40 protein-coding genes and 1 pseudogene are annotated in these 54,631 nt (G+C 46.0%); 7 read left to right on the plus strand and 34 right to left on the minus strand.

What is annotated here, in order from left to right:
• Nucleotides 1-111, plus strand: a 111-nt coding sequence (locus VM802_RS14545) for an IS3 family transposase (RefSeq protein ID WP_325531759.1), incomplete at its 5' end; no start/stop codon positions are given.
• A 230-nt stretch (nucleotides 112-341) separates the two neighbouring features.
• Here the strand turns inward: VM802_RS14545 and VM802_RS14550 are convergent.
• The 5 genes from VM802_RS14550 to VM802_RS14570 form a co-directional block, all read right to left on the minus strand.
• Complete coding sequence (locus VM802_RS14550) at nucleotides 342-1,091, minus strand: hypothetical protein (RefSeq protein ID WP_325531685.1); 750 nt, start codon at nucleotides 1,089-1,091, stop codon at nucleotides 342-344.
• Between the two features lie 15 nt (nucleotides 1,092-1,106).
• Nucleotides 1,107-1,892 (minus strand): hypothetical protein, encoded by a 786-nt coding sequence (locus VM802_RS14555; protein WP_325531687.1) that lies wholly within the window; start codon nucleotides 1,890-1,892, stop codon nucleotides 1,107-1,109.
• Nucleotides 1,893-1,910: 18 nt separating this feature from the next.
• Complete coding sequence (locus VM802_RS14560; protein WP_325531689.1) at nucleotides 1,911-5,348, minus strand: TonB-dependent receptor; 3,438 nt, start codon at nucleotides 5,346-5,348, stop codon at nucleotides 1,911-1,913.
• A 99-nt stretch (nucleotides 5,349-5,447) separates the two neighbouring features.
• Nucleotides 5,448-6,407: a FecR family protein gene (locus VM802_RS14565; protein WP_325531691.1), complete on the minus strand. Its 960-nt coding sequence runs from the start codon at nucleotides 6,405-6,407 to the stop codon at nucleotides 5,448-5,450.
• Between the two features lie 93 nt (nucleotides 6,408-6,500).
• Nucleotides 6,501-7,079, minus strand: a complete 579-nt coding sequence (locus tag VM802_RS14570; protein ID WP_325531693.1) for an RNA polymerase sigma factor — start codon at nucleotides 7,077-7,079, stop codon at nucleotides 6,501-6,503.
• A gap of 324 nt (nucleotides 7,080-7,403) precedes the next feature.
• On the opposite strand from VM802_RS14570, the gene VM802_RS14575 reads away from it, so the two are divergent.
• Both VM802_RS14575 and VM802_RS14580 read left to right on the plus strand, forming a co-directional pair.
• Nucleotides 7,404-7,766, plus strand: a complete 363-nt coding sequence (locus tag VM802_RS14575; protein ID WP_325531695.1) for a DUF1801 domain-containing protein — start codon at nucleotides 7,404-7,406, stop codon at nucleotides 7,764-7,766.
• A gap of 28 nt (nucleotides 7,767-7,794) precedes the next feature.
• Entirely contained in the window at nucleotides 7,795-8,421 is a 627-nt protein-coding gene (locus VM802_RS14580) for a class I SAM-dependent methyltransferase (protein WP_325531697.1), read from the plus strand.
• Here VM802_RS14580 and VM802_RS14585 read toward each other — a convergent pair.
• The 8 genes from VM802_RS14585 to VM802_RS14620 all read right to left on the minus strand — a co-directional run bounded on the left by VM802_RS14585 (nucleotide 8,418) and on the right by VM802_RS14620 (nucleotide 16,597).
• Complete coding sequence (locus VM802_RS14585) at nucleotides 8,418-8,708, minus strand: hypothetical protein (RefSeq protein ID WP_325531699.1); 291 nt, start codon at nucleotides 8,706-8,708, stop codon at nucleotides 8,418-8,420. The two genes, VM802_RS14580 and VM802_RS14585, sit on opposite strands and share 4 nt — an antisense overlap.
• A gap of 43 nt (nucleotides 8,709-8,751) precedes the next feature.
• Nucleotides 8,752-9,555 (minus strand): alpha/beta fold hydrolase, encoded by an 804-nt coding sequence (locus tag VM802_RS14590; RefSeq protein WP_325531701.1) that lies wholly within the window; start codon nucleotides 9,553-9,555, stop codon nucleotides 8,752-8,754.
• Nucleotides 9,556-9,623: 68 nt separating this feature from the next.
• Complete coding sequence (locus tag VM802_RS14595) at nucleotides 9,624-10,238, minus strand: Crp/Fnr family transcriptional regulator (protein WP_325531703.1); 615 nt, start codon at nucleotides 10,236-10,238, stop codon at nucleotides 9,624-9,626.
• A gap of 31 nt (nucleotides 10,239-10,269) precedes the next feature.
• Nucleotides 10,270-10,719 carry a DUF1569 domain-containing protein gene (locus VM802_RS14600; protein WP_325531705.1) on the minus strand — a complete coding sequence of 150 codons (450 nt, stop codon included), beginning with the start codon at nucleotides 10,717-10,719 and terminating at the stop codon, nucleotides 10,270-10,272.
• Nucleotides 10,716-11,138 carry a VOC family protein gene (locus tag VM802_RS14605; protein WP_325531707.1) on the minus strand — a complete coding sequence of 141 codons (423 nt, stop codon included), beginning with the start codon at nucleotides 11,136-11,138 and terminating at the stop codon, nucleotides 10,716-10,718. The genes VM802_RS14600 and VM802_RS14605 overlap by 4 nt, the downstream gene beginning before the upstream one ends.
• Before the next feature lie 39 nt (nucleotides 11,139-11,177).
• Complete coding sequence (locus tag VM802_RS14610) at nucleotides 11,178-11,666, minus strand: AraC family transcriptional regulator (RefSeq protein WP_325531709.1); 489 nt, start codon at nucleotides 11,664-11,666, stop codon at nucleotides 11,178-11,180.
• A gap of 295 nt (nucleotides 11,667-11,961) precedes the next feature.
• A complete protein-coding gene (locus tag VM802_RS14615) occupies nucleotides 11,962-12,954 on the minus strand; it encodes a virulence RhuM family protein/type II toxin-antitoxin system death-on-curing family toxin (RefSeq protein WP_325531711.1) in 993 nt (330 codons plus the stop codon).
• 82 nt (nucleotides 12,955-13,036) lie between these two features.
• On the minus strand, nucleotides 13,037-16,597 hold the full coding sequence (locus tag VM802_RS14620; protein ID WP_325531713.1) for a T9SS type B sorting domain-containing protein: 3,561 nt from the start codon (nucleotides 16,595-16,597) through the stop codon (nucleotides 13,037-13,039).
• A gap of 869 nt (nucleotides 16,598-17,466) precedes the next feature.
• On the opposite strand from VM802_RS14620, the gene VM802_RS14625 reads away from it, so the two are divergent.
• Complete coding sequence (locus tag VM802_RS14625; protein WP_325531715.1) at nucleotides 17,467-17,643, plus strand: class I lanthipeptide; 177 nt, start codon at nucleotides 17,467-17,469, stop codon at nucleotides 17,641-17,643.
• A 168-nt stretch (nucleotides 17,644-17,811) separates the two neighbouring features.
• Here the strand turns inward: VM802_RS14625 and VM802_RS14630 are convergent, their stop codons facing one another.
• The 5 genes from VM802_RS14630 to VM802_RS14650 form a co-directional block, all read right to left on the minus strand.
• A complete protein-coding gene (locus VM802_RS14630) occupies nucleotides 17,812-18,129 on the minus strand; it encodes a SusD/RagB family nutrient-binding outer membrane lipoprotein (RefSeq protein WP_325531761.1) in 318 nt (105 codons plus the stop codon).
• A 29-nt stretch (nucleotides 18,130-18,158) separates the two neighbouring features.
• Nucleotides 18,159-19,406 carry a SusD/RagB family nutrient-binding outer membrane lipoprotein gene (locus VM802_RS14635; RefSeq protein ID WP_325531716.1) on the minus strand — a complete coding sequence of 416 codons (1,248 nt, stop codon included), beginning with the start codon at nucleotides 19,404-19,406 and terminating at the stop codon, nucleotides 18,159-18,161.
• A gap of 46 nt (nucleotides 19,407-19,452) precedes the next feature.
• Nucleotides 19,453-22,731, minus strand: a complete 3,279-nt coding sequence (locus VM802_RS14640; RefSeq protein WP_325531718.1) for a SusC/RagA family TonB-linked outer membrane protein — start codon at nucleotides 22,729-22,731, stop codon at nucleotides 19,453-19,455.
• A gap of 248 nt (nucleotides 22,732-22,979) precedes the next feature.
• The gene (locus VM802_RS14645; RefSeq protein WP_325531720.1) at nucleotides 22,980-24,155 is read right to left on the minus strand and encodes a FecR family protein; all 1,176 of its coding nucleotides are present in this window, start codon (nucleotides 24,153-24,155) and stop codon (nucleotides 22,980-22,982) included.
• Between the two features lie 114 nt (nucleotides 24,156-24,269).
• Complete coding sequence (locus VM802_RS14650) at nucleotides 24,270-24,890, minus strand: RNA polymerase sigma factor (RefSeq protein WP_325531722.1); 621 nt, start codon at nucleotides 24,888-24,890, stop codon at nucleotides 24,270-24,272.
• A gap of 600 nt (nucleotides 24,891-25,490) precedes the next feature.
• Between VM802_RS14650 and VM802_RS14655 the strand changes: the two genes are divergently transcribed.
• Nucleotides 25,491-26,033 (plus strand): RNA polymerase sigma-70 factor, encoded by a 543-nt coding sequence (locus VM802_RS14655; protein ID WP_325531724.1) that lies wholly within the window; start codon nucleotides 25,491-25,493, stop codon nucleotides 26,031-26,033.
• A gap of 355 nt (nucleotides 26,034-26,388) precedes the next feature.
• Here VM802_RS14655 and VM802_RS14660 read toward each other — a convergent pair whose 3' ends face one another.
• On the minus strand, nucleotides 26,389-29,100 hold the full coding sequence (locus VM802_RS14660; protein ID WP_325531725.1) for a GH116 family glycosyl hydrolase: 2,712 nt from the start codon (nucleotides 29,098-29,100) through the stop codon (nucleotides 26,389-26,391).
• Nucleotides 29,101-29,299: 199 nt separating this feature from the next.
• Between VM802_RS14660 and VM802_RS14665 the strand changes: the two genes are divergently transcribed.
• The gene (locus VM802_RS14665) at nucleotides 29,300-30,415 is read left to right on the plus strand and encodes an AraC family transcriptional regulator (protein WP_325531727.1); all 1,116 of its coding nucleotides are present in this window, start codon (nucleotides 29,300-29,302) and stop codon (nucleotides 30,413-30,415) included.
• 70 nt (nucleotides 30,416-30,485) lie between these two features.
• Nucleotides 30,486-33,362, plus strand: coding sequence for a M1 family metallopeptidase (locus tag VM802_RS14670; RefSeq protein WP_325531729.1), 2,877 nt, complete (start codon nucleotides 30,486-30,488; stop codon nucleotides 33,360-33,362).
• Between the two features lie 4 nt (nucleotides 33,363-33,366).
• On the opposite strand, the gene VM802_RS14675 is transcribed toward VM802_RS14670, so the two are convergent.
• The 15 genes and pseudogenes from VM802_RS14675 to VM802_RS14745 form a co-directional block, all read right to left on the minus strand.
• Nucleotides 33,367-34,170 carry a hypothetical protein gene (locus VM802_RS14675; protein WP_325531731.1) on the minus strand — a complete coding sequence of 268 codons (804 nt, stop codon included), beginning with the start codon at nucleotides 34,168-34,170 and terminating at the stop codon, nucleotides 33,367-33,369.
• Between the two features lie 10 nt (nucleotides 34,171-34,180).
• On the minus strand, nucleotides 34,181-34,927 hold the full coding sequence (locus tag VM802_RS14680; protein ID WP_325531733.1) for a Crp/Fnr family transcriptional regulator: 747 nt from the start codon (nucleotides 34,925-34,927) through the stop codon (nucleotides 34,181-34,183).
• Between the two features lie 152 nt (nucleotides 34,928-35,079).
• Nucleotides 35,080-37,902 (minus strand): carboxypeptidase-like regulatory domain-containing protein, encoded by a 2,823-nt coding sequence (locus VM802_RS14685; protein ID WP_325531735.1) that lies wholly within the window; start codon nucleotides 37,900-37,902, stop codon nucleotides 35,080-35,082.
• Nucleotides 37,903-38,047: 145 nt separating this feature from the next.
• Entirely contained in the window at nucleotides 38,048-38,617 is a 570-nt protein-coding gene (locus tag VM802_RS14690; RefSeq protein WP_325531737.1) for a hypothetical protein, read from the minus strand.
• 351 nt (nucleotides 38,618-38,968) lie between these two features.
• Nucleotides 38,969-39,877 carry a sterol desaturase family protein gene (locus tag VM802_RS14695; RefSeq protein WP_325531739.1) on the minus strand — a complete coding sequence of 303 codons (909 nt, stop codon included), beginning with the start codon at nucleotides 39,875-39,877 and terminating at the stop codon, nucleotides 38,969-38,971.
• A 13-nt stretch (nucleotides 39,878-39,890) separates the two neighbouring features.
• Nucleotides 39,891-40,055 carry a hypothetical protein gene (locus VM802_RS14700; RefSeq protein ID WP_325531742.1) on the minus strand — a complete coding sequence of 55 codons (165 nt, stop codon included), beginning with the start codon at nucleotides 40,053-40,055 and terminating at the stop codon, nucleotides 39,891-39,893.
• A 177-nt stretch (nucleotides 40,056-40,232) separates the two neighbouring features.
• Entirely contained in the window at nucleotides 40,233-41,642 is a 1,410-nt protein-coding gene (locus VM802_RS14705; RefSeq protein ID WP_325531743.1) for an MATE family efflux transporter, read from the minus strand.
• 59 nt (nucleotides 41,643-41,701) lie between these two features.
• A complete protein-coding gene (locus tag VM802_RS14710) occupies nucleotides 41,702-43,027 on the minus strand; it encodes a lysine N(6)-hydroxylase/L-ornithine N(5)-oxygenase family protein (protein ID WP_325531745.1) in 1,326 nt (441 codons plus the stop codon).
• A gap of 17 nt (nucleotides 43,028-43,044) precedes the next feature.
• Nucleotides 43,045-45,447 (minus strand): TonB-dependent siderophore receptor, encoded by a 2,403-nt coding sequence (locus tag VM802_RS14715; RefSeq protein ID WP_325531747.1) that lies wholly within the window; start codon nucleotides 45,445-45,447, stop codon nucleotides 43,045-43,047.
• 94 nt (nucleotides 45,448-45,541) lie between these two features.
• A complete protein-coding gene (locus VM802_RS14720) occupies nucleotides 45,542-47,710 on the minus strand; it encodes a prolyl oligopeptidase family serine peptidase (RefSeq protein WP_325531749.1) in 2,169 nt (722 codons plus the stop codon).
• An 11-nt stretch (nucleotides 47,711-47,721) separates the two neighbouring features.
• Entirely contained in the window at nucleotides 47,722-49,521 is a 1,800-nt protein-coding gene (locus VM802_RS14725) for an IucA/IucC family protein (protein ID WP_325531751.1), read from the minus strand.
• Between the two features lie 44 nt (nucleotides 49,522-49,565).
• Nucleotides 49,566-51,410: an IucA/IucC family protein gene (locus VM802_RS14730; RefSeq protein ID WP_325531753.1), complete on the minus strand. Its 1,845-nt coding sequence runs from the start codon at nucleotides 51,408-51,410 to the stop codon at nucleotides 49,566-49,568.
• A gap of 50 nt (nucleotides 51,411-51,460) precedes the next feature.
• Nucleotides 51,461-52,996 (minus strand): pyridoxal phosphate-dependent decarboxylase family protein, encoded by a 1,536-nt coding sequence (locus VM802_RS14735; RefSeq protein ID WP_325531755.1) that lies wholly within the window; start codon nucleotides 52,994-52,996, stop codon nucleotides 51,461-51,463.
• 7 nt (nucleotides 52,997-53,003) lie between these two features.
• Nucleotides 53,004-54,167, minus strand: coding sequence for a GNAT family N-acetyltransferase (locus VM802_RS14740; protein WP_325531757.1), 1,164 nt, complete (start codon nucleotides 54,165-54,167; stop codon nucleotides 53,004-53,006).
• Nucleotides 54,164-54,631, minus strand: a pseudogene (locus tag VM802_RS14745) (taurine catabolism dioxygenase TauD); the annotation flags it as partial. The pseudogene VM802_RS14745 and the gene VM802_RS14740, both read right to left, overlap by 4 nt.

A 54,631-nucleotide genomic window follows, 5' to 3' on the forward strand; every position in this document is an offset into this window, starting at 1 on the left:
TTTGAATATATAGAAATCTGGTACAACCGAAAAAGATTACATTCTGCCCTGGGATACTTGTCCCCAGCGGAATTCGAAAGAAACTTAATCAAATTAAATATTGCAGCTTAACTGAGTGTCCATTTTATTGTTGCAATTCCAGATTTGCTATCTTTTACTTGAATGAACAAATTAAGTTCTTCTTTACACACAATAAGCTTATCCATGTCAGTCAATTTGGCCATAACTATACAAAAATAAGTAGTTAAGACCTAATTGACAGCACACGGTCTTCAGGCAATAAAAAAAGTGTGCAGCGATATCGCCACACACCTCGAAAACCTTTTATAATCAGGAAGTGACTATTTTGTTTTCGGCCTTTTGAATAAACGTGCTACTTCGAGCTGAGCAGCACCAGGTGTAACAAAGTAGGCGCGTACCAGTCCTTTTTCTTCGTTTTTGGGGAACATTAAACTGTGTTCATCAATCATACTTTTACCCTCACCGTCTTCAAAATACCAGCTATCTGTAGTACCAGCTTTGGTAAAGCACAGCGTATATTGTTTGTCTTTATCTTTAAAGCCTTCCTTCGGTAGATAACTGGCATGTATCCAGGTGCCTGATTTTACGTTTTGAGCGATGTACACTATTTGTCCCGCGCCGTTCTTCAGAAATATATCTAATGCATCATTACTTTGTGGATAATGAATATAGAAACTCAGTTTATTGGTGGCAGGGTCGGCAGTAGCCGGTTCTATTTTCAGTTCGTTTCCGTTAATAAGTACAAAAGGAAAAAACAGTTCCAGTTCGCTGGTGCCAAGGGTTAGCTGCCGCTGGAACACATCCTTACCTGATGTTTTATCTTTCATCTTCAGCAATACCTCTTTTTTAGCAGGAGGATAGGTATATACTCTGCTAAATATAACAGGTTTATTGGGCTGCGTAGTGAAATCGCGGTAAACGGTGGTATCTATCGATGTTTCCAGTTCGGCATCACCAACATTGTAGCCCCATACTTCAACGTTAACTGCTTTCATCAGTTCTTCATCCTTATTACAAGCAGTAAACATCATCAAAAGGACAAGCAATCTGAGTAATCTTATATTTGACATAATCTGTTTAATTTTTTAGTAATCCAAACGGGTATTAAATCTCATCGAACTTCCGCTGGGAAACTCCGAGAAGATATAGAGTTTAGAAGAAGCGGCAGAGGACACAGGTTTGGGGGCACTCGTTGAAATGTCATTCCAGGTGTATGCTGTACCATCCACATAAGGCTTATTGGTACCCGCTTTATATATCCTTACCTGAAAAGACACCGAGGTCATTACGCCATTATAGTCCTGCTTGCCTGTCGTGAATGTGGAAATCGTTGTTGCCTGGCTAAATTCATTCGGCTTCACATTCCTGATCCGGGTAATTTCTTCAAATACCTTTGGCGTTACGAAATATTTACCGATTACAATATCCACCGGTTCACTGTAATTGGTAACATTCGGCATGAACATATAGACAAGACTGATCTTATCAGCCACTACGGCCGGTTTTTCAGGCATATCGCTTACTTTGCCATCCATGTACAGAAAACTTAAAGCAGCTGCGTCATCTCCCTTTTTATATTCCTTCTCCAACACCAGTTTCCCTGTATTTTTTTCACTGATATTCAATTTAACTACATCCTGGTCCCCTTTGAAAGTGAACGCTCCGGATTCTGCAAATGATGCCTCCAGCGCCGTTGATAAAGTAATCGTATCTACTTTAACCGTCAGCGGCTCTTGCGTAGCATTATATCCCCTGATGGTAATGGGTAATACATGTTCCTGGTAGAGAAAATTATCGTTGTCTTTATTACAGGCCGCCAGCAAAAATGTCGCTATGCCGGGCAAAAGCCAGCTTGTTTTATTTATTTTCATGTCGTTTGTTTATTGCTGTTAAAAATTGTAGGATACGGCGAGACTAAACGAAGCACCTATCTTACGGATAAAAGTATCGGCATCGCCTACACGAACTTTTGCCTTTCCATCTGGGGTGTCTTCATAATACCCTTCCTCATACTTTTGGGAAAAACCATTTTTCCATTCATATACATCAGACCATTCCTGCATATTCATGATTTCAGTACCCGGTTTTATGCTATAGGTATTCTTTCCGTTAATAAAAAAGCGGTATGGACTATTGGTGAGGTTACTGATATTCAACCTTACCTGTAGTTTCTTATCCCTCAGGAATTTGTAGCTTAATTGGACATCTACCTGATCGCGTGGCCGCTCCATTTCTGAATAATGAGGCTGCAGACCTACTGTAAAGGTTTTATAGCCCGAGTGGTTGAAGGCGATATTGGCTCCCAGTCGTTCTCCTGCATACTGCAAGCCTATATTGTATAGCACAGGCACTTGTCCGTATAAAGGACGTTTTTCTCTCAGGTACGTTTTCCTGCGGTAGGCATAAGTTATACCGTTGACATCAGCGCCTGATCCCATAGTTTCATAACGTAACCCACTGGCCTGCACCTCAGAGTTTTGTAAGGTCAGGTTTCCGCTGAAATAGAGGTTGTTCAGAAATTTCGCCCCTTTATAAATAAATCCCAGGCTCTTCCGCAGGTCCACTTCCCATCCGTTTACATTGGCGTAGTCGGAATTGGCGGTCAGCAGATCGACGGCGCCACTGGTATTAGTAATATCCAGGTACATCTCCACCGGGTTTTTGAAATGCTTTCTAAAATAACCTGCTGAGATTACCTCTCCCGGTGCAGGATACCACTCCGCCCGCAGATCAAAGTGAGTGATTAATGTAGAAACCACACCCGTATTACGCTGTATACGACCATAGAGGTAGTTAAAACGGGCGAAACTGGAATTCTCTATCAACGCGGGGCGGATGGCCGATTGGGCGAAAGAAGCCCTGATATTAAAGTTAGAGAACGGTGTAATGGTGAGATTGCCTGAGGGCAAGTACAACCATTTCTTATCCTCTGCACGGGCATCGAGGGTTTGATGCACCAGGTTGCCTGTCTCGGGGTCTACATAGCGCTGTTTATCCATATTATCCAGGTTAGCCTGCGAAACCTTATCTGCTGCCTCGTCCTTTATCTTCTCATATTTGTAATACTCTGCCCGGACGCCCCATACCAAACGGAGCCAGCTGGTAAAACGGTTGTCCATCATAACATACACAGCCTGATTGTTATTCTTTCCCTCGTAACGCTTATTGTTGAAGGCAGCCGGATAATAATATATGTTTCTCAAGGGGTCAGTAAAATCAATATTCCACGCTTGTACCGGTTTATAGGCATCCTTAAAGTTCCCAACCACTCCGATTGGCAAAACGCTCCAGTCGTAGCGCCCGTTTTTATCCATGTACTGATAACCGGCCTTGAACACCTGCGCCAACTGTCCGATCTTAAACCTATAACTCATCGCTGCATCAACCATCCAGTTGGTTTCAACATACTTATAGGAAGAGCGGCTCAGCGGGCCTGGGTTAGCCGTGGTGGCCCCTGGCAGATAGTTGTAAATAGTACCGTTCAGCGTTGTAATTGGCCCCAGGCTGGCGTCAACGGCATCTTGTTCATGGTTGGTCACCTGGTTGCGGGCCCCCCCCCAGTCAAACTTAAAACGACCAAAGTTATGCTCCCCACTTACCTTATTCTGTAACAGGTCAATAAACTTGGGCCTGTCGAATTCATGGATAGCAGGATTATCCCCAAACCCCAGATCGTCTCCCCATCCCGTTACACGGAAAAACTGGTTGGCAAATACCCTGGAATAGAAATTACGTGAAATGATTTGATGGTTTCTGCCTTTCCATCCCGCATTTAACAATGCTCCCCAGCTGGTGGTGAAATTGTATTGTTTAGCATTGGATTCCTTGATCTCCTCTCCCGTTGCCGGATCATATAAATTGTTACCCTGCTTACTGAAGGAGCCACGTTCAAAATGTAAGACATCATCTATCGCTTGTTCGTTGCGGTAGCTTAGTGATCCCACTAATCCAATCCGGCTGTTCTTCAGATCATAGCTACGTCCCAGGCTAAACTGATAATTCTGCCCCGGAGCAGCTTTATAGGTACGCGTCCCCAGTCTTTCCAGACCACCTATCCTTTTGTTTTGTGCCGCGATCATTTCCGGAGTGATTTTTTGAACACCTGGAGGCGGAATATGGTCATATGGCTTTTGGGGGTTATAATTACCCTGCGTAAATGTGAGGAGCTCTTTGGGAAAATGATTTCTATCACCGTCATCAAAACCCAAATAATCATTCTTCCCACGTTGGTAACCCATGAATTCTTTACCTGTACTACCATTGATGTATTTGGTACCGAAACTGATAGTGGTAAAATTGTTATCGGCGACGGCCATCGTATTGATCTGCACCATCCCCCCTCCAAAACCAAACCCCATGTCAGGTGTGGCTGTTTTAGATACGACAACATTATCTACCAGGTTACTGGGAACGATGTCAAATTCAAAGTCGCGCACCTGTACATCGGTGCTTGGCAGGGCGGCTCCGTCCATCATAGCGATATTATATCTCTCAGCAATACCGCGTACTACCACCCGCCTGTTGTCTGTTGTACTTACGCCGGAAATACGTTTCAATGTTTCTCCGATATTTTTATCCGGTAACTGAGCAATCTGCTCTCGGCTGATGCCATTGGAGATACCAGCTTCGTTTTGCTGGCGGCTGTACAGAGATGCAGTGGTTTCCTTTCTGGCAGAGGTTTTCACCACCACCATCGCCAGATTTCCTTTCTGCCTCTTAAGCGTGGCATTTAAAGTAAACGTTTCGTTTTCATTGATGACAATACCACTCACTTCCTTGCCGCCATATCCCATGGAACTGATCATAACTGTATAATGTCCTTCAGACAACGGTAATGAAAAATTACCCGCATCATCTGTAACCGATCCCACTTCACCTATGCGGATAGTAGCACCGATCACTGGCTCACCATTTTCTTCGTCTATGACCTTACCGACAATGCGGCCTTTATCTTTCTTTGCTGGAACGGTAACAGCTTTCTCCTTTTCAAATAATACAATCCCCCCTGCCACCTCTCTATAACCGACATTTGCTTTCTGCAATAAATACTGCAGAATTTCAGATAAGCCTGCCTGCTTAAACTCTTTCGGAGCGATACGCCATTGCGCAAGCCGTAACTTACCAGCATCATACGCTATATTTACCGGGCAGGCCTCCTTCACCTGCTGCATGGCAACATCCAACGTAACATTTGCAAATCGAATAGACAGTTTTACCGTTCCCGGCGACTGTGCCTTTAATCCGGATGCCGCCAGCATCAGGCAATACAGCATCAGCACAAGCCTTAGTTTGGTTGAGGCCAATGCTCCTTTTTCTTTTTTTTCCATACCTTTATGATTGCTTTTTTTTAGATGGTAATGTTGCTTTCGTCAAAAAATGGCATTACCAAAATGTTTGGCAAATCCCGTTACCAGCGGGATTTGCTATTAATATAATGTGATTGTTTTTCCTTGTATCCTATACCGTATATGATGAACTGCTGCCAGGGAGGCAATAATGTCATTTACAGAAGTCCTGTGTATAAAGAATTTAGCGTCATAATGCAGCCCACGGATTTCGGCATCGGAGGTAACCAGCGCTACGCCATATATTTCTTTTAGCTCAAAAGCCACTTCTGAAAATGTAGCAGACTCCAGCAGCAACACCCCTTTCCGCCAGACCAGCGCCTGCTTCCAATCCAGGCTGTCGATATGGGCATGCCTGCTAGTCCGCTCCCATTGTAATCTTTTCCCTTTTGAAAGCTCCGTTATTACCTCCGCACTATCGCTTACCTGTACCCGCCCGTATTGCACCCATACCTGTATCGACGGCTGATCACCATATGCCTGTATGTTGAAGGCAGTCCCCAGCACTTTGGTTTCCAGGTCTCCTGTCTTCACAATAAAAGGTCTGGAACCATCCTTTTGCACCTCAAAAAATGCTTCTCCTGCCAATTCAATGCGCCTGGCTTCTTTTCCGTATTGAGAACTGTATTGCAGCATAGTACCGGATTTCATCCATACCAGTGTACTGTCGGGCAACAGTATTTGTTTCACTTTTCCCAAAGGAGCTGTTATCGTAAAATACCTGTTAGGTTCTCTGAAGCGGTTAGCCAGGAAAAACCAGGAAGAACCAATCACTAACACGGCAATACAGGCGGCGGCCGTTAACCGGCTCCGCATGGACACCACTTTCCAGCCAATATCATTGTTATTTATCCGTTCCAGGATCTGCAATTGAATGCTCCCCTTGACGGAACTCCTTTTCCCCTCTTCCTGCCAAAGCTCAATAGGCTTCCTGTCGTCTACCGAATGATACCAGTCATCAACAAGTCTGCGCTGATCTTCATTTGTCCTTCCCAATAAATACTGCCGAAGTAATTTTAACCGGTTATGTCGTTTCATCATATAACAGTCCTCCTGTTATCTACATACCGGTTGGGGGCTGTAGTACTATAATTCCAATGTTACCGAATTGTGAATTCCTGAAAGAGGGCTTGATTACAGGACAAAAGGCAGGAAAATCACGTGGCTTTGCAGGCGGTAGCGAAGCCTTTTAAGGGCGTTGTGTACCTGGTTTTTGACTGTCTGCTCTGAAATAGACAGGCGTAATGCTATCTCTCTGATGGATAGTTCCTTTTCATAACTGAGAATAAAGACTTCCCGCATTTTATCGGGCATGGAGGCAATTTCTGATTGAACTTTTTCCCTTAATCTGTCAAATTCGTCATGATCCTTCTTTTTCTGTTCCGTTTCGTCAGGCAGGCTATAAACAGATAACGGTAGATCCGTGGTGCCTTGTTTGGCCTCCCGGTAGATGTGGCGGATAACACTATATTTTAAAGCAGTAAATAAATAAGGGCTCAACTTATCTTCAACAGTAATCTGTTGCCTGTTTTCCCAGGCGTGAATAAAAATGTTCTGTACAAAATCTTTGGCTGTCGCCTCATCAGCCAGCCTGCGGTAGGCCATCGAAAACATCTCATCCCAATACCGTTCAAACAAACACGTAAACGATGCCGTATCACCGTGCTTTACCTGTTGCCATAAGGCGGCATCATTTAAAATGTCTCTATCCATTACAAATTACCTTGCGGGCGCAAAGATATAGTTACAGTTTTACTTAAATGTTATTCTTTGCTGTGTTCCTCGCAAGTGACTCCAGGCCGGCAATCTCTAATGACATCGTCACATCATCTTCTTCTCAGTGGATGGACAGGCGTAGGTACACAGCTCAATGGCATTGGTAACATTGGTATTGACAAAGTTTATTACAATGGCAACAAAGGCCGTTGATTTCGTTACAGTAGGTAGAAGGTGTAAAGAAACTCGGTATTGAGAAATCATATACAAGAAGGACCCGGAAAATACAGAAGTAGATATATTTGTACCAGTGAAAGCGTCATGAAAGCATTAGACAATTTCTATCTCCGTCAAGACGAACCCATCAAGTCAATATTTTTTGCCTTGCAGGAAATCATATTATCTACAGATAAAGACATCACACACGAATTGAAATACGGGATGCCATTTTTCTGTTACAAAGGAAAGATGTTCTGTTATTTATGGACACATAAAAAACATCAACAGCCCTATATTGGCATTGTGGAGGGAAAATACTTCGAACAATCTTTCCTGATACAGGAAAAACGTTCCAGGATGAAAATAATGTTGCTCGATCCGGAAAAAGACCTGCCAGTCAAAAGAATAAAATCAATTATTCAGCAAGCGCTGAAGCTATACAAAACAGGAGTTGTCCGCATTTAAGTTTCGTTACAATTTTTAAACACCCATTATGAAGAATGATACCGGGAAACCAGAATTCTGGGAAGCTGCTTTCACTGAAAAGCAGGAGATGTGGGGGTTTGAGCCTTCTAACTCAGCCGTATTAACAAAGGACCTCTTTGTTGAAAAAGCGGTAAAGAATATGCTCATCCCCGGAATTGGCTATGGCCGGAATGCGCAGATTTTCAGAGATAGTGGAATAACAGTAACCGGAATTGAGATATCAAAAACAGCTATCGAAATGGCACAAAAACATTATGGCACAGACATGATTATTCATCATGGTTCTGTAACCGGTATGCCATTTGACAATAACAGTTATAACGGCATATTCTGTTATGCGCTGATTCATTTACTGGATAGTGATGAAAGAGCAAAACTAATTCGCGACTGCTATAATCAATTAACAGAAAATGGCTATATGGTTTTTACCGCCATCTCGAGAGAGGCGCATATTTATGGCACAGGCGAGTTTATCAGCAAGGACCGTTACGAAATGTTCGGCGGAGTGAAGATGTTTTTCTACGATAGGAAATCTATCCACACAGAGTTCGATCAGGCCGGATTATTTGAAATCACGGAAGTAGCCGAAAACTATCCACTCTTTTTAATTAAATGCAGAAAGGGGAACGTTTAGCGTATTGCTCGAAAATCCCAGCTGCGATTCAGCGAGTCTTCCAGCCGGAAAGCCACAACCTTACCTGATTGCGATTCCAATGAGGTAAAGATATATCGTTCCTCACGCGCATAATTGTACGTGAACTCGAGAAAAGTTTTCCCGTAAGTGTGAGTTACGTTCCAGGTTCCGAGCTTTTCCCATCCTGCACCTTTCCATTCCATCCCATGTTCATTTCCATCCTGAAAAAATCGTATCGTGTCTCCGGATGCTGCATTATGATAATATTCACTGGCAAATGACAACATAAGACAATATTCTCTCTGAAGTTACAACTTATACAGAAAAAGATTACTGCTGCGTGTTGGCGTTAAGAAAACCAGGAATCATAGCCATCAGTAAATCTGTCTTTTGAGTTAATGCAGTGTGCATGGTTCCGGGTAATATGGCCAGCTGTGAAGGGGACATCGACAACTCACCTATACCACCGCCACCCAATAGTCGATGCAATTCTACCACATGCCCCGGCTGAACAATATCTGCGTCTCCTGCAATAATCAGCACAGGCACTTTAATGCGCTGAATGTCATCAGCCGGCCAGTCTTGTAATTGCTGGTTGAAGGTGGTTACCTTGGCAAGATGCATAGCCCAATCCTGCGGTCGCGGAGCAGTACGGAGATATTCCGCTTCATAAGGAGTACCTTTCAATCCGTCAACAGTAAGCAGTGTTTCCAGTTTGCTGAGATCCGGGTGCCGTCCGCGGCTTGTGTAAGTAACAGAAGCCAGGATAAGCTTACTGACCAGGGCAGGCTGACGCATGGCTATCTGCAATGCAACGCCTGCGCCGGTACTATAACCGAAAAAGTCAGCGTGTTTTATGTTCAAAATACTCAGTAACGCAATAACGTCATCTGCAAACTGCTCATAAGAAAGCGGACGATCAGGAATATCAGCGGTGTGGCCATAGCCCTGAAATTCAAGCGCAATAACCTTTCTGTCAGTTGCCAGCAGCGGAATTAAGCTACCGAATGCAGTACAGATACCGGATACCGCTCCGGGCAGAAGAATAAGCGGTTTTCCGTCTCCATACACTTCATAATACATGCTCAATCCGTTGACATTTACATAGTGTCCCTGACTTGGTATAGTGGTCATAGTTTTCTGGTTTGCTTAGTTGCAAAGTTCACGAGCAATAAGCAAACATTTCTTGGTCTGCACCAAGATCAGAATTTCACATGATTGAACAGCTTACTAAAGTTCGTAGGATCTATTCCCAGGTAAGATGCAATATATTTGTGTGGCACCAGGTGCAGCAGCTGCGGGCTTTTTCGGCAAAATGTTCTGTACCTTTCTTCTATCGTCATGGCACGCAGGTCGATATGCAGATCTATCATGCCGGCCAACATAGCTTCCGTCATCCGCCTGAAGAGTCTTTCTATTTGCTGGGATTGGTCAACCAACCTTTGCAGGTCCTCATAGCTGAGGTATTCCAGCTCACTATCCGTCAGACAGGTTAGAAAGTATTTTGAAGGTACCTGAAATGAAAAGGACTCAGCAATAGCACATAAGTTAGGAAAGTAGCTAAAATGAATAACGTAGGTTTTATCATCGGTGTCGAAGTAAGCCATCTGTACACCGTTTTTTACGAAGTACAGTTCCCGCTGGATCTGCCCCGGTACAGTAATGAACGCTCCTTTCTTGAATGAGCGTGGCTTCAGGTTGTCCGTCAGCAAATGATAGTCTGCTATGCTGATGTCGTGAAATTGTTTGAAGTACTGATAGCGTTCCATAAGATCAGAGCCAGGCACAAAAATATCGGAAATAATTCCAAATTTCATACTGCCTGACTAAGGTCTCATCACACCTGATCTACGCTCCAAATTGTCTTAAATGATGATCAAAATGTTTATACGCCAGGATTCCAATCTGTTCGTATGTCATTTTCCCAAAGAAGTCATGAATGAATGCAGGATTTGAATAATTTTCATATTCGTCTATCTGACTAACCCAGATCTTTTTCTCTTTTTCCACATCGCCCTGGCCTTTCACAGTAAAGGCTTTCCCCGTAGGCATATTCTTCAGCATCGGCCGGTCATCCTTTGTATTACTTTTCAAAGCCATACTCCCGAATATCCTTCCCAGTAAATCCCGTTTGTATGTGGGGTTGTTTTTACCAAATACCCAGTCATTCCAGATCGTACAATGCTTTGCCATCTGATACACATTCATTTTACCCCAGTTCGCTTTGCAGTGTTCATCGAGTGAGTTAATCCTTTCGATTAACTCACTCCTGACTGCTTTGTCAAATATCGTTTTCATTTGCCAAAATTGTTGATGGGTTGTAATGAAAAAAAGTTTCCGGAATCATCTTTGAACAGTGCCTCAGTACCATAAAACTCTTTGGTAGGTGGTTTGATAAACTCCACTCCTTTTGCTTTGAGCTCTTCGTAGGTAGCAAAAACATCATTACAGGTAAGTACCCCGCAACCAAACACACCCTGCTTTATAAGTGATATCAGGGTTTCAGCGGTTTCTTTCGGAAATATCTTGCTCACTTTTACCGGAAAAAGCACCAGTTGTAAATCCGGCTGCTCTGGCGGAGAAACGGTTAGCCAACGTGCGTCTGGGCCCATGGGGATATCATCCACAAGTTTGAATCCTAATTTATTCACGTAGAAATCATAAGCGCTATCCTGGTTTATGACGTGAATATTGGTGATGGTCATTTTTGTGATCATAGTACATCTGTTGTTGTTGAAGCAAAGGTCAACAACAACTTAAATATTCCCTTCTTCAAAATTGCTATTTTCCAGCCAGCCGTGCTGATAGGCGTAACATCCGGGAACAAATGTTAAAGGGGCCTTACGGGCCTGCTCTTTGGCCTCTTTATGGCGCGCTGCGTAAGAGGAAGGTGATTCGCCTGCTACCTTCTTGAAAAGTCCGCTGAAGGTGGTTATGCTCTTAAAGCCTACTAGAAAACAGGCTTCGGAGACAGTTTTATCATTCCGTAACAATTGCTGAGCCTTTTCAACTCTCACTGATATCAAATACTGATGGGGGGTCTTTCCATAAATAGATTTAAAGAGACGAATAAAATGAAACTTGGAAAAATAGGCTTCGTCAGAAATATTGTCCAGATCGATCTCCTCAGCGTAGTTATTGTCAATAAACAGCTTAGCCTGCACTATACGTATGTATAGATAGAACCTGGGATACTCCACGGTTGGAGTCTTTTTGCTATTGCTATGCCGGGAGATGTTGTTCATACATGACAGCTGACCCTGAATATACGTAATAACGCCGAAGATTAATAATCCCTCGCTAAATATTTAGCAGAAAGTGCATGCTATATCAGGCCGGTCTGCTACGCTTCATTGCTTTTTATCTTTGTGTCTGAAAAGCAGAACGCTAAAGTTGTATCAGGGAATAATTTAACGGAGAGATGTTTTGCAGGAAGAACAGATGATTTTTCTCTCGGGAATGCAGAACAGATCATCATTGCGACGATATAAAAAAAGCTTCAGGTAATACCGAAGCCTTTATCCTTTTAAGGACCTTATGTTAGTTATAGTCGTTAATAAGATTGACTACCACCTGTGCAATAATATCTTTTTCATCCGGATTGCTTTCTGCAATCATCAGCGTAAGTGCAACAAGCGCATTATCTGCAATCCGTTTAGTTCCATCCGTCCTGTATAAGATATTATTTTTTTCAAGAAACCATACGAAGAGAAAAGCAGCAATCCGTTTATTTCCGTCAGAGAATGAATGATTCTTGACAACGAAATACAAAAGGTGCGCGGCCTTTTCTTCAATACTGGGGTATAGTTCATGTCCATTAAAAGATTGATAAATGGTAGCAATGGAGCTTCTAAAAGAATCATCCTTCTCATTACCGAACAATTTACTCCCGCCAAACTTATCTCTTAGCCCCTGAATAGCCTTCAATGCATCTCCATAAGTAGCAATAAATACCTGTTTTACATGAGTAGCTTCTATGGTCAGGTTACGATGGTCGTACTTATCCAAAGTATCCAGCGCATAGGTATAATCAGTAATTACCCTTAACAGGCCCGTTGCTTCATCAGAAGATAAATTCTGCTTATCCAGTACATTTCCCATAAGTTTCACCGCTTGCTTCAGCGTCTCGAACTGCTGACTTTGCTCACGCAACCGTTTTTCATTAAGGGAATAACCATTAACCAGGTATTCTTTCAGAATTTTATTTGCCCAGGTACGAAATTGCGTGCCTCGCTTGGATTTAACTCGGTACCCTACTGATATAATAACATCCAGCGAGTATTGCTCAATTTTACGCTTAACCCTCCTTCTTCCTTCCTGTTGAACTGTCAAGTAATCCTTGACAGTTGCCTTCCTTTCAAGCTCACCTTCATTAAAAATATTATTTATATGAAGACTGACATTTTGTTTAGTACTTTGAAATAGTTCTATCATTTGGTTTTGGGACAGCCAAACGGTATCATAATCAATTGTAACATCTATTGATGTTTCTCCATCTTCAGTCTGATAAATAATTATTTGATCTGTTTCCATTGTCAATCGCTTATGAATATAAAGATAATACGACAGAAATTGTCAATGGTTAACTATATGCAAACAATCAGGAATTGCGTCTTTACCTTATCAACGTTACCGTCCCTTTAATAATCTGCACAGAGCCATCGGTAAATTCAATAGTAGCGAAGTAAACATATGTTCCTATATCGGCCCACTGCCCGTTGAATGTACCGTCCCATCCATAACTGCGGTCGTTGGCGGGTGTATTGATCGCTTCAAATATTTTGTTCCCTGCACGGTTAAATATGGAAAGGTTCTTCACCTTTTGAATGTCCAGGTTGCCGATTACATAGAAGTAGTCATTTTGACCATCACCATTGGGAGAAAAGGCGTTAGGCATGGTAATCCCGGCCCCCACAAATGTTTTAATCTGTACATACGCCGTATCCGTACAATAGTAATTATTGGCAACCGTTACACGGTATTTCATGGAAGATGTAGCAGCGGCCACCGGATCAGCACAGCCGGTGCAGGATAAGCCCGATTGCGGCTCCCACAGATAGCTGGTGACTATTCCCCCACTCACGGTTGTATGCAGTTTTACATTGGCGGGTCGCGGCAATGTGATTAAGTCAGGCGCCGCCGTCACAGCAAACGGCTCATAGTCAAGATCGCTACGGTTGTTTTTATAGTTTGTTTCGTTAAACACAAATCCCTCCTTCTCATTTACCAACGCTGTCACTTTGTTGGTGCCAGGTGCATTCAGTACATAAGTAAACTCACGACAGTCACCGGCTTCCGGAGCAGGAGTATAATAACGGGGAAGCAGCAGCCTGGTTGTTGGATCAGCCGGATCGCCGTTATAAAATGATACCGGTATCTTCTGAAAAACAGAATCGTAACCATTGGACATACATATCCGGAACTTCACGAGAATATGGTCGTTGTCATAGCAATTTGCAGACAGTAACGCCACTGTCATGTCCGGTGGAAAAATGTGTACATACTGTTCTGCTTTCAAAACGCAACCATACTGATTGGCCATTTGTATACCCACCATACTGCTGTCGAGCATTTTCGCTACCGGCGATGCACAGGTATAACAACTAAGCGTATAGGCATCGCTGTTATCCCATCGGAGCGATACAGGAGTAAATCCAGTTACACCGTAGTAAAGATTAAAAGGCGCTTTGCGGAAAACGGTTGTATCCTTGGGAAAGACAGACAACACCGGCGGTATATAGTCCCAGGTATAGGTATTATTATCATAAACGGATTCATTCAACCCTGTTGCCGGTGGATATTTCAACCGGTCTTTGTTCACAATGGCCAATACTTTACCAGTGGCGGAGCTGTGGATATATTGCCCGTAATTACTGCTACATGCCCCTGAAGTCGCCATAGGCGTGATAAAACTGTTGCCAAGCTTTATTGCGGCGGGATCGCCGGGAGCACGATCATAAAAGTCCACCTGCAGGGAAGCCGGTACGTTTCCTTTCGTATAGGCATTACAAAGCGAGAAATCCACATGCAGGCTGTCGCCGCGGGAACAATCTACATTATTCAGTTTCACCGAATAATCGTCTACTACCGGGATGTGAATAGTGGCCATCGTGTCGCTGAAGCAGGCGTATTTTGAGTAGGCGCGCACTTTCACAGTGGTAACTGTATCCAGGCGGTACGGCGCCGTGAACGTAGCATTGATACAATTAATACAATCCAGGTAAGGGGAACTCTCCCAGGTAGCAGTAGCAATAGCGCCGCCAGCAGATACCGGTTTTAGTACCAACTGCTCCTGCGGCGTCAGTGTATAGTCGCCGGGAGCCAGGGATACACGGAACCTGAATCCCTTCTTTATGCTTACGTTATTACCATAATTCAATTCTTCCACGACTGTATTGGGCAATGCCAGCGGGAAAGTGCTGCCATTGTCATTCATGACAGTCACCAGGGTATCAATATTCGCACGGGCAGCATCTACGATAGTAGTGTATAATACAGATACACATTTCCCCGGAAGATCATCAGGCAGCAGAAAAGGAATCCCCAACCGGTGACCTTTACCGGCGCGGGGATCATCATCGTAGAAAGATACTGGCGTACCTTTGGGAATGGTTTTGTATCCCCTGTTTTCAAAATAGATCTTTACTCTTAATTTATCCTGCTGATAACACTCCACCGATGACACATATACCAATCCGTCAGCAGTAGGATCATCCACTATTATAGTAACGGGGTTTGTATAGTCTTCACAGTGACCATCGGTAGCATACAGGCGAACCTTGTAATTACCGGGCGTTTTGAAAATATAATCCAGCTGCTCATCTGTACTCACCACCTGTTCTGCCATGCCTTTGTCGTTGCTGATCAGCCATTTCCAGGAAGTCGCATTGCGGGAGCGGTTGGTAAATATAACATGATCCGTTTCCACACCTTCTTTGGAAGCAATCTTCCGCTTGTCCGGATAGAACCTTGCAACTACCCCGCAACTCACGGGCATAGCATCTGTAGTGGATGCATGGCAGCCACTCACGTTATCGGTCACACGCAACTCCAGCAGGTAGGTCTTTATATCGGTAACGGTCAGCGCCAGTGTTGTACCGGTACCAGCAGGTACGCCATCCACAAGCCACTGGAGGGTTTGACCAGGAGCAGAGACTGCTGTGAAGGTTACCACATCGCCAACTACGGGATAGGCAATATCACGGGTAAAAGAGGCTGTCACAGCAGCGCCGCATGGATCATTGCAAACCATAGTCGGCTGCATCAATGGCAACGCAGCCGTGATAAAGTTGCGCATTCTTTCTGCCTGTCCAAGTGTAAAACCCAGTATACAACCCGTTCCCGGGCCATAGTCCATAAAGTTGTCCGGCAGATCAGGTACATCTATTGTAAAGCCGGAAAGGGTATCAGTGCTGCATGAGTTCTGTGGCACACTGCAGGCATAACCACCGGTAATGGTTTTCTCAGGCGGCGTATCACATACCATGTCTCCATCTGTAAGGCAATCGTCATTCTTACAATCCCTCGCAGCGAAAGTGTGGGCAAGGCTAAGATAGTGTCCCATTTCATGCGCTACCAGGTCTACTCCGAGACCACCCACCACAATGTCGCCACCTGCGCTGGCATATCCACCCATTGTGAGGCGGCTCCATTTGCCACAACTGAAATCCTGCATGTAATCAGACCTGATAGTAGACACCACCCATATGTTGATATACCGGCTTCTGTCCCATGCGCCCATGGCGGTGATTTCACCACCCTCCATGTCCACGTCAAAATCTGAAAGATACGAGTACGTGCGTATGATCCCGGTAGTACGGCCGCCATCAGGAGCCGTTTTAGCGAGACAAAAACGAATCTTCGTATCCGTGCGGCCACCTGTGAAAGCGCCGGAAGCACTGTAAGCCTCATTGAGCGCCTGTATAGCATTGGCTACATCGAGATCCGTATAGGCGCTCATGTTTTCATTGATGATATGCACCACTACAGGCAGTGTAATAACAGCAGGATCCACAGCAGGAGCGCCTGGAACCCTGATATAATGCTGCTGCAACAGCGCCCGGTTGATGGCCCGTTCCCTTTCAAGGAAAGAGGCGTTTTTTCTCCATTGCTCCAACAATCTGTCTGTACCACATGGACGAACAGTAGCTGGCATACCTTCCTGCGCATAGGTCATAAAAGGTAATAGGAATATTAGCACTGACAATAGTATCAGGCTTCTTAACTGAGAAGTGCTCATTACGACAAAAAAATAGTCGTGTAAATATATAAAATAACTTTAATCAGTAGATTAATTCTGGCAGATATATCAACATAAAAAAAGCGCTATGATCATAGCGCTTTAGTAAATTCCGTTAAAAGATCAGTTTACCACTTAAACTCCTTCATGCTCGTCAGTCCGCTCAGGTTAATACTTTTCAGGTTCGTATCAGTGCAATACTGTTAACATTAATGATCTCTCCTTCTGGTTTACCTCCGCATATCCGTTCACTTGTTTTTCTACATCATAGACAACTTTTCTCAACGCTGATACCGGCTCCTATCTTGTTATTCCGTAGAAATTATAATAACAGTAGGGATACGCGCATTTTCGGAAACATGGTTCTGTATGCTTTAATACCACTGCGAAAATAGTTCATCCCTATCAGTGCATCATCAATGTAATTGTCATTTAATAAGAAAATACCTGTTTCGGGGCAGTTATTCGACGGGCATTACACCATAAAGAGAAAAAGTTTTTGTATTTTTAATAGGCATGTAGAAACAACCTGGTTCAACACAAATCAACTCTTCAGATATAATACGATAGTTTAGCCTTTAACCCACTATTTTATGAAGCGTAAAAAGAGCAACCCTGAGAGAAAAAAATTACGCCTCGACAAAAAATAAATTTTACCGTTGACAGCAACTCAACAATATCGCCTGGCGGGGCCCACTTCCTGCGATGCTTATTTGAATGCTGCTGATGCTGTAAATGCTTGTGCATAGCCAGCTTAGACAACAACTATCCCTCAATGGATTCAATCACCTTTAATATCCTACATTATGAAAAAGAAAAAACTTGCACTCGACAAGAAAATGATTCTCGACAAAAAAACAATTGCCGAATTAAGGTCAGAACAACAAGACATGCTTGCCGGTGGTATCAGCGGCATCCGTTGTACATTAGACACCAGACGCCCCAGTGATTGTAGCGCAGGAAGCGGTCAACAATGTCCATGACACATCTCTGTCAACAAAAAAAGTGGATACCTCCATCAGGTATCCACTTTTTTATGGAATGCCACACAGAAACATGGCGCCTTCTCTTTATCGCTGCATCAGATCAGAAAGTACCGGATGGTAAATACCATCCGGTCATTTTCCCCTGGTATGAATCCACGTCTGGATTTATGGCTTATCCCACCATAATCTTGTACCGCCGTTATCTGGTCCGTTCAGTGTAGACACAGCACGATCCACTGCGGCTTTGTTATTACGGTATTCCTTCTGCGGAATGGGTAATCTTCTTACACCAGGTACCGATGGGATCTTTCCGCCGCTGAGGTTCACCACTACCGGGAACAATACAGGATAGCCTGTTCTCCTGTATTCTGCCCAGGCTTCTTCTCCGTCCGGATACATCGCAATCCATTTTTGGGTGATGATCCTTTCCAGTTTACGCGCATCAGCGTCTCCATTATTCCATTTGATGGTGATAGTGCTGATACCGGTGGTGACGTTGTTCTCTCCCGCCTTTACCGATTAGGATCGATGTATGGCTTAGGCAGGCTGACCGCATCGTTCTTATATGTCGCAGCGTCCAGACCATATTGCTGGAACGAGTGGTCTATACCAGCTTCGTAGTTAGTCTGCACATCTCCGGCATTAGCCCAGCCTTTCAGCGCTGCTTCCGCTTTGAGGAACCAGGCCTCCGCAGCCGACAGCAGCTGCACTTTGGCAGGGAAGGTCACCAGCCTGGAATAATTTTCATACCGGCTCTTCGCATCTATATTTATTCCCTGGCGGATACCTTTAAACTGCCCGGTCACGGCAGCATCGGTGGCAGGCACAAAATATTTGGGCAGGCGCGGATCATTATAACCGCCCATAATGGATTCCATCGGTGCGCCCATATTTATATCATGCCAGTCGTTATTGATAGTATTGATGGAATTTCTCACTACCAGATCAATGAGAAAACTCTCGCTGTTGTCAGAAATAACACCACCATTAGCGGGATCCAGTGCTTTCTCCCCTTCGGCTTTGGCTTTGGCAGCATCTACTTTAGAGATACGGAGGGCCAGACGCAAACGCAGGGTATTGGCGAATTTCAGCCACTTTTTATAATCGCCTGCATAAGCCAGGTCACCTTTCTTCATCACAATAGAAGGCGATGCCGTCGTCAGTGTTTTGAGCAATGCAACCGCTTCATCAAGATCCTTGAAGAACGCACTGTAGACATCCTGCTGACTGTCATAATCCACACCGCCTTCTGCATTGGCCACATTATACTTTGTGTACACAATCGGTCCAAAAACATCACTGACACGATGCATGGCCTCTACCCTAATTACCTTGCACAACGCCACTACATCCTTGAACTGATCTCCTTTCTGTTTGGCGTAGTTTTCTGCGCGGTAGAGCGGATTCATCACATTGGTATAAGATGGGTTCATCACCCATTCATTCCATCCGTCTACCAGGTCATAGGTAATATTATTGGAGTTGCCACGGAAAGGTGTAGGGCTACTCATATAACCGCTGTAGATGTCGCCGTTAAGGTTCTGCTGTAACTGGTAGATCCATTCGTCATTGGGGCCATACATAATAGCCCGCTGTGCCTGGCTCAGCTGACCAGCCACCAGGCCATAATCGGCGTTAGCCTGCTCGTCAGTCACACCAACAGGACTGGTATTTAAATCTTCAAAGCTCTTCGTGCAGGATGATGCCAGTAACATAACACCTGACACAGCAGCAAACAAATATTTTCTATTGTATTTCATATACAGATTTGTTAGTAGTTATTAAAAGATCAATTCACCCGTCAGATCAGAAAGAACATTTCAGGCTCAAACCATAGCTACGCACAGCAGGTAGACCAAACACATCGAAGCCTTCTGCCTTGTTGGTACCTGTAGACATGCTCAGCTCAGGATCATAGGGTGCATCTCTTTTAATGAAAAACAGGTTGCGTCCAATCAGTCCGATACGTATATCCCTAACCTTTTTCAGGTTAAATGGTAATGCGTATGACAATGACAGTTCGCGCAACCTGATATTGGTCGCACTGTATACAAACGCTTCGTCGATACCGCCACGATCACCGATACCCTGGTAGTAGGCCTGTGCCGGTATCTTGCCGGACCAGGCGCCACCGCCGGTTTTGCTCGCGGTAACGTTTATGCCGCCCGCATCGCGTGCATCAGCGCTTTCACGGCTCACACCAAAGCTGTTAAGATAACCCTGTGTAAGACTGATCACCTGCCCACCGAAACGGCCATCCACCAGCAATCCGATCGTGAGGTTTTTTATTTTGATGGTGTTGTTCCAGCCCAGCATAAAATCAGGATTGGTGTTACCAAGGTATCCGTCAGAACCACCCTGCGGCCTTCCTGTAGCGGCGTCTACTACCATATTACCCGCGTCGTCACGCAGGAATGTCTTACCCCACAGATCACCGAAAGAGCCGCCCAGCCTCAGTACATAATAGCTTCCTCCCAAACCTTTATACACATCGCTCAAGCCGGGAGCCAGCTCCAGTACTGTATTCTTATTGTGTGTATAGTTGAGCGCCGTATTCCAGCTGAAGTTCCTGCTACGGATCACATCATAGCCTAAAGATATTTCCATACCCTTATTCTGGATATTACCAGCATTCAAATACGCTTTAGAAGTAAGGAATCCTAGTGGTACATCAATTTCCACATATTGATTCAGCACATTAGACTTATACCAGGTAAAATCAAAGTTCAGGCGATTGTCCAGAAATCTCCATTCCGTACCCACTTCGTATGACCTGTTCAGCTCAGGTTTCAGAGCGCCCCGTAAAGGTCCGCTGGTAGGTGCCGTCAGATTACCGTTGGCCAGTTTATTGAGCGGATAGGTCGAGAAGTTTTTAATGTCATTACCTACCTCGGCATAAGACACTCTCACCTTACCATAGTTGATAGCTGCGGGCATCTTAATCATATCAGATATTACCGCACTCAGACCTGCTGACCAGTAAAAATATCCTTTACCCGAACTTGGTGTGAAGGCCAGCGTGGAAGACCAGTCATTTCTTGCAGTAAGGTCCAGGAACAATTTCTCTTTATACCCCAGGTTGGTAGTGGCAAATACCGACTGGCGCTGCCAGCGTTGTGCGTTCTCTTCCAGGTTGCTTACAGGCACTGTCTGAGAGAGATTGCCCAGCTGGAATACATTCGGAACAACGAGGTTCTTCGCATCCAGCACCCAGCCGTTCTGCTTGAAATCATTGATAGAGCCGCCCACTGTGAAGTTCAGGCCCAGATCATTGGAGAGCTTTGTATCACCGATAAACAGGAGATCGCCGTACAATGCAGTCCCTTCCAGCTCCTCACGCTGATAACGGCCATTATCGCCGGAGAGCGTAGATTGCGTGCCCGCATAGGAATTCCGGTTGAACTTATCCCACAGCTTGTTCAGTGTTCCTCTGGCCTGCACTTTCAGCCAGTCTGTAACCGGGTAAGCGAGTGTCAGAGAGGTGATCAGGTTCTGTCTTTTCTGATCATTGGGATTGCGGTTCAGTATCCAGTAAGGATTCTGCTGGTTGTCCTGTCCTTTCATTTCTGCATCGTAGTTGAGGTTCCACCAGTCCTGCATCATCATGTTGCGCTTGGGCGACATGTACTCGAACGTTTTGTATTTGTTGAAATCGAGACCACGGGGGAAGAGATAAAGACCAGTCAACGCATTGTAATAGATACCGCCCGCAGGTCTGTTATGTATGCTTTGGTTACTGTACATAATGTTACCATCCAACGATAACTTATTGTCGAAGAATTTGGAGGTTTGGCGATAAGTCAGTGTATGCTGTTTGAAAGTAGTAGTAGGAAGAATACCATGGTTATCAGTATTTGAATACGAGAAATAGTTCTGTATTTTCTCATTACCGCCACTCAGGCTCACAGAGTTAATCCATGTTCTGCCCGTTTTGAAAAAGTCTTTTACAGGATCAGCAAAGTTACCTTTGGCGCCCCAGCTCTCCATAGCGCCATCTGACGATTGGCCGTAGGTATACTGTAGGTCGGGTTTGTAGGCTGCCCGGTCGATAGTGAAATCGCTGGAGATGTCGATGCGGGTATTACCGGCCTTCCCTTTTTTGGTAGTGATCAGCACCACGCCGTTACTACCCTGGCTACCGTACAATGCAGACGCTGAAGCTCCTTTCAATACGTTGATGCTTTCAATATCATCAGGGTTGATGGTACTCAGTACATCCCCCCTGTCTACAGCGCCGCCAAAGGCATCTTCAGAACCGGAGCCCTCTGTGTTGGTAACAGGCGCCCCATCGATCACATAGAGCGGCTGGTTATTACGTGTCGATTTATTACCCCTGATAGTGATACGTACAGAGCCCCCTACACCGGAGGAACTTCTGTTGATCTGCAGACCAGCCACTTTACCCGTAAGGCTGTTAAAAGGGTTAGGATCTTTTACCCTTGTGATTTCCGCATTGCTCACTGATTGTGTGGAATAAGAGAGGCTTTTGCGGTTACGCTGGATGCCCAATGCAGTCACCACTACCTCGCTGATCTCTGTGGAGCTCTGCGCCATGGATACAGAAACATCATTGTTATCGCCAACAGTAACGTACTTTACCTGGTAACCCAGAATAGAGAATATCAGTACATCGCCTTTTTTAGCACTGAGGGAGTATTCTCCGTTGGCGTTCGTAACGGTACCCTTATTGGTACCTTTCACCTGTACGGATACTCCTGGTAACGGTTCGCCTTTCTCATTCAGGATGCGGCCGTGAATCTCGGCCAGGGGAGCTACTACAGAGGCTGACGCAGGTTTCGCCATTACCACGATAGTTTTACCTTCAATAGCAAACGATAACGGTTGGTCCCTGAAAATCTCCTCCAGCGCGTCTTTCAGAGATGTGTTCTTCAGCCCTACCGTTACAGGTTTCATTCTTGCAATATCTGCCTTGTCATAAAAGAAAGCGTATCCTGTCTGGTTTTTAATGGCTGCGAGTACAGTTTTCAGTGTAACATTCCGTCCGGTATAGGTAACGGTTTGTGTAAGGCCCTTTGCACTTATCTGTAATAGTGCAATTGTTAATAAGGGGAAAGTCAGCTTCATAACTCTTAGCATTTGCGGGATAAGCAATTGCCTACCACAATTCTTTAATTTCATACTTTTGGAATTGTTTGGATAAATAATGATTGAATAGAACACTTCCGGTTAGCACCGGATCAGTAAATCGTGGATTTGTCCAGGCATACGGCCGCTTTGTCTGGTACACAAAGCGGCTTTTGCTTTGATAAAGCATTGTGATTATTGTGTGACGTTGGTTACTCGCGATTTTGGTTGTTAATAATTTTTGTTGCTTAAGGAAGGATAACGATCCGTTTGTCTTCTTCAATGCTGAAATGTACTTTCATACTTTCCAGTATTGCCAACACCCTGGCCAGGGTAAGCGACCGGTCTATGGAACCTTCAAATTCTCTTTTGGGAATATCACCGCGGTACTCCACATCTACGTTATACCAGCGGGCCAGTTGTCGCATTACAGCAGGAATATCGGCATTATGGAAGCTGAAGAATCCATTTTTCCACGCTATAACCTCATCGGTATCAATGTCTGTAACGAGGTTCATTCCACCTGCATTGTTCATCTGCAATTGCTGCCCGGGCGCCATTACCAGGCTTTTGTCGTTCTTCACCACCGTTACGGCTCCTTCCAGCAAGGTTGTTTTCATTGTTGATTCATCATCGTAGGAATTTATATTAAAGTGTGTGCCTAATACTTTTACTTCAGTGCCGTTTACAGTTACACGGAATGGTTTGGATACGTCAGGGGCTATTTCAAAATAAACCTCACCCGTCATTTTCACAGTTCTGTTGTTACCCGTAAATGCGGTGGGGAAAGTGATACTGCTGCCCGCATTCAGCCAGACCCTGGAACCATCAGCCAGCATAAGGTTGTATTGTCTGCCTCTCGGGGTTGTCATAGTATTATACACAACAGCGCCATCACCAGTAGCAACATTGTATTGCAGGCTGTTGCCCGACTTGGTGACGCTGGCATCTCCCTGCTGTGGCAGAGTGCCGTTATGTGCGCTGTCAAGTATAACGGTAGTGCCGTTGGCAAGGGTCAGCACCGCGCCGTATGATCCGGGATTCACATCATTCCTGAATTTTGTCTGTATCTTTTTACCGGCAACAAGACGATGTTCCTGCACCTGTAGAATATAGAAAGAGGCAACCAGTAACATCGCAACGACGGCTGCTGCTGCAGCCCACCAGTAGCGGATACTGGATACTTTCGCCTGGGGCCTGTTTTGCCGTATCTGTTGCTGCAGATAGTCATGAATGGAGGCTTTCAGTACAGGATCTTCTTCCCCCTCAAAAACATTATCCATGAAGCTTTGCTTCAACTGGGATGACACCATATCCTCATACTCCGGACGGGCCAGCGCTTCCGCCAGCTGCTCCTTGCCGCTCTCCGAAATAGTGCCCGTAAGGTACTGATCAAGCAGTTCTTTCAATAACACTTCATTCATGGTGTCATGGTTGAGGACATCCTGTTTTTCATAACCGGATATTACAGTATACCTGCTTCTGATATAAAGACGCCATTCATGAAAAGAGAGGGTGGGTGTCTCCTCAATTTTTTTTTATTTTTCTCCGGAGCAGAGAACAATGGCTCCTAAGACGGTAAGGGTCAGCATCTGGTCTGAATGGGTATGAACATAAGTCCGGAGAAAATTCAATCCCAACACAATGTGCTCTTTAACGGTATTACGGGATATATTCAGTGTCTGGGCAATTTCTTCATAGCTAAGCCCGTCCAGGCGGCTCATTTTGAAAACCTTCCGGCGCACAGGTGGCAGTTGCTCTATGCCCTTCAATACAATCTCATATACTTCCTTGAACTGTACCTGCATATCCGGTTGCATCACCTCTTCCATGATCTCTCCGGGATCTTCTGCAGACAGCTCCCGTAACTTTTTGCGCATGGCAGAAATAACCTGGTTACGACTGAGAATGAACAGGAAGCTCTTAAAATCGTCCACTTCTGCCAAAATCAGCCGCTTTTTCCATATTTTAAGAAAGACATCCTGGGTAATCTCCTGGGCACGTTGTGTAGATTTTGTATAGGCTAATGCATGACTATACACCCTGTTCCAATGAATATCCACCAGCCTCGTGAAGGCATGTTCATCTCCCTGGCTCGTAAGGTTGCATAATTCTTTTACTTCCCCTTCAGGGTAACTATGCGCTGCGTGCTCGCTCAAATTGGTACTGGTTTAATACCCGATTTTGGTTGACTGAATCACTTAAAAGGGGATCAGCTCTTCTCCCCTGGAAACATTTACGTTGACAAAAATCTACCGGAACTAACGTTGACGTTTATACGGACAGTTACGACGCGCTCATTTACTCTCATTGTTGCTAAACACCAAAGCTCCCCATTTATAATTTCACCAGCTAAAATTATAAATTTTTACTTGAATTAAATATATAGAAAAGATAAAAACCCGCCGGAGAAATGGACAACCAATAACCAAACATTAACATAGCGGGCGATTTGAATAACTATGGCGATGACTATGAAGGATGACATGATTACCATTCATCTTTTTTGAAAAATCTATTATCTTCAATCTTTCTTTCAGTAGAAAGACACTGTATACAAACTGGCATAATAAATGATCGTTCGTTTACCCGAGACGCACTAAAGGCCAACAACAGGGGCACTAAAGCTAAATCGTTTTATAACAAGGAGTTATAGACGATAATATTTTCTGAGAGCATACTTTTTTTTGTGTTTACTATCCTGAGAGCAATATCACCTTTTATGAAAGGGTGACCCAGGCACTATAATATTGGATGACATGAGCAAAGAGCAATCTAATTACAGGATATTCCTGCAATCAAAAGACCCTGTGTCCTTCAGACAACTGATGCGCGAATACGCAACGTCCCTCCATTACTTTGCCTCCGGCATCGTGAGCAATGCAGCTGAAGCGGAAGAAATCGTGTCAGATGTTTTCCTGAAGGTCTGGCAACAACGCGATGCATTGCCCGACTGCGACGACTTCAAACCCTATCTCTTCAAGGCCGTTAAAAACACCGCACTCAATTACCTGAAAAAAAGCGGCCGGCGAACCACCGGCCGGAATCAGTGGGAAGCACACATAAAGCACAACACAGGCATTACTCCGGAAGAAATGATGATCAGCAAAGAACAGGTACAGATCATCCGGAAAGCCATTAACTCACTGCCGCCACGCTGCCGGGAAATCTTTACGCTTGTTAAGGAAAAAGGTCACAGCTATGAGGAAGTAGCGCTACAACTTGGTATCTCAAAAGCCACAGTGAATGTACAGATGACGCTCGCCCTGAAAAAAATATGGAACGGCCTTCAGCTTAAATAACGCAAAAACGGTTTTGCACTTTTTTTTAATATATACTAATTGTTTTCCCTTTTCAGATTGTTATAGTAAGGAAAGTCATTTGGCAAATCTGCTCTTGAGCACTTCTTATTTCTATTTCCTCTTACTGTAGCTAAAAGAGGAAGATAGCCGGAACTTTATATGTTGATCCCCTGATGAATCGGTCATCAGGGATCTGTTAAGTAATCAGATATCTGGCGGAGTCCCCGTCTCCGCGCGGGATATTTATGTCCTATTCCATAATAAAACTGGGTTAAGCAGCAGAGGGCTGCCTCGTTTACAAACAAAGCTCCCGGCCATTTACTCCGGGAGCTCTTTTTAATCAGGGCATTGTACATCAGATCAGGATCTCCAGCTTTTCATTTTCCTGTATACTGATACCGCTTTTTAATTCTATCCACACATCCTTCTCCTTTACGCTATACACAGCCGGTTTTACCACACCATTATGTACCACGCTGATACCTGTTACGGGTCTGTCATTCAGTAAGCGGAAACGCAGCTTCTTGAGACCCAGTTTTCCGTAAGCCAACGCCAACGTATGCCGCTGGCGGTTCCCTTCTTTACGTTGGGAATAGCTTCCCCAGCCTTCCGCTGCCGTAAAAGCAGCACTGAAATTATCCGCCTGCAGGCGCGGCGCAAATGCAATATATCCTGCAGGTCCGTGGTATTCAAAACCACAGGCACTGATAAACGTACCGTAGCTGGCCATTGCACGGGCATAGTGATCACTGCATTCTATTTCATTGAACGGATTTCTTTTCGCTGCATGATGCCGGTCATGAATAACACGCGTAAGTACGAGGCTTTCATCCGTCATGCCCTCCGCCATCATATGCGCCGCCACCTGGTGCTCAAAGCCACTCATACATTCATGGAAATAACCCAGCTGCCAGGTAACATCCTCTCCGTAAGGCTTCGGCTCATTATGCGGATTGGTGTTCATAATCATACCACCCTCTCCCGGCAGTGCATAAGGGCGGCCACCGGTATGCGTTTTAATATATGGGCCCACATCTGTAGTGAAGTTATATTTCCACAATGCCTTCAATGCAGACATCGTTTTCTCTTTATTAAGTATACGCGGCAATCCCACCTGGAAGGTCCACGCCTGGCCATATACCTGGTCTATATGACAGGTATTGTAAGAACCCAGTTTCTTCCTGCCGGCAACTGGATCAGGCCTGTGAATAAAATATTCTCCATTGAATAACGGCCCTTCAATATGCTTACTTCCCTTGCTCACATAGTCAGCGCAAACAACAGCAAATGCCCGGTCTTTCATCTCTTCAGCCATTGCCTGCGCCGCCCTTGCAGCAGCTACACACAGCCCGGCGATCCAGGCTATCTCCCCTTCCCATACGGCGTCTAGCGTATTCTCCATCGGCGTATCTGTCATACCATCACCGTTCTTATCCTGTGCCAGCATAAACTGTACAGCCTTTTTTATCTTCGGCCAGTTCCTCCGGAGAAATGTATCGTCTTTACTCATTTGGTGCTCACGGTAGAAACGGAGGATAGTCCCCGCTTGTCCGTCGATTGCAGGCCTGGTTTCATTTTCAGCGCGGAAAATGATAGCGCCGGAATCTTCCCTGAAGCCGGCGCCAAGATCCACCCGTTCCCGGAGATCTCGTTCCAGTCCGGGGAATATACGCGCCATGCTCTGCGCATATTGCCACACATGCGTGCAGGTACCCGCACACGCGCCTACCCCTTCCCAGCCCCAGAAGCGGCCATCTGCAAAGCGATAGGTGTTGGCCGTTGCCAGTGTACCAATATTCACAAAAGTGCGGTTAAGGAACCAGTGTGGTAATGAAGACGCGTTCCAGGTATGCTGCCACAGCTCTGTTAATGTAGTAAGCCTGCTGAAATGGCTTGCCAGATATTCACTCACCGCCAATCCGTCGGGAAAACGCACCGCATAAAAGTATCCACCCGCTGCGTCTTTCACCAGCTTAGGGAAATTCGGATGCAGGTGATTGAAATGCCACGCGATGGAATAATCCGCCTGAAATACTGCGCCAGGACTTACCCCACCTGATGCTACAATACCCGCGGTCAATGTATCCGGCGCAGCAGCGGTGGCTTCCTGAGCTGCCTGTACATCAAAAGCAGCAGCAGTTACTGGCCATATCCGCATATCCGTATTCTCAGCAGCTGCATGCCCGTGCAACGACAAACACATAGAACCCATATCCTGTGCAATTTTCAACGCAGGGTCCATTGTCACATAGTCCATAAAAACAGCAGTATGGTTTTTACCTGCTACTACGCGATTCCTTTTCTTTCCGGCCCCCGGCTTTGCTGACAGCTTGCTGACGCCATTTTCCAACCACCCCATCAATGCTACCTCCAGCGCTGCATTTGTAAGGTTCTTTACTTCCACTCTTAATATAGTAGCGGGCAATGAAGAGTTTTCTTCATCCAGTGGGATAAAAGGGGAGTATACTTTCAATCTCACTTCCACCGGAAAATCCTTTGCACTATAGGTAATCTGTGCAACCGGGTAAGTTCCCGTAAAGGCCACTTCATCCCAATGTTCCTCCTTCAGCTCCTTCACCCACGTCTGCTGGTCCTTCATTACCCTTATAGCAAAACCCTGCTCCAATACTCTCCTGTTGGCAGCAATCACCGGTTCTACATAAGCGGAACCATCACGCGGACGTATCTGGCGTGTTTGTATGCCATCGTTCCAGTTCACCGTTACAGGATCAATCCCCTCATGCGTACCTTCCATGCTCTGATTATATATCTGCCAAAGCCACAGTCGGCCATCGCCACCTGCATATACCGTTCCTGCATGTAGGCCCCCGGCAGGCATGCCAATATATCTCAGCTCATTTCTGCTTTTGAGATAAGTGTCTGCAACACCGCGCTCATAGAGAGATTTCAGCCATGCAGCATCAATCCCTTTATCCAGTGGAATATTATGCAGCGGCTGTCCGGGTGACAAACGCATCGCCCACGCCGGAAAACGGGGCATGGCAAGTACAGCGGTAACAATACCCGTGTTGCGAAGAAAGCTTCTCCTGTGAAGATGCTTGTCCATAATTCATTGTTCAGGTTGATAATGCTTTTAAAATACGCAACAGGGGCGGTATTACAAAACAATGTTAACCCACGGTCATCAACGGGGAAGAAAATATGCGTTGCAAATCCGCATATTTTGTGGAAATTTATTGTGATAACACTGTACCTTACCTGTACTGTGAACAACATATTTTAACCCACAGATCAAAGAATTATTCATGACACTTACAGGCGTTTTCCATATGATCATGCTGCTGGGCATCATCCAGGGGCTTATCCTGTGCGTCCTGTTATTCATCTCTTCAAAACGTTTCCGTCCTAACCGGTTCCTGGCCGGAGTAATGCTGCTTTTTGCACTCGCCTGCCTGAACCTTTTCCTGGATGAGTCTTCTACCCCTCCCCTGCTTTCATTCCTGCTGAATTTTATCCCATTGAACCTCGCAATGTTGATAGGGCCGATGATCTATTTATATATAAGGTCAAGCGTAGATCCCACTTTTGAACCAGGAAAAAAAATACGTTGGCATTTTGTTCCGGTTATCATTGATATCGTACCTAAGCTCACTACCGTTATTTACGTGGCAGGGCTCCTCCTGAATCTGATCCCCAATCACCCTCAACCCTGGGGAAAATTCATCGACGACTATAACGTCTATTCCGATATTCCCAGATGGTTATCCATCACCGGATATCTTCTGCTGTCCTACCGCTGTCTCCGTACCATACCCAATATAGCAGGTCAGAAACAGAAATGGTTCCGGCAGTTCATCTCCATCTTTCTTATTTTTCAGGGCATATGGCTGCTATATCTGATACCTTATATTATACCATCACTTACTGATACTGTGCTCAACAACGTAGACTGGTATCCCGTTTATATTCCGCTGGTGGCGCTTATTTACTGCCTTGGCATTAAAGGATACATGATACCCCCTCCTGCGGAACCTATAAAGAAGACGACTACCCCACCTGCTACTGACGTGATCAACACTGCTATCCCATTACTCATAAAGGCAATGGAACAGGACAAAATCTATCTTGATCCGGACCTGAACCTTACTATCCTGTCGCAACACACCGGCCTCGCAGCCAAAACCATTTCGGCTGTGCTAAACCAGCATATGCAAAAGAGCTTCAACGAGTACATCAATCAGTATAGAATTGAAACATTCAAACAAAAAATACAGGAACCAGGGGCAGACAAGATAACCATCCTGGGACTTGCATTCGAATCAGGCTTTAATTCACAAGCCACTTTTCAGCGTGCCTTCAGACAAAATACCGGCATGTCGCCCAGGGAATATATCACCGAACAGCTGAAAAACACCGGCTAAATCATTACTCAAATCCGGATTTGAGTAGATGCAGCAAGGGGAAAGCGCTTCATTTGCTGCAAAAAAATCCATGAGGCACCGTTTTATTTCCGGCCTGCTCATCCTGCTGATGATGACGGGCAACAAGACCTTCAGCCAGGAAAAATTCATCACCTTGTCAGGCATTGTCACTGATGCAGAACAACATCTCCCCATTCCATATGCCAGCATCCAGCTAAAAAGGGGGAGTTCCGGCACATTCTCCAATACCTCCGGCCATTTCATCCTTAAAATCCCCACAGCTTTGCTGCCCGATACATTACTGGTATCCTGCATTGGGTATAAACCCACACTGTTGCCCATTGCCCCGCATGATCAACTCAATACGGTTATCAGACTGGAATCAGGCGCCATTGCCCTAAAAAGCGTAACCGTGTCAGCCCGTACCGGCCTCGCCCTTTTAAAGGAAGCCATTGCCCGCATACCGCAACTCTATGACACGACAGATGTTCGACTCACTGCTTTCTACCGTGAATACATCCGGTTCCGGAAGGATACGCTCAACTTCAATGAATCAGTCCTGGATATTTATAAAACATACCACACTGACAAAAACCGGCAGGACCAGATCCGTATCCTCAAAGGAAGAAAAAAAACTATAGACATTCATGTTGATCCCCGGTTCTTCGGTTGGATAAGCAACATCACCAATACCGCCTACAGCTCCCTGTCAGAAGATATTCAGAAAAATATCCAGGCAGAACAGTCATTTATGAATGAAAAAAACTTCCGCTATTACAATTATGACTATCAGGAAACTGTTGTGGACGGCGACAGAACGCTGCTGGTCATATCCATATCTCCCAAAAAGCCCGGCCGCAAAGCATTAATAACCGGAAAACTCTATCTTGATGAAGCAACGCTGGTTATTGCAAAATGTGACTGGGCCCTCACGCCTGAAGGCATAGACTACGTCAACCGGCATGGGAAAGGCGGAGTCGGATACACAATTATGTCTGTCATACTCAAAAGCACCATCGATTTCACTGCCATAAAAACCAGCATTTCATATAAATACTATCGCGGCAAGTGGTATCTGGCCAATGTGCAGCGACACTGGAATGCAGATGTGAACAGCAGGAAACGGGGCATCACCGACGCACCCTGGGAAGGCGATTTCAATCTTTCCGTAACAGATATACACACCGGCAATGTGCAGCGGTTCTCAGACAATGTCAGCAATAAAGTATCTTCCGTCAATCAACTTATCAGCAACAATTATGATACCGCCTTCTGGGAAAATTATAACATCATCCTTCCTGAATCGCCTGACGCTTTAAGGAAGCCCCCGCCGGCAAACAACAACCAACAGCTCATCAACATGCCGCATGTATCCAACCGGCAGAATGACTTCACCCATGCAGATACCCTGCGGGGCATGCTCACGCCATTTCGCACATGCTATGACGTTACCTTCTACCATCTCGATGTAGATGTGGACATGAACAATCACTTCATAAAAGGTAGCAACAGCATCCGCTTCAAAGCGCTGCAACCTTTCAGCATCATGCAGGTGGACCTGTATGCCAATATGCAGATCAATAGCATCCTTTACAAAGGGCAACCGCTCACTTATACCCGCGAGTATAATGCAGTGTTCGTCCGGTTCCCGGAGACAATGCCTGCCGGCAGTACCGCTGAAATTGTTATCAACTACGAAGGCTCCCCGCAAGTACCAGACACCCGTATTCCCATGTACGGAGGTGTCCTGTGGGGAAAAGACAAAACAGGTAATCCCTGGGCACAGGTGGCATGTCAGGGCTCCGGCGCCAGCCTTTGGTGGCCTAACAAAGACCACCAGTCTGATGAACCGGACAGTATGCGTATCTGGGTAACTGTAGCCAACGGCTTTACAGAAATATCCAACGGGCGGCTGCAACACACAACGCCGGTAGGCACAGATAAAACCCGGTACGAATGGTACGTCAGCTATCCCATCAACAACTACAACGTCACTTTTAACATCGGACACTATGCTCATTTCAGCGATACGTATATCCGTCACCGTGATACGCTCACGCTGGATTATTACACAATGCCCTATAACCAGGAACGGGCAAAAGGCCTATATGTAAATGTGAAACCAATGCTGGCCTGCCTCGAGCAGCATTTCGGGGCATATCCATTTCCACGCGATGGCTTCACGCTGGTGGAAAGTCTTTATCCAATGGAGCATCAGAGCGGAGTATGTATAGGAAGAATACTCGATGATACCACCCTTACTGATCTCCCTTCCGTCATTTGGCATGAATCCGCTCACGAATGGTGGGGAAACTCGCTGACCAGTAAAGACATTGCAGACATGTGGATACACGAAGCATTTGCCACCTACGCGGAATCACTGGTGATAGAGTGTGCTTACGGCAGAAAAGCCGCGGTTGATATGCTGAATCAGCAACGGGAACAAGTCCGCAACCAGGAACCGGTAACCGGCGTGTATAATGTAAATCATATCTTCTATGACATCGGCGATATGTACACCAAAGGCAGCCTGTTGCTGCACACGTTCCGTCATGTGCTGGACAATGATACCATATGGTTCAACCTCCTGAAAGATATACAGCACCATTTCCGCTACCAAACGCTTTCGGCCGGTGAGCTTATCAGCTATATCTGCGAACGCACGCACCACAATTACAGCCCCTTGTTTGAGCAATATCTCAGGTATACTAACATCCCGCAACTACAATTCTCTTTGAAACAACTGGGGCGTAACCTGGAATTGAAGTATCGCTGGAACGCCAATGCCACCGGGTTTGATATGCCCATAAAAGTTAGCACGTCCCGCAATCATTTTAGTTTTATCTATCCATCCAAAGAATGGAAAACCATTACATTGAAGAATATGAATGAAGGCGATTTCGCGGTGGATGAAGATAATTTTTATGTAGATGTACAACAGCGCTGAAATATCAGATATCTACCATTGCCTGCGCCGCTTCCATCGGCACATCGTTACCGGCATCAATGATACCAACCAGGGAATACTTCCCTTTGGGCACATTGTCCGGGATAACGAATTCCACAATCCGCTTCTGTCCGGGGAATAAAGGGAACAGGGAGGCATCAATGCGGGTCTTGTCGCCGGTGAGGGTATTAGACAACTCAATGTAGCTGTTGCACTCTAACTGTACACCACCGGTATTCTGGCAAACGATGTGGCATTTTCTTTCGCTGGCTTTAGGCTGCTCAAAGGCGATGATCTTCACATCTTTGTCAGTGATGGAAGGAGGCGTCTGATAGAGATGAATACCGACCCTCATTTTGTTATTTACATGGGTCTCCAGTCCCGTAGCAGATCTCACCACCTGTTCTTCAATGGTTTCCACGAAGAGCATGGCCCATTTCATTTCAGCAGTGGCTGCTGCAGAATCAGGAACCAGCAGTTTGATATTCAGCTCCGCAGTCTGGCCAGGGTCCACCTCAATAAAGGTTTTGTCAACTTTCACCCAGTTAGCGCAGGAACGTGTGGTACTTCCCGGTTGCGTATACACATGCTTACCCTGTGTATCCCTGATCCAGTCGCTGAGGTATACCGTGAACTGCTTTTTCTTGTTGAGGTTATTCGAGATAAACACTTTTCCATTGCCGGTTTGTCCGCCGGTGAGGGTAAAGTCAATAGTTGCGGGTTTTATCAGGATGCCTTTGCCTGCCTCCTGCTGCGCACTAACAATCAGGGGCAGGCATGACAGCATCACAATTACCAGGGCTTTCATAGGGGTATCTTTATTCGTTGGCCTGGGCCGCCGGTTTTTTGTTTGAGTAGATCAGTTGTTCAAGCTTGCGGGTATCCGGTATAACAATCTTGCCATTGCGGATATCGATGAAGTTTTCATCACGCAGATCACTGAGCGTACGTATCAACGATTCCCTTGCTACGCCCGCCAGTGCAGCGAGGTTATAGCGGCTGATGTCTATGCTGAACTCCTGCAGATTGTTAGGATTATACTTCCTGTAAGTATGTAGGAGCGCTTCAGCTACTTTCTTACGTAAAGGGCTATACGCCATTCGCAGCATCTGTTCCTGCTTCTCTGCAATGTTGCCCGTCAGGATGTCTACAAACTTGCGGAGGAAACTGTTGTTGTACCTGAAAAGGAAGTCAAAATCGGCGCGGGCAATCTCTATAAACGCCGCCTCCTCAATTACCACGGCAGTATCGCGGTAGCGGGCGCCATCCATCAGCGCATCAAAGCCAATGAAGTCGCCTACCTGGTACAGGCCTGTAATTAACTCTTTGCCCTCTTCATTCCATTTACAGGTTTTCACCTTCCCCTTTAAAATGTAAAAAACAGCGGTGGCGGCTTTCCCCTCAGCGTATACAGCGCGCTTCTTTTTTACATGAGTAATGCTGCCCGCTGCAATCAGCGATTTTACAAGTTCGTCAACGGTGGCAACCGGGTTTAATGGATGCACGACTCTGGCTAAAGAGGTACTTGAATCAGGGCCTTCTTCTGGTATCATTACCTTTTTCATCTTTAAACGATTTAAGCAATCGAAATTTTGGTTATGGTTTTTCTCACGATTTCCTTAAGGTTATTTTCTGAGGGCAAGACAGGGTAGCTATAGCAGCTGCCCGAAATACAGTAGGAGGGAGCTATCCGAAATTTATACTCAGCATCGAAACACTATTTTGCATTACTGTTAAAAAATCTTATTCTCCTGCTTTTATCTATTACTTCAAAATTTATAACTACTGTCGTATCTCTGTTAACATCTGCTACGTAAGACATCTGCCGCGGTTTTATCTTTCCGTCAAATGCCTGCGGGTTAAGCGACACCACATATTTACCAGCCGGTACATTCAGGAAATAATCCCCGGTATCATTTGTCAGCGTGCTGTATATAAGCCCGCTGCTATCTGATGCTGTCACTTTGATATTGCCACGCGAAAACTGGCTCTTACCCAATGAATCAGCACTTACGGTAACATTACCGCTGATAACCCTGCTCTTCCTGAATGGCAGCATTACCGTAATATCATTTTTTACCTGTATTCGTTGTGAGAGACCGGCGGCAGGTACTAAACCCCTGATATTGCTTATTCGCCGAAAGTCAAGCTGGTATTCACCCTGACTGATATTCTTGTAGGAGATATTCCCTTTTTCATCCGTGATAAAGGGAATATTGTTGATATCTACCTGTAGATCGCCGATTGGCTTTTCTGATGGTTCCTTTATTCCATTGCCATTAACATCGGAAAAGGATATTAGGTTCAAAGTTGAATATTTTTTGCGAAAAAACAACGGAATATTAAATCTTTTATTCACCGAAACATTCACATACCGCTCATTCAGCCCGTTAGGCGCAGGACCAGACGACTGCAACGGCAGAACCGCCGTACAGTTAAGCGTCAACCCGTTGCGGGGATGGCTATAAGACACATTGCAACCCACCCTGTTGGAAATACTGTTGTCATACAGCGACTTTGAAAAATTGTAATAAACATTTGCCCGGATATGTTTAAGAAAACTGAAACCCGCAAAAGGCCCCACCAGCAGCGTCTGATTATAACGGAGGAAGTTCCTGTGCCCCATAATATCAAATACCGGCATCTGCATGAAATACCCCTTTATACCCATATTACCACGACTGAGAGAGATATTGGTATTTGTAACCAATACCTGTTTCCTGTCAGTTCCGTAGGCATTGTTATACCCTCCCGTAGCATTAATCATCAAACTAAAAATCTTGCCTGCATTCATTTTCAGCAACAACTCCATAAATGCATATTCAGGCATGGAGCCCGAAAACCCCTGGCTTTGTTTCATAATACCCCCACTCACCGAGCAAGTACCCTTCCCATTCCTGCTATACCTCACGCCATAACGCGCCATATCAAACTTCAGCGCATCCGTATTGTAAATGGTATCCCGCAACGTGGTAACATCCGAGTGATTATACTGATAGAATATCCCCACCACATTACTGCCAAACTTCCAGTTCACATCATGCATATGTATAATCAACCCCTTGTTCAGACCAGGATAAAACTGACTGTTATACTGCACAAAGCTCGAAAGCTCCAGATGTTTCCCCCTGTAACCAAACACATAACCCCATGCGCCCCCCGGCCTCTCTTCCCGCAACGGGAGCCGTTTTGAAGTGCTCTGCACTTTTCCTATACCCGCATTCACCTGCAGGGATATTTTCTCTTTACTAAAAACCTGTACCTCATTGTACAACAGGTAACCATTATATTTCTTCGCCCTGTCTATATCGACGGATACCGCATGCAGTACCGACATCTGTTTCAACGGATACCTGATACTGCCTGTAACATTATTGTTCTTGTATATAGAGATGCGATTATGTTTTACCGCACTTAAAGATATTTCTGTCTTTCCCGCTGGTCGGTAGTTAATCCGGAAGCCATTGCCATAAGTAAAGAAATAACGGATCCCACTCAGGTGGCCGGCGTAGATGTCCCACTTCTTTGTCTGATAGCTGACGCCAAAAATGTTCTGCTCCAGCGTATTACCCAACCCATACTGCTTGCTGCGGTAAAAAAATCCAAGCCGGTTCCTGCCCAGCATAAGCTCTCCCCTGGCAGCTCCGAAATAACTGAACTGATCCCCCCACTGCATAGAACCAGACTCCACATACAGTGGAAATACCTGGTAAGGCGATGGCCGTTCTTTCAGCGTATGCTGTATTCTCTCCAAATCAGTATGCTGCTGATAGCTTACGCCCGTAGTGTCAGTTATATCTATGGAAATCCTTTCGCGCCGAAGCTGCCTCCATACCTGCTCCCCCAGGCGAAGCGCAAAAGTATATATGGTATCTGTACCCGGCTTCAACCGGATTGTCACAGCATGATTCACCTCCAGCCTGTTGTTTCTGAATCCCGCTGTGTAAAGGCTACTCACGGTTCCGGTATTCTTTATCCTTACCGGAATTTTGATTGCATCATTATTCCCCTGCAACTGGATCAGCTCTTTTAATGGAGTGATCCTGAAGGAACATACCGGGTTAGCTTTAACATAAAACCTGTATACCGCAGGCTTTAGCCCTTGTATACTGAGTTTCATGACTACAGGCAGCCAGCCGGCCGCCGCATGATGTAGCTTCATCAGTACCACCGGTACAAGCTGTTGCCCGCCGGGTGGCAGCTCAATGTTGAGTGTCTGCGCCGGAGCCATCAGCTTCCATCCTTCAGGAGCCTCCAGTTGGTTTTTCAATAAAAGATGCTGGTTGCCCTTGTTTATTACGCTGATATTATTATAAAGGAAATCTGCATTCCTGTCCGCAATGATGGAATCTTTCATTGTAACAGCAAATGCAATATCCTCCTGCGCCAGCAATGTCTTACAAAAAGTGTTACAGATTAACAGCAACACGAAGTATATATAGGGAAAACAATTCCGCATGGTTGGTTGACGCTGTGCAATCAGTCCGCCGGAATAATTTCCGGGATTCCCCGGCATGCAGCCTGGACACACGTTACACATACAACAGCACCGATTATGTCAGATGTTTTCTATGCACTGTTATATGAGATCTGCAAATCAGGGAACCCGGAAACTGACAAGTACAAAAGAAGAACTGGTTGGTGTAAGCAAGCCTCCGGAGAAAGCTCACCTCAATAAAGCCATACTACAACTGCGTAGCCGTCAGGATTACACCCACAGCATAAGAGCCGCCTGTAAAGTTCCATCCCGGCTCAGCCTTCAGTTTAACAGCAAACGTTTTGGCAGCTCCATATGTACCGTTATTAATCAGCGGCGCAGGAGCAATCGTCAACGGAGTCCAGGGGGATGAAGTTCCGTCTGTACCACCTGTATTGTTGCTGGCGAGGTTGTAACTCAGCACAGTACATGGCATCACATTGTTACCGGTTCCGCTGCCGGTGTAAGAAAAGTTAGGAGCAGCAGCATTGATAGTAATGTTGAAATTCCTGTTGGAGCTAACAGTAAAATCACTGGAAGGATTGCCGGTCGGGTCTTTCAGCTCCTCTCCGTTATTGTAGTCTGACGATTTGTTGAATATAGCACCCATCTGGTCCCTTGGAGGATTCAATTCAATAATGTTCGACAAACACATACTTACAGCTACATTGGAACGATCTGATGGAAGTGCAGCTGCATTGGTGGGAGAAGTAGAGGTTTGTGCATAACCCGAAACTGCAGCCAGGGCTACTGCTGCCGACAATAAAAGTTTTTTCATTTTGGATTTGGGTTTATAATTTTAGAAATAGCAACCTGAAATTGAGATGCGCATCCTCAAGTTTTTCGACGCAATAGTAGAGCTTATATTTTTCTGCGCAAATGACCTCCATCACCTTTTCATTTATCCCCGGCAATAGTTGAAAAACAAAAATAACACATCCACTAAAACACAATACAGTAAAGAGTTACAACTCATTGACCCATCTTTTAATTAACAGTATATTAACATACTTTACATTAGAAAATGTCTGTCATTTCAACATCTGCTCCTCCTCTTACAAATAAAAAAACACCCGCTATATCAGCAGATGTTTTTCGTATAATCATCATAGTTAGTACGCACAAAATATCAGACACCAGCCTCTTCAGCTGGCGCCGCCGGAATCGCAGGCTCATCATCCATACGCACCATAGGCCCTCCGGCAGATAGCTCACTGTCCGGCGCCTTCGATTTCAGTAAAGGCCATAGAAACTGCGCGTACCATTCATCTTTCTCATAATGCGAAATACCATACTCTTCAGGATACTTGCGGGTGATCAGGCCGGTACCGAAGATAATATCCCAGATAAAAAACATGTTCCCGAAATTCCCCTTATAATAACCTACATCATCATCAGACGTTACCGCATGATGGGCATGATGTGTAGCAGGAGTGGAAATAAACCGCTCCAGTACCCAAGCTACAGGATGCAGCCATTTGATCCGGTACATGGGCTTATCCCAGGGTATGCTGGAATGTGCCGCAGCAACAATCAGCGACTTCATACCCGCTACAAACAATGCCGGGTAACCCAACCCCAGATAAGCCAGCGTAGCCACAAGATATACCTGTGAAAACAGCAGCACATGTATCAGGTTATTACGGAAATATACCGCCACTCCCATGTATGGCGCTGAATGATGCGTCCGGTGAAAGCGCCACAGAAAAGGAACCTGATGGTGTAGCCGGTGATTCCAGTACTGTGTCAGATCGTCAGCTACAGCAATGATTACCACCCCCCAGAAAAATGGGACCCATGAAAACATATTCCGCCAGGCTGGTAATAAAACCGGCAGGAACTTCAGGCTAAAATACGCCAGCACAGGAGGAAACAGCACTTTAGGTATAGCAAAGCTGAGCAGGTCCAATATAAATTCATTACGGTCGTTCCGTTTGTTGTACAAACCAAACATCGATTCCAGAATGCCTACTATCAGCAACAGTACCGGTAAGCCCCATGTATTGAGTTGCTGAAACAATGTTTCAATAAATTTCATGACGCAGTTATTTTTATTTGCTGATAGTAATAATACCCTTCCCTTCCTGCTGCCTCCAGGGATGTTCACCGCGCATGCAGAAGTAAAGAAACATCAACAGTACTGGTAATGCATACAGGAAAAGCGAGATAATACCATCCTGAATGAGTTTCCTCCATACAGGTCTTTCCAGTTTCATAGCTTAATATTTTTCGATTTGACAGATAATTACACTCACAGGTAGTGCATCATACACCACAGCCCTGCCAGAAACACCGACAACGGTATCAGCACCAGCAGAAGCGCCAGGATTGTCTTAATGATTAATAGCAACACGTCGGAAAATGTCATAACAGATAACAGTTAAATTTATTTTTCAGATCCGTATATGCTTCCACTTTCCTGCTCTGAAGATAATGACACAACCAGTCACCAGCACCAGTTCGGAAAACAGTATTGCACTAAATACCCCCCTTGATCCCCATCCCATGCCTACACCCAGCCACCAGGCCAATGGCAGCTGAACGATGTAAAACATCAATACATACAACAGCGTTACCGTACGCACCAGCCCGGCAGCATTAAGTGCACGTGATATTACCATAGTATAACCAAAGAAAAAGAAGGCAATCGTCATACAACGCAGATAGAGAATAGCCTGCTCCGCCACTGCCGCCTCAGTAGTAAACCAACCAACGATCTCGTGCGTGAATAAAATCATTACAAGAGAGACACATCCCAGGAAACACATATTGAACAAGCCGGTTTTCCAGACAGATTGCTCCGCCCTTTCCGGCCGGCGTGCACCCAGATTCTGCCCCGTAAGCACCCCCGCAGCATTGGCAATACCCCATGCAGGCAATGTTGCACAGATAATGATACGGTCTGCAATAATGTAGCCGGTCAATGTTGCCTCTCCCAGCTGCGAAACGATCCTGATCATCAGCAGCCAGCTGGAAGCCGGGATCAGATATTGTAACGTACCCGCCGATCCCAGCCGCAAAATCCGTTTCATGATGGCAGGCATAATCATCAGCTGCTGCCGGCCTATTACCAGGTTATTGTGCTGTCTATACCGGAGATAAGAAAACTGATAGATCACTGCAGAAAGGTTGCCGATGCCATTGCCAATAGCAGCGCCTGTAAGGCCCAACGCAGGAATGGGACCAAATCCGAAGATGAAGATTCCACCCGCCAGTGCATTCATCACAAAAGCCAGTAGGAAAGCACGCATAGCCATAGCCGCATCCCCCGACCCACGGAAGATACCATTCATCAACACCCGCAACATCAGGAAAATAATGCACCCGAACCTTATCTTTGAATACAGGTCTCCCTCCGCTGCATGCTGCTCAGAAGCACCAACCATATAAAACAGTTGCCTGTTGAACAAAATCGCCAGGGTACTAAAGCATATGGCAGCAAATACCCCCAGGTATATAGACTGCACAGCGGTAAGCCCCGCCATTTTGGGTTTCCCCTCTCCTATTCTCCGTGCAATCAACGAGCTGGCAGCAATATTCAGCCCTACAGGAATGGAATAGATCACCAGTATTATAGTACCAATAATCCCTGCTATTGTAATCGCACTATCCCCCAGCCGGCTCACATACAGCAGATCTACCACCACGAACATAGACTCAATCAGCAGTTCTACCATCGCGGGTAATGATAACAGGAACGCTGCACGCGTAACACTACTGGAAGTAAAATTCTTCTCTGTACCCAGCATAGCGATCCTGCACAGGTTAAAGACAGAGCGGGTCCTGACAAGCAATGAGTTCATAGTGTCTCTTGTTTCTTTTTATCGATTTAATTGTAACAGATAGACCAGTCATGATCATATCAATAGCTCAGTGATACAGCAGGTGTTTCGGTTATGGTGTTACCAAAATGTTGGAAAGCAACTTCTTCCTCCAGCCGGTACACCTCCCGTCCTGTAATGTTGTTGATAATCCAGGAGTTTCTGTATGCACCCAGACTCAGGTCCGGCGCAGTGAACCCATGGGTATAGGTTTCTGCATTCTGAATGAATATCTCGTTGTGATTGGCATCTATCGTATAATTCCTGCCCGTATTGAAAGAGCCATCGGCGTTGCGGTTAATCCTTTCCGCTATACCCTCCAGGCATGCAGGCTCATTGTACCGGTAGCCGGTAGCCAGCAACAGCGGCCCGGCCTCATGAGCAAAGGCTTCCTGCTGCTGCACCTGGGTAAATTGCAACGTGTATCTCCCCTCTTTGTCTGAAGGCACTATGCTTCTAAGCTCACAGTTCGCGCGCAGATGCACATCTACACGTTCCCCACCCACCGTCATTTCATACAAAGCATCGTAGATCTGGTCCACAAGACTGTAGTTTATTCCTTTAGACAGCGAGGCTTGTGCACTAAGTATTTTGCGCTTCTGCTCCGGTGCGAGGCCGTAAAAATAATTGATGTAGTTAGGAGAGCTGATCTCCAGCGTCAGCTTGGAGTGCTCCATTGGGAAGAATCTGTCCGAGCGGGTAAACCAGTTCAACCGGAAGCCGCTCTGAGCCTCCGGTAGGAGGTCATAGAATATTTCCGCAGCGCTTTGTCCGGAGCCCACAATCGTGAGCTCTCCTTTTCTCAGTATATGTTCTTTGTGTGCCAGGTACTCCGAAGAATGAATGATGCCGGGCACTGCTTTCCTGTCTGCAAAAGCGGGCAGGAAGGGCTGTGTACCCGTGCCAAGCACCAGTTTTTCAGCATAGTGTACGGAGGTCTCTCCGGTTCGTTTATTCAATACCGTTACCACATATACTCCATCCTGGTATGTTAATGTGGTCACCTTATGAGAGAAGCGGCAATTATCAAGCTGCTTCACCACCCACTGACAATAAGCGTTGTATTCGCGACGGAGCATGTAGAAGTCATGCCGGATAAAGAACCGGTACAAACGGCCGGTTTGTTTGAGAAAGTTCAGGAAGCTATACTTACTGGTGGGGTCGGCCATAGTCACCAGGTCGGTTCCCATGAAAGGATCTTGCAGAGTAGTGTTCTGGAGCATCAGTCCGGCGTGCCAATTGAATTCATCTGTTTGATCAAAGAACAGGGCTGTAACATCACTTACCGGTTGCAATAAGGCTGCGAGGCCCAGGTTAAAGGGGCCAATCCCAATGCCTATAATCTTATATACTGGTTTTGTGTCCATTTTTTCAATTTATACTGTTAAAATTTATATTCTATCTGCAGTCTGAAATTACGTCCTGGAGCGGCTTGCCATCCCAGATGGGTATACCCCCAGGCGCCTGGAAAGAATCCCGTTGTATAGTTGTAATTATCTGTCAGGTTATATACCAGCAATGAAATACCATAGTTGTTCTTCACGTAAGACAAGCCGCCATCCAGGCTGAAGTAGCTATCGGGCAGAAAGTTCGCACCGCCCAGATAATAACCAACCCTGTCAGCCTGCAACTGATGACCGGCTGAAATACCCAGCCCTCTTATCTTTCCTTTAGGCGCACGGTAGGTAAACCAGCTGTTAAAAGTGTGCTTTACAGAACCCGGCATATAATCGCCGATATTCTTCGGGGTCGCATCTTTAGTAACGCGGGCATCATTGAATGCGTAGTTCAGCACCATGTCAAAAGAGGGCAGCAACTCTCCCTTCACATCCAGCTCCACACCGCGGGAACGCACTTCCCCGATCTGTATGGCGTAGCGTGGCGTTACGCCTGCCGGCGATTGTGTAGTGATGTTATTCTTAACAATGTTGAATACAGACAGCGTGGTATTGAAACGCCCGCCGAACCAATCCGCCTTGGCTCCGATCTCCATATTCACGCCACGGGAGGGCTTTGCAGGATCGCCGTTCTGTAATGGCGGCGCATAGTTTTCTTCAAATGTCTGATCATATACTGCATATATGCTGGCATCTTTCAGGAAAGAATAGCTCAGGCCCACTCTCGGAGTGAACACATCATTATTAGTGGTCTTACCATTATACTCTCTTCTGCGGGTGCTGGTATAACGTCCGCCCAATGTGAGCCGCAGCTTATCGTCAAAAAAGCCGATCTCGTCAGCAAGATAGACCGCCAGGGAAGAGTTGAGCTGTGTATTGGCGCCTGCCCTGTTTTTAAGGCTCACAGAACGATCCACTTTCGGGAAGTTTTCCGCTTTCAGGTTAGCTGCATTCTGCTCTGGCTTGTAGATATTGAAAGGCGTAATCGTTTTGGGATCATCAATATTGGACCAGTCTGCCCAGTACTGGTTACTTTTCACATCCAGACCGGTCAGCACGCGATGTTGTACAACGCCTGTACGGAAGCTGCCATTAAAGTACAGCTGTCCGAGAGCCGTCACATTATCCAGGTCGAGCAGAGAGAAACGGCGCATGGCATTACCCGCCGAATCTATATTGTTATAGGGCGCTTTACGGTAGTCGAGCCCCAGGTGTTCTCCTCTCATACTAAAGCTTAGATAGGCCAGCTTGGCCGTAACCTTCCAATCGGACGATAGTTTATGTTCCAGCTCTACAAATGCAGAATGATCATGAATCTTTACCGGGTCCTTCCGCGGATCAGAGTAAGAAGTGTTCCGTGGAAATTCTTTAAATGCCTTGTTCGAAAAGATATAGTTGGATAAATTGGTGCCCAGTGTACTGTACTGGTAGGTATATTCAACCGTCACTCTTGTATTGTTGCTCACCTGGTAGGCAAGGGATGGAGCAATCACATAACCGTCGTTACTGTCATAATCAACAAAAGAGTTTACTTTCTTTCCCATGAGGTTCAGCCTGTACTGCCATCTGCCGTCTTTCGACAGGGTCTCATCAATATCAATTTCACCACGATACAGATCGTAACTGCCCGTAGTAAAAGCAATTCTTTTCTGCCCGGAGCCGGTAGGCTTTTTGGTAACCACATTATAAAATCCGCCGGGAGATGTATTGCCCAGCATAAATCCGGCAGGCCCTTTCACAAATTCGACACGGTCCACAAACGACATATCCTCTTTCAACGGAGCGAGATATCCAGCTACATTCATACCGTTACGCGCGCTCCCGGCACGGCTGTCGAAACCCCTCATATATACACTGGCATATGTTGCATGATGTTTCAGAAAACGTACTCCACTGACGTTCCGTTCCAGGCCGTCATCAATATTAAATACCATCTGCCTGTTGATAAGCGCGGCGCTTACCACCTGTATGTTCTGCGGTATCTTTACTAATGGCTCATCCAGCCGCAACCCGGAAGATACATGGCCATTGACGATTCCCTGCTTGTCAGTAATCTGTATTTCCTCCAGGGAATTAATATCCGGTTCTAATACGAACCGTAATGCATCTACTGAGTTGTCTGTCAGTGTAACCTGCGTACTAACAGGCTTATACCCGATCACCGAAATAAACAGCGGGTAACTTCCTTTTTTCAATCCTTTAATGATATAGTTCCCATTGTCATCTGAATGCGCTCCGTGGTTGGTGTTCTCTATCCTGATGCTGGCGCCTTTTACAGGTGCACCTTCCTGGTCCACAATGTTGCCGGAAATGGAATAACCCCTTTGCTGGGCAAAAGCTCCAACACAACAGCAAATAATGTAAACGATAATCAATAAACATTTTTTCATCTTCAACATATTATATTTTGGAAAGGTAGATAGCACTGTTTCGTTTGATTTATTTTAGTTATGACATGACATAGATACATTCCCGGATGAAAGCCTATCTCGACCATTCCAGATTTAGCTGCCGGAACACGAAGCTCCACACGTCAGCCGCTTCTTCTATCATTTTAGTGGTTGGTTTGCCAGGCCCATGCCCTGAGTTCCTGTCTATCCTTATCAGTACCGGGTTATCGCCAGCCTGCTTTTCCTGCAGAGTGGCTGCAAACTTGAATGAATGCGCAGGCACCACGGTATCATCGTGATCACCCGTAAGTATAATTGTTGCAGGATAATGAATGCCAGGCTTCACATTATGCAGCGGGGAATATTTTATCAGCCATTCAAACTGCTCTTTGTAGTCGCTGATGCCGTATTCTTCCGCCCAGGTGGCCCCTATAGTAAATTGATGGTAACGCAGCATATCCATTGCTCCTGCTACCGGCACTATTACTTTGAAGAGGTCCGGCCGCTGGTTAGCGCAGGCAGCCACCATTATAGCGCCCGTTGACACACCTGTAACGGCAATCCTTCGGGGAGTTGTGTAGCCCTCACTGATGAGGTATTGCGTCGATGCAATAAAATCATCAAAAACATGTTGTTTGTTCTCTCTCATTCCTCCCCTGTGCCAGGCCTCCCCATATTCATTCCCGCCGCGCAGGTTAGGTTGTGCATAGACACCTCCTCTTTCCAGGAACATCATTCTTGCTACACTGAAAAACGGAATGAGGTTGCGCTTAAATCCGCCATGACCTTGCATAAACACAGGGTTATTACCATCCAGCTTTATACCTGCTTTATGAACAATGAACATCGGTACGCGGGTGCCGTCTTTCGAGGTTACAAATACCTGCCTGGTTACATAATTAGTAGCGGTGGTTTTGAATGCAGGCCGCCTGTATACTTCAGATTTTCCACTTGCAATATTCAACCGGTAAACAGTAATAGGTGTAGTGAAGTTGGTAAAGAGATAGAACAGTTCTTTATCACCGCACCCGGCGCTGAAATTGCTTGCAGATCCCAGTGCCGGCAGCGCTACTGTCCTCACCAGACAGCCGGTATAATCATATTGTTTCACCATCGTGCTGGCATCCTTCAGGTAAAAAGCCCACAAGTAATCGCCACCGGTATCAATGTTCTCCAGCGATTCCTCTTGTTCGGCAATGAACGGACGCCAGTTATGCGGTTCCGGATTCGCAGGGTCTATAAGCACCACCCTGTCGTTGGGTGCATTGAGATCTGTCTGCAACAACAGTTTATCGTCGGTATTATCCACGATAATATTATGATGATCATACCCTTTCACCAACGGCTTGATCTTGCTGCCGGGAACCGATAGGTCCTGACAGAACAGCGCATTACCTGTAGATGTCGTCAGTTTGAACCCCAGGAAAGATCCAGGTAGTACAGAAAGTATAAGAAAACGTTCGTCTGCTGTAACGTGTGCCGCTACACTCAACTTCGGGTTGGTATGATCTTCAAACACAAGACTGTCCTGCTCCTGTTTGTCCCCAATGCGATGATAGTATACCTGGTTAAGGGCATTTGCTCCGGATAACGCTTTCCCTTTTTCAACAGCCGGATAACGGCTGTAGTAGAAGCCGTTCCCCTTCCAGGCAGCACGTGGAAATTTCACCCAGTGTAATTCATCTTCAAGTGGCTGACGGGTATCCAGGTTCATGATGCGAATGGTATTCCAGTCTGAACCTGCCCCGGCTACTGCATAAGCCAGATATCGCCCATTCCGGGAAGCCGCAAGCATGGTGGCTGCCGTAGTGCCATCTGCCGACAATTTATTCGGGTCCATCAGTGGCTCTTCCTTTCCATCCGGTCCCTGCCTGATATACCATACCGCCTGGTTTTGCACGCCATCGTTGCGCGTAAAAAAATAAGACTTCCCGATTCTTATGGGTTGCGTTTCTTTTGCATAGTTCCAGGTGTCCGACAAATATTTACGCATCTCATTGCGATACGGAATAGCATCCAGGTAATCATTGGTAAGATTGTTCTGCGCCGTTATCCACTGCTGCAGATATGCGGATGTATCGTTTTCCATCCAGCGGTAAGGATCAGCCACCATTGTCCCAAAGTAATTGCCGGTCACATTCCCTTTTCTGTTATCAGGGTATGGCAACAGTTTTCCGTTGCCTGATACAGACTGCGAAAGTGCGTCGCTTATAACGACGCACTGTATCCATACTATCAGTATGATCTTAAAAGTTGTTCGCATGTGCAGCTGTTTTATGCCAGATACGCTGCCAGCGGATTTCTCACTTCCCCGATCGAAGGCACATCGAACGGGTTTGCGCGATCGCGCAGTTTCCGGTTGTTCAGTATCTGCATCTTATTTAATGCATCAGGGGATATCACATCGGTAAAGAGGCTGTATTGTGTAAACTTGTCGGACAGTTCCGGGTGCTGCTGCTCATATTCACGTATGCATGCGCCCACCAGTTGCCAGAACTGTTGCTGGGTAAGTACTTCCTCCTCAGAAAGAATAGCCGCAATGAAACGGAAAATACCATCGAAGAGCTGCGTGAACAGCGGTTTGGTGCGAAAGGCTGCAGGCACATCCACCTGGATACGTTTCGCATTTTCCGGCAGTTCCACAGTTGTATCCATCAATGTCACTTCTTCTCCTATATCCTTCATGATAGCATATGCCGGCACATGGTTTTCCAATACGAGAACAATATTCTCGCCATGCGGCATAAACACCATATCGTATTTGTAGAAGCAATGCAGCAGCGGCTTCAGGTAGCCGTGCAGATATTGCTGTATCCATTTATCTGCAGGGATAGCTGCAACACGGATTAGTTCAGGGAGTAATGCCTTTCCGGTAGTATCAATGTGAAGCAATGCCGCCATCGTCATAATCCGTTGCCCCGGCTTCAGTCGGGATACCGGGCTTTCCCTCCAGAGCGCTGCCAGCATTTTCTTATAGGGGCTATCCGTCTGCAGGGCTGCTTCATAATACTGGTTGATATAACCCACTGCCGCGAGTTCTCTCAGTATGCAGAACCCTGTTCCTTTCAGGTAAGCATCCCGTTCAACAACATTATACACCCATTCATTAATCGCGGGAGTAGTGCGCATGAAGTAGGGCGACAAGATGCGTACATATCCCATATTCAGTATCGCCAGTGCTGTTTTCACATAACACTTATGCGGGTGACTATCGTTGAAGAATGTACGGATAGACTGCTGCGGCAGATATTTATCTTCGCTGTATCCCAGGCAAACTATGCGGTTGCCCGCAATATCAGGAGCAAGTATATTCAATAGTTTGTTGTACCACTGCCAGGGATGCACGGGCATAAAGTAGTATTCATCGGGATCAAGATTTTTGGTGGTGAGTACATTACGGAACGCCTCCCTGTCTGCGGCACTAAGCTCCTGCTCTATCAGTTGCTGCCATGTCAATCCTTCAATAGCTGCAAACTCAGCGCGGCTTTTATGCCCGGCCAGCCATACCAATGAAAGTGGCGCTGCCGCCTCAGGTGCATATTGCTGATAATCCGTCATGTCAAATCCTACACGGCCGTTATTGGTAATAAACCGCGGGTGACCTGTCATGGCTCGTTCAATTTCCTGGTAGCCAGCAGTCGCCAGATAGGATGCCGGCTCTGCATGATGCGTATGAATATAAGCGCTGCCATAAAGCGTGCCGGCCACTTCTTCCATGTATTCCGGTAATGCCGCCGGTGCAATACCGATCTGGTCATTGAGATCTGTTATGAAACTCACAGCTTCCAATGCAGCAGCGCCGGTAGCATTATACTTTTCTATTGATGCAGGATCTACGATCCAGTGGTTGAGACTTAACACCTTGGCAGAGAAACGATAGGTCACATTCTCCGCAGCGCTCAGTACGTAAATGCCCCAACCATCTTTCACTGCCTCAAGCGTTGGTTGCAGTATCCCTTCATGGGCACATTCTGCAATGATCTTTTTGATGAACAACCGGGTTATCTTCTGCCATGTTTCCGGATGAACATGACTGATGCCTTGCGATTGCATTATATACTGGATTGTTTCCATTTGCTTCTTTGTTTGTAGGATGACAAATACAGGAAACCGGGCTATTACGCCACCGGCTCGGCTGGTACTGGTTGCGGTTTGTAAACAGTCATCGGATTTTTCAGCGTACCCGCAAACTGCTGGCTTTTGAATGGGTTATACATGTGATCCACCATCTTGCGGTTGTTGCGGATCTGCAAGCGGTTCAAACAGGTCTTCACTATTTCAGGTGCAAAAAGGTCTATGCGCTCAAATTTATCCTGTAATCCGGGATACCGCTCCTGGTAAGCCGTAATACGCGCCGCCACCAGCTGCCAGAACTGCTCTTCCGGGAAAGCCGCATGCTCCACCAGGATATGCGACAGAAAACGGAAGAAGCAATCAAAAGCCTGCGTGAAAATGGATAATATGCGCAGCTCAGGAGCTACCTTCATGTATATCTGTTTCACATTATCCGGCATGGGGATTTCATCATTCAATACAGCGATCTCCTCGCCAATATCTTTCATAATAGCTCCCACCGGGATGTGACGCTCATTCAGTATTAATATAAGATTCTCTCCATGTGGCATGAAGCGCATGTCGTGATAATAGTAGCAATGTAGCAGAGGACTTAAGTAAGCGTCCAGGTACTTCGTCAGCCACTCGCTGGTGGTGAGGCCGGAAGCCTTTATTAATTCAGGCAGCAGGGCATTACCGTAGCTGTCAACATGTAACAACGCCGCCATCGTCATGATGCGTTGTCCCGGTTTCATTCGCTTCACCGGGCTCTCCCTCCACAAAGCCGATAACATGCCATTATAAGAGGAGTTATCGTCTTTGATGATCGCCGCATAATGAGGATTGGTATAACCGACTGCCGCTACTTCCTGTAGCAATACAAATCCTTTCTCTCTCAGGTAATCATCAGCCTCCACCACACCATTTACCCATTCACTGATAGGAGGCGCTGTCACCGCAAAGCTGGCATGCAACCCTCTCATGAAGCCCATATTGAGGATAGACAGCGACGTTTTGGTATAACGGCGATGCGGGGAAGTGATGTTATAGAAAGTACGGATAGATTGCTGCGGTATATACCTGTCTTCCCCATAGCCAAGGTACACTAACTGGTGCGCTGCAATATCGGTCGCAAACAGGCTGGCCAGCTTATTGAACCATTGCCAGGGATGTATGGGTATGAAAAAATAATCATCGGAATTCAATCCCTTACCAGTCAGTATTTCGTTGAATTGAGCCAGCGTGCTGGCGTCCAGCTCATCGGTGATAAGTGTATTGTAGTCCAGGTCCGTAATGCCGGCGTAATTGCTGCGGGAACGATGCGCTGCGATCCATAACAGGGCAAACGGGTCTGCCGCTTCAGGAGCATACTGCCTGTAATCTCCCGCATCAAAGCCAATGCGCCCGTTATTCGCAATAAAGCAGGGATGACCAGCCATCATAGCCTGTTCTATCACCTGGTAATCGCTCGTAGCAAGCTCCCTGGCGGTGAGCTTATTATAAGTGTGCATATAGGCGCTGCCACAGAGCGTGCTATTGATCTCTTCGAGGTAAACCGGTATTACCTGCTCACTCAATCCCATTGTTTCACGGAATTCAATGATAAAGTTCAACGACTCCAGCGGTGCAGCAACATCATTGATGTGTTTTACAATGGAGGCTGTATCAATATGCCAATGATCCAGGTGCAGTAACTGCGCCCGGAAGCGGTACACAACACCAGGCTGATCAGCGCGAAGTATATAGTGTCCCCATTCCGCATCACTATGTTGCAGCTCAGGATGTATGATTAACTCGTGCGCAAACTCACAGATGATCTTACGGATATGCAGTCTGTTCACATGGCTCCATACGTCAGGATGCAGGTGAGCAACAGATTGTTCAGGGGTTACGTTTACAGAAGGTTTCATTGACAGATGTTTTAAGTACAAAATTTTATTCACTTGCGTTGATGTCTCTATCAGTTACCGGCATGAAAGCGGTGCTGTTGTACGCAGGCAGCACCGTGGCGTTTGATAATACTGATGATGTCACGTATATCATCAACGGTTGTCAACGGATTCAGTAAAGTGAACTTGAGATAAAAAGCGTCATGTATCCGGGTCCCGGCTACAATCGCTTTCCCTTCCTGGAACATTTCTTTCTTTATGTACTGATTTAGTTTATCGAGCAAAAGCGTTCCCTGTACTCCTTTTGGCGCATAGCGGAACACCAGCGCGCTGATATCGGAATGTGTCAGCAGCTCAAAATCAGGATCGCTGTCCAGCAATGCTGCCGCAGCTCCGGTCGTTTCGATGATGGTATCGGTATACTCCCCAAGTTGCTGTTTACCCATCAGGCGCAGGGTACACCATAGCTTTAAGGCATCAAACCGGCGGGTGCTCTGCGTGATCGTTTTATTAATCTGGTTCAGTCCTTCAAAATCGTTTTCCTGTGGGTTCAGGTAATCTGCATGGTGAGTGATCAGCTCCAGGTACTGACGATCCCTTACCAGGAAAGCACTACTGCTGATAGGCTGAAAGAAAGCCTTATGATAATCCGTCGTTACAGAGTTGGCGGATTCAATGCCATCAAGCAGATGCCGGTATTTGTCTGTCAGCAGCAGGCCGCAGCCATAGGCGGCATCCACATGTAGCCATATTTTATATTTCTTTGCCAGTACTGCTATGACATCGAGTGGATCTATATTCCCGAAATCGGTGGTACCGGCTGTAGCCACAACGGCGATAGGCAGGTTTCCGTCCTTTATCTCCTGACGGATAGCTTGTTCAAGCGCAACCGGGTCCATACGGAAACCACGGTCGGCCTTAACTTTCACCAGGGCAGATTCCCCAAGCCCCATCAATGACACTGTATTCTGAATGCTGAAATGGGTCATCTCAGAAACGAAGATCCGGAAGCGGGATGCTTCGGCAGGCAGGCCATGCTTACGGATGCTATGATGTAATACCGTCTTTGCATAATGATCCCTTGCCAGCAAAAGCCCCATCAGATTACTTTGAGAGCCTCCGGCGGTAAACACGCCATCTGCCTCCTCCGGGAATCCTATTTCATTGCAGGTCCAGTTGATAAGCTGCTGTTCCATCAGGGTACCGCCTGCGCTCTGATCCCAGGTATCCTGTGAGGAATTGATCGCAGCAATCAATACTTCTGCAGCCAGCGCCGGAATCACAACTGGGCAGTTCAGATGCGCTATATAATGTGGCAGATGAAAAGCCGTCGCATGATTGACATATAATGTTTCCACCTCTCTGAAAAGGCTTCGATAATCCTGCAATGGCGTATCAAAATCCACCTGACTGAACAAGCCCCGGAGCTGGTCCGGAGTTACGCCACTGAAAGGTGTACGGTTATTGTTCAGAAAGGAATTCACAAGCTGACGCGCTGCATCCATTGCTTCATTATACTCAGTAGCAGCTCCCTCGTGAAAAATATCCTTGTAGCGGGTAACTGTTGCAGTATTATTGTTTTCAGAAATGACCGGATCAATTAACATAACTGTTTTATTTGAATGAGGGTGTGTTAATAAGATTATTATCGTGTGCCAGGTATTGCTCCCGGCTGCAGAAAGCCAGGTAAGCGGTTTTCTGCGGCAGCTGTACCTGCTGCTGATATTCAAATCCTACGCGCCTGGTGAGCACATGCATCTTTTCGTTGCGTATATCCGGCTCCACGATCAACCTCCTGACGTCTGGATCTGTAAGTATGTAATCGATAATCGTCCGGAGAATATGATAAGTAAACCGGTGAATACTGCGTTCTACCGGGGCCACCAGCAGGTGCAAACCGTAGTCTCCCTGCTGTACGTCGTAATACTTCCCGATAGGATCTTTCGCCGCCCAATAGCTTTCCCACAGGAATGCCGGCTGACCATTATAAAATCCCATATAGGCATGAGAATGCCCCGCCTGTATAATGGCAGCATAAGCAGTTCTCACCTGCTCCACAGTAGTGTGCTGCATTTGCCAGTATTGTGCATAAGGACGGTTCACCCAGTCATGTATCAGTGCGATATCGCCCGATATTGCCAGTGGCCGGAAAGCAAATTCTCCCAGGCCGGGAATATTCCGGCTGTAGATAAAAGCAGTTTTATCTACAGCTTTGGCGGCAGTATATTGCTCGCGCGTACAAAAAGCCAGGTAGGCCTGCTTATGCGGCAAGTCGATAATTTTCTGGTATTCGAAACCGGCCCTTTTATTCAGTATGTGTATCTTTTCATTCCTCACATCCGGCTCCACTACCAGTCGTTGTACAGCAGGATCGGATAGTATGAAATCAATAATGGTAGTGAAGATATTCCAGGTAAAATTGGGTATCCGATTATCTGGCGGCGCTACGAGAATATGAAAGCCATAGTCGCCGGAATGAACATCATAATAGGCTCCCAACGGGTCATTCATCACCCAGTAACACTCCAGCAGGAATGCAGGTTCATTATGATGGAAACCCATATATACTTTGGCATCCTTTCCCTGCATGATACTCACATAAGCAGCTCTGACCTCTTCCAGTGTTGTGTCCTGCATCTGCCAGTACCGGGCATATTCCCTGTTCACCCAGTTATGGATAACAGGAATGTCTTTATCTATCTCTAATGGGCGAAATGTAAACGACGCCGGCGCTGCCGTAGCTTTTACAAGTGCCGCGCTTGCTGTAACAGATGTCATACGCTTAGGAATGATTTATCGGTGTTATAAACTTTGCCGTAGTGCTCTTCCATTACCATATAAGGGTTTGCCGGATGTGCAACGGACTGTATCCCGATGAGGCTTGTTTTGCTCATCATACGCAGCATCATACGGCGCTCGCATTTCACCAACTGTCCGTTCTCATTACGGTAGCCTGCATGAAAAGCGTTGCGGCCGTGCGCGCAGAGGTGGTTGTTAACAAAAATGACATCTCCCGCTTCGGGTACAAAATCGTTGTAGATAAGTGGTCGTGCTTCATGCCAGAATGCCTTCAGGTTTTCCAGCGCTTCTTCACTTTGTCCTGCTTCTTCATTATAGATCTGTTCGGCAGCATCAAAGCGGATAAAAGGCATCTCTTTATTGCCGTACAATACGGAAGTAAGCGTATGGTCACCCTGCGCTTCTTCCATATCGTAATTGGCGTCTTTGGGGCACTTATAAAT

This window comes from Chitinophaga sp., assembly GCF_035538455.1.
In the GTDB taxonomy this organism is placed as follows: Bacteria; Bacteroidota; Bacteroidia; order Chitinophagales; family Chitinophagaceae; genus Chitinophaga.

What these genes read in the sequence shown, in the direction of transcription:
- VM802_RS14550 (WP_325531685.1), bottom strand. Translation starts at nt 1,091, where the DNA reads ATGTCAAATATAAGATTACTCAGATTGCTTGTCCTTTTGATGATGTTT.
- VM802_RS14555 (WP_325531687.1), bottom strand. Translation starts at nt 1,892, where the DNA reads ATGAAAATAAATAAAACAAGCTGGCTTTTGCCCGGCATAGCGACATTT.
- VM802_RS14560 (WP_325531689.1), bottom strand. Translation starts at nt 5,348, where the DNA reads ATGGAAAAAAAAGAAAAAGGAGCATTGGCCTCAACCAAACTAAGGCTT.
- VM802_RS14565 (WP_325531691.1), bottom strand. Translation starts at nt 6,407, where the DNA reads ATGATGAAACGACATAACCGGTTAAAATTACTTCGGCAGTATTTATTG.
- VM802_RS14570 (WP_325531693.1), bottom strand. Translation starts at nt 7,079, where the DNA reads ATGGATAGAGACATTTTAAATGATGCCGCCTTATGGCAACAGGTAAAG.
- VM802_RS14575 (WP_325531695.1), top strand. Translation starts at nt 7,404, where the DNA reads ATGAAAGCATTAGACAATTTCTATCTCCGTCAAGACGAACCCATCAAG.
- VM802_RS14580 (WP_325531697.1), top strand. Translation starts at nt 7,795, where the DNA reads ATGAAGAATGATACCGGGAAACCAGAATTCTGGGAAGCTGCTTTCACT.
- VM802_RS14585 (WP_325531699.1), bottom strand. Translation starts at nt 8,708, where the DNA reads ATGTTGTCATTTGCCAGTGAATATTATCATAATGCAGCATCCGGAGAC.
- VM802_RS14590 (WP_325531701.1), bottom strand. Translation starts at nt 9,555, where the DNA reads ATGACCACTATACCAAGTCAGGGACACTATGTAAATGTCAACGGATTG.
- VM802_RS14595 (WP_325531703.1), bottom strand. Translation starts at nt 10,238, where the DNA reads ATGAAATTTGGAATTATTTCCGATATTTTTGTGCCTGGCTCTGATCTT.
- VM802_RS14600 (WP_325531705.1), bottom strand. Translation starts at nt 10,719, where the DNA reads ATGAAAACGATATTTGACAAAGCAGTCAGGAGTGAGTTAATCGAAAGG.
- VM802_RS14605 (WP_325531707.1), bottom strand. Translation starts at nt 11,138, where the DNA reads ATGATCACAAAAATGACCATCACCAATATTCACGTCATAAACCAGGAT.
- VM802_RS14610 (WP_325531709.1), bottom strand. Translation starts at nt 11,666, where the DNA reads ATGAACAACATCTCCCGGCATAGCAATAGCAAAAAGACTCCAACCGTG.
- VM802_RS14615 (WP_325531711.1), bottom strand. Translation starts at nt 12,954, where the DNA reads ATGGAAACAGATCAAATAATTATTTATCAGACTGAAGATGGAGAAACA.
- VM802_RS14620 (WP_325531713.1), bottom strand. Translation starts at nt 16,597, where the DNA reads ATGACCTATGCGCAGGAAGGTATGCCAGCTACTGTTCGTCCATGTGGT.
- VM802_RS14625 (WP_325531715.1), top strand. Translation starts at nt 17,467, where the DNA reads ATGAAAAAGAAAAAACTTGCACTCGACAAGAAAATGATTCTCGACAAA.
- VM802_RS14635 (WP_325531716.1), bottom strand. Translation starts at nt 19,406, where the DNA reads ATGAAATACAATAGAAAATATTTGTTTGCTGCTGTGTCAGGTGTTATG.
- VM802_RS14640 (WP_325531718.1), bottom strand. Translation starts at nt 22,731, where the DNA reads ATGAAGCTGACTTTCCCCTTATTAACAATTGCACTATTACAGATAAGT.
- VM802_RS14645 (WP_325531720.1), bottom strand. Translation starts at nt 24,155, where the DNA reads ATGAATGAAGTGTTATTGAAAGAACTGCTTGATCAGTACCTTACGGGC.
- VM802_RS14655 (WP_325531724.1), top strand. Translation starts at nt 25,491, where the DNA reads ATGAGCAAAGAGCAATCTAATTACAGGATATTCCTGCAATCAAAAGAC.
- VM802_RS14660 (WP_325531725.1), bottom strand. Translation starts at nt 29,100, where the DNA reads ATGGACAAGCATCTTCACAGGAGAAGCTTTCTTCGCAACACGGGTATT.
- VM802_RS14665 (WP_325531727.1), top strand. Translation starts at nt 29,300, where the DNA reads ATGACACTTACAGGCGTTTTCCATATGATCATGCTGCTGGGCATCATC.
- VM802_RS14670 (WP_325531729.1), top strand. Translation starts at nt 30,486, where the DNA reads ATGAGGCACCGTTTTATTTCCGGCCTGCTCATCCTGCTGATGATGACG.
- VM802_RS14675 (WP_325531731.1), bottom strand. Translation starts at nt 34,170, where the DNA reads ATGAAAGCCCTGGTAATTGTGATGCTGTCATGCCTGCCCCTGATTGTT.
- VM802_RS14680 (WP_325531733.1), bottom strand. Translation starts at nt 34,927, where the DNA reads ATGAAAAAGGTAATGATACCAGAAGAAGGCCCTGATTCAAGTACCTCT.
- VM802_RS14685 (WP_325531735.1), bottom strand. Translation starts at nt 37,902, where the DNA reads ATGTGTAACGTGTGTCCAGGCTGCATGCCGGGGAATCCCGGAAATTAT.
- VM802_RS14690 (WP_325531737.1), bottom strand. Translation starts at nt 38,617, where the DNA reads ATGAAAAAACTTTTATTGTCGGCAGCAGTAGCCCTGGCTGCAGTTTCG.
- VM802_RS14695 (WP_325531739.1), bottom strand. Translation starts at nt 39,877, where the DNA reads ATGAAATTTATTGAAACATTGTTTCAGCAACTCAATACATGGGGCTTA.
- VM802_RS14700 (WP_325531742.1), bottom strand. Translation starts at nt 40,055, where the DNA reads ATGAAACTGGAAAGACCTGTATGGAGGAAACTCATTCAGGATGGTATT.
- VM802_RS14705 (WP_325531743.1), bottom strand. Translation starts at nt 41,642, where the DNA reads ATGAACTCATTGCTTGTCAGGACCCGCTCTGTCTTTAACCTGTGCAGG.
- VM802_RS14710 (WP_325531745.1), bottom strand. Translation starts at nt 43,027, where the DNA reads ATGGACACAAAACCAGTATATAAGATTATAGGCATTGGGATTGGCCCC.
- VM802_RS14715 (WP_325531747.1), bottom strand. Translation starts at nt 45,447, where the DNA reads ATGAAAAAATGTTTATTGATTATCGTTTACATTATTTGCTGTTGTGTT.
- VM802_RS14720 (WP_325531749.1), bottom strand. Translation starts at nt 47,710, where the DNA reads ATGCGAACAACTTTTAAGATCATACTGATAGTATGGATACAGTGCGTC.
- VM802_RS14725 (WP_325531751.1), bottom strand. Translation starts at nt 49,521, where the DNA reads ATGGAAACAATCCAGTATATAATGCAATCGCAAGGCATCAGTCATGTT.
- VM802_RS14730 (WP_325531753.1), bottom strand. Translation starts at nt 51,410, where the DNA reads ATGAAACCTTCTGTAAACGTAACCCCTGAACAATCTGTTGCTCACCTG.
- VM802_RS14735 (WP_325531755.1), bottom strand. Translation starts at nt 52,996, where the DNA reads ATGTTAATTGATCCGGTCATTTCTGAAAACAATAATACTGCAACAGTT.
- VM802_RS14740 (WP_325531757.1), bottom strand. Translation starts at nt 54,167, where the DNA reads ATGACATCTGTTACAGCAAGCGCGGCACTTGTAAAAGCTACGGCAGCG.